Origin of the sequence: Pseudoalteromonas sp. NZS11, assembly GCF_015864765.1 — a bacterium.
Taxonomy (GTDB): domain Bacteria; phylum Pseudomonadota; class Gammaproteobacteria; order Enterobacterales; family Alteromonadaceae; genus Pseudoalteromonas; species Pseudoalteromonas arctica.
In genome coordinates, this window is record NZ_JADYWP010000003.1 from 288,358 (window position 1) to 346,028 (window position 57,671).

General features: G+C 38.8%; 45 protein-coding genes (2 of these 45 only partly in view). 30 read left to right on the forward strand and 15 right to left on the reverse strand.

All coding sequences use genetic code 11. The features are described 5' to 3' along the window. From I6E82_RS08370 to I6E82_RS08415, 10 genes are all read left to right on the forward strand, one after another. On the forward strand, window positions 1-147 hold the 3' portion of the coding sequence (locus I6E82_RS08370; RefSeq protein WP_197117498.1) for an alginate export family protein. 1,047 nt of this gene lie to the left of the window's left edge; the window shows 147 of its 1,194 coding nt (coding positions 1,048-1,194); the start codon falls outside the window, past its left edge; the stop codon is at window positions 145-147. A 227-nt stretch (window positions 148-374) separates the two neighbouring features. Then, window positions 375-1,898 carry an FAD-dependent oxidoreductase gene (locus I6E82_RS08375; RefSeq protein ID WP_197117500.1) on the forward strand — a complete coding sequence of 508 codons (1,524 nt, stop codon included), beginning with the start codon at window positions 375-377 and terminating at the stop codon, window positions 1,896-1,898. Window positions 1,899-1,924: 26 nt separating this feature from the next. Continuing rightward, on the forward strand, window positions 1,925-4,621 hold the full coding sequence (locus I6E82_RS08380) for a nitrate reductase (RefSeq protein ID WP_197117503.1): 2,697 nt from the start codon (window positions 1,925-1,927) through the stop codon (window positions 4,619-4,621). A 16-nt stretch (window positions 4,622-4,637) separates the two neighbouring features. After that, window positions 4,638-5,609 carry a GTP 3',8-cyclase MoaA gene (gene moaA / locus I6E82_RS08385; protein WP_024590923.1) on the forward strand — a complete coding sequence of 324 codons (972 nt, stop codon included), beginning with the start codon at window positions 4,638-4,640 and terminating at the stop codon, window positions 5,607-5,609. 1 nt (window position 5,610) lies between these two features. Further along, window positions 5,611-6,333: a molybdenum cofactor guanylyltransferase gene (locus I6E82_RS08390; protein ID WP_197117505.1), complete on the forward strand. Its 723-nt coding sequence runs from the start codon at window positions 5,611-5,613 to the stop codon at window positions 6,331-6,333. Continuing rightward, window positions 6,330-6,869: a molybdenum cofactor biosynthesis protein B gene (gene moaB / locus I6E82_RS08395; protein WP_024609783.1), complete on the forward strand. Its 540-nt coding sequence runs from the start codon at window positions 6,330-6,332 to the stop codon at window positions 6,867-6,869. The genes I6E82_RS08390 and moaB overlap by 4 nt, the downstream gene beginning before the upstream one ends. 1 nt (window position 6,870) lies before the next feature. Next, window positions 6,871-7,341, forward strand: coding sequence for a cyclic pyranopterin monophosphate synthase MoaC (moaC, locus tag I6E82_RS08400; protein ID WP_007585237.1), 471 nt, complete (start codon window positions 6,871-6,873; stop codon window positions 7,339-7,341). Further along, window positions 7,319-7,618 (forward strand): MoaD/ThiS family protein, encoded by a 300-nt coding sequence (locus I6E82_RS08405; RefSeq protein WP_197117507.1) that lies wholly within the window; start codon window positions 7,319-7,321, stop codon window positions 7,616-7,618. Before moaC ends, I6E82_RS08405 begins: the two co-directional genes overlap by 23 nt. Further along, window positions 7,618-8,076 (forward strand): molybdopterin synthase catalytic subunit MoaE, encoded by a 459-nt coding sequence (gene moaE, locus I6E82_RS08410; RefSeq protein WP_197117509.1) that lies wholly within the window; start codon window positions 7,618-7,620, stop codon window positions 8,074-8,076. The genes I6E82_RS08405 and moaE overlap by 1 nt, the downstream gene beginning before the upstream one ends. Window positions 8,077-8,227: 151 nt before the next feature. Beyond that, window positions 8,228-9,547, forward strand: a complete 1,320-nt coding sequence (locus I6E82_RS08415) for a hypothetical protein (RefSeq protein ID WP_197117511.1) — start codon at window positions 8,228-8,230, stop codon at window positions 9,545-9,547. 155 nt (window positions 9,548-9,702) lie between these two features. Here the strand turns inward: I6E82_RS08415 and I6E82_RS08420 are convergent, their stop codons facing one another. Both I6E82_RS08420 and I6E82_RS08425 read right to left on the reverse strand, forming a co-directional pair. Next, entirely contained in the window at window positions 9,703-10,872 is a 1,170-nt protein-coding gene (locus I6E82_RS08420) for a zinc-binding metallopeptidase family protein (protein ID WP_197117513.1), read from the reverse strand. A gap of 69 nt (window positions 10,873-10,941) precedes the next feature. Next, window positions 10,942-11,715, reverse strand: coding sequence for an SHOCT domain-containing protein (locus tag I6E82_RS08425; RefSeq protein WP_007585227.1), 774 nt, complete (start codon window positions 11,713-11,715; stop codon window positions 10,942-10,944). Window positions 11,716-12,736: 1,021 nt separating this feature from the next. Between I6E82_RS08425 and I6E82_RS08430 the strand changes: the two genes are divergently transcribed. From I6E82_RS08430 to I6E82_RS08455, 6 genes are all read left to right on the forward strand, one after another. Next, window positions 12,737-16,048, forward strand: a complete 3,312-nt coding sequence (locus tag I6E82_RS08430) for a transglutaminase family protein (protein ID WP_197117515.1) — start codon at window positions 12,737-12,739, stop codon at window positions 16,046-16,048. Between the two features lie 112 nt (window positions 16,049-16,160). Then, window positions 16,161-18,680: a circularly permuted type 2 ATP-grasp protein gene (locus I6E82_RS08435; RefSeq protein WP_197117517.1), complete on the forward strand. Its 2,520-nt coding sequence runs from the start codon at window positions 16,161-16,163 to the stop codon at window positions 18,678-18,680. Continuing rightward, window positions 18,677-19,555 carry a transglutaminase family protein gene (locus tag I6E82_RS08440; RefSeq protein ID WP_076926073.1) on the forward strand — a complete coding sequence of 293 codons (879 nt, stop codon included), beginning with the start codon at window positions 18,677-18,679 and terminating at the stop codon, window positions 19,553-19,555. The genes I6E82_RS08435 and I6E82_RS08440 overlap by 4 nt, the downstream gene beginning before the upstream one ends. A 47-nt stretch (window positions 19,556-19,602) precedes the next feature. Then, window positions 19,603-21,057 (forward strand): circularly permuted type 2 ATP-grasp protein, encoded by a 1,455-nt coding sequence (locus I6E82_RS08445; protein ID WP_024597986.1) that lies wholly within the window; start codon window positions 19,603-19,605, stop codon window positions 21,055-21,057. Window position 21,058: 1 nt separating this feature from the next. After that, the gene (locus I6E82_RS08450; RefSeq protein WP_101216455.1) at window positions 21,059-21,991 is read left to right on the forward strand and encodes an alpha-E domain-containing protein; all 933 of its coding nucleotides are present in this window, start codon (window positions 21,059-21,061) and stop codon (window positions 21,989-21,991) included. 437 nt (window positions 21,992-22,428) lie between these two features. Continuing rightward, window positions 22,429-23,082, forward strand: a complete 654-nt coding sequence (locus tag I6E82_RS08455) for an MOSC domain-containing protein (protein WP_197102340.1) — start codon at window positions 22,429-22,431, stop codon at window positions 23,080-23,082. A gap of 6 nt (window positions 23,083-23,088) precedes the next feature. Here the strand turns inward: I6E82_RS08455 and I6E82_RS08460 are convergent, their stop codons facing one another. Beyond that, the gene (locus I6E82_RS08460; protein ID WP_197117519.1) at window positions 23,089-23,997 is read right to left on the reverse strand and encodes a LysR family transcriptional regulator; all 909 of its coding nucleotides are present in this window, start codon (window positions 23,995-23,997) and stop codon (window positions 23,089-23,091) included. A 129-nt stretch (window positions 23,998-24,126) separates the two neighbouring features. Here I6E82_RS08460 and I6E82_RS08465 point away from each other — a divergent pair, with 129 nt between their 5' ends. From I6E82_RS08465 to I6E82_RS08475, 3 genes are all read left to right on the forward strand, one after another. After that, on the forward strand, window positions 24,127-24,564 hold the full coding sequence (locus I6E82_RS08465) for a PACE efflux transporter (RefSeq protein ID WP_197117521.1): 438 nt from the start codon (window positions 24,127-24,129) through the stop codon (window positions 24,562-24,564). Between the two features lie 452 nt (window positions 24,565-25,016). Beyond that, entirely contained in the window at window positions 25,017-26,471 is a 1,455-nt protein-coding gene (locus I6E82_RS08470) for a sensor histidine kinase (RefSeq protein ID WP_197117523.1), read from the forward strand. Continuing rightward, window positions 26,468-26,917, forward strand: coding sequence for a response regulator (locus I6E82_RS08475; protein ID WP_010552557.1), 450 nt, complete (start codon window positions 26,468-26,470; stop codon window positions 26,915-26,917). Before I6E82_RS08470 ends, I6E82_RS08475 begins: the two co-directional genes overlap by 4 nt. A 153-nt stretch (window positions 26,918-27,070) precedes the next feature. On the opposite strand, the gene I6E82_RS08480 is transcribed toward I6E82_RS08475, so the two are convergent. From I6E82_RS08480 to nirB, 6 genes are all read right to left on the reverse strand, one after another. Further along, a complete protein-coding gene (locus tag I6E82_RS08480; protein WP_197117525.1) occupies window positions 27,071-28,789 on the reverse strand; it encodes a two-component system response regulator in 1,719 nt (572 codons plus the stop codon). A gap of 58 nt (window positions 28,790-28,847) precedes the next feature. Then, the gene (locus I6E82_RS08485; protein ID WP_197117527.1) at window positions 28,848-30,041 is read right to left on the reverse strand and encodes a sensor histidine kinase; all 1,194 of its coding nucleotides are present in this window, start codon (window positions 30,039-30,041) and stop codon (window positions 28,848-28,850) included. Between the two features lie 279 nt (window positions 30,042-30,320). Beyond that, window positions 30,321-31,583, reverse strand: coding sequence for a nitrate regulatory protein (locus I6E82_RS08490; RefSeq protein ID WP_197117529.1), 1,263 nt, complete (start codon window positions 31,581-31,583; stop codon window positions 30,321-30,323). 260 nt (window positions 31,584-31,843) lie between these two features. Beyond that, entirely contained in the window at window positions 31,844-32,707 is an 864-nt protein-coding gene (gene cobA, locus I6E82_RS08495; RefSeq protein ID WP_197117531.1) for a uroporphyrinogen-III C-methyltransferase, read from the reverse strand. A 9-nt stretch (window positions 32,708-32,716) separates the two neighbouring features. Continuing rightward, window positions 32,717-33,070 (reverse strand): nitrite reductase small subunit NirD, encoded by a 354-nt coding sequence (gene nirD, locus I6E82_RS08500; protein ID WP_165721822.1) that lies wholly within the window; start codon window positions 33,068-33,070, stop codon window positions 32,717-32,719. Beyond that, window positions 33,057-35,630, reverse strand: a complete 2,574-nt coding sequence (nirB, locus tag I6E82_RS08505; protein WP_197117533.1) for a nitrite reductase large subunit NirB — start codon at window positions 35,628-35,630, stop codon at window positions 33,057-33,059. The genes nirD and nirB overlap by 14 nt, the downstream gene beginning before the upstream one ends. A gap of 394 nt (window positions 35,631-36,024) precedes the next feature. On the opposite strand from nirB, the gene I6E82_RS08510 reads away from it, so the two are divergent. Next, window positions 36,025-38,175: a 2Fe-2S iron-sulfur cluster-binding protein gene (locus tag I6E82_RS08510; protein WP_197117535.1), complete on the forward strand. Its 2,151-nt coding sequence runs from the start codon at window positions 36,025-36,027 to the stop codon at window positions 38,173-38,175. A gap of 209 nt (window positions 38,176-38,384) precedes the next feature. Here the strand turns inward: I6E82_RS08510 and I6E82_RS08515 are convergent, their stop codons facing one another. Further along, complete coding sequence (locus I6E82_RS08515; protein WP_197117537.1) at window positions 38,385-38,774, reverse strand: hypothetical protein; 390 nt, start codon at window positions 38,772-38,774, stop codon at window positions 38,385-38,387. A 375-nt stretch (window positions 38,775-39,149) separates the two neighbouring features. Continuing rightward, complete coding sequence (locus I6E82_RS08520; protein ID WP_197117539.1) at window positions 39,150-39,773, reverse strand: glutathione S-transferase; 624 nt, start codon at window positions 39,771-39,773, stop codon at window positions 39,150-39,152. A 117-nt stretch (window positions 39,774-39,890) separates the two neighbouring features. Here I6E82_RS08520 and I6E82_RS08525 point away from each other — a divergent pair, with 117 nt between their 5' ends. Then, entirely contained in the window at window positions 39,891-40,784 is an 894-nt protein-coding gene (locus tag I6E82_RS08525; RefSeq protein WP_197117541.1) for a LysR family transcriptional regulator, read from the forward strand. Window positions 40,785-40,944: 160 nt separating this feature from the next. Here I6E82_RS08525 and I6E82_RS08530 read toward each other — a convergent pair whose 3' ends face one another. The 3 genes from I6E82_RS08530 to I6E82_RS08540 all read right to left on the reverse strand — a co-directional run bounded on the left by I6E82_RS08530 (window position 40,945) and on the right by I6E82_RS08540 (window position 44,296). After that, window positions 40,945-41,796: a universal stress protein gene (locus tag I6E82_RS08530; RefSeq protein WP_197117543.1), complete on the reverse strand. Its 852-nt coding sequence runs from the start codon at window positions 41,794-41,796 to the stop codon at window positions 40,945-40,947. 10 nt (window positions 41,797-41,806) lie between these two features. Then, a complete protein-coding gene (locus I6E82_RS08535; protein ID WP_197117545.1) occupies window positions 41,807-43,297 on the reverse strand; it encodes a SulP family inorganic anion transporter in 1,491 nt (496 codons plus the stop codon). A gap of 270 nt (window positions 43,298-43,567) precedes the next feature. After that, window positions 43,568-44,296, reverse strand: coding sequence for an NUDIX hydrolase (locus tag I6E82_RS08540; RefSeq protein WP_024599007.1), 729 nt, complete (start codon window positions 44,294-44,296; stop codon window positions 43,568-43,570). Between the two features lie 364 nt (window positions 44,297-44,660). On the opposite strand from I6E82_RS08540, the gene I6E82_RS08545 reads away from it, so the two are divergent. The 9 genes from I6E82_RS08545 (at window position 44,661) to I6E82_RS08585 (ending at window position 57,071) form a co-directional block, all read left to right on the forward strand. Further along, window positions 44,661-46,016, forward strand: a complete 1,356-nt coding sequence (locus I6E82_RS08545) for an MFS transporter (RefSeq protein WP_197117547.1) — start codon at window positions 44,661-44,663, stop codon at window positions 46,014-46,016. Window positions 46,017-46,078: 62 nt separating this feature from the next. After that, window positions 46,079-47,146: a glycoside hydrolase family 43 protein gene (locus tag I6E82_RS08550; protein WP_096793272.1), complete on the forward strand. Its 1,068-nt coding sequence runs from the start codon at window positions 46,079-46,081 to the stop codon at window positions 47,144-47,146. 387 nt (window positions 47,147-47,533) lie between these two features. Next, window positions 47,534-50,563: a TonB-dependent receptor gene (locus I6E82_RS08555; protein ID WP_197117549.1), complete on the forward strand. Its 3,030-nt coding sequence runs from the start codon at window positions 47,534-47,536 to the stop codon at window positions 50,561-50,563. A gap of 177 nt (window positions 50,564-50,740) precedes the next feature. Continuing rightward, window positions 50,741-51,484 (forward strand): SapC family protein, encoded by a 744-nt coding sequence (locus tag I6E82_RS08560; protein ID WP_197117551.1) that lies wholly within the window; start codon window positions 50,741-50,743, stop codon window positions 51,482-51,484. Window positions 51,485-51,494: 10 nt separating this feature from the next. Further along, a complete protein-coding gene (locus I6E82_RS08565) occupies window positions 51,495-52,505 on the forward strand; it encodes a cupin-like domain-containing protein (protein WP_197117553.1) in 1,011 nt (336 codons plus the stop codon). Window positions 52,506-52,527: 22 nt separating this feature from the next. Further along, entirely contained in the window at window positions 52,528-54,012 is a 1,485-nt protein-coding gene (locus I6E82_RS08570; RefSeq protein WP_197117555.1) for a tryptophan halogenase family protein, read from the forward strand. 5 nt (window positions 54,013-54,017) lie between these two features. After that, on the forward strand, window positions 54,018-54,728 hold the full coding sequence (locus I6E82_RS08575) for a DUF6445 family protein (protein ID WP_197117557.1): 711 nt from the start codon (window positions 54,018-54,020) through the stop codon (window positions 54,726-54,728). Between the two features lie 7 nt (window positions 54,729-54,735). Beyond that, window positions 54,736-55,557, forward strand: a complete 822-nt coding sequence (locus I6E82_RS08580; RefSeq protein ID WP_197117559.1) for a ThuA domain-containing protein — start codon at window positions 54,736-54,738, stop codon at window positions 55,555-55,557. A 233-nt stretch (window positions 55,558-55,790) separates the two neighbouring features. Next, entirely contained in the window at window positions 55,791-57,071 is a 1,281-nt protein-coding gene (locus I6E82_RS08585) for a glycosyl hydrolase family 8 (RefSeq protein ID WP_197117561.1), read from the forward strand. A gap of 162 nt (window positions 57,072-57,233) precedes the next feature. Here the strand turns inward: I6E82_RS08585 and I6E82_RS08590 are convergent, their stop codons facing one another. Beyond that, window positions 57,234-57,671, reverse strand: partial view of an SMP-30/gluconolactonase/LRE family protein gene (locus I6E82_RS08590; protein WP_197117563.1) — the 3' portion only. 537 nt of this gene lie beyond the right edge of the window; only the last 438 of its 975 coding nucleotides appear in the window; its start codon lies off the right edge, out of view; the stop codon is at window positions 57,234-57,236.

Here is a 57,671-nt window from a genome sequence, read left to right on the forward strand (position 1 = left end):
GGCAGTGAGCTAAACGTACAATACGTTAAACCTATTAATAAACAATACGCAGTGGGTGTTAAATACGCTGATTACTCAGCGGGCGATACCGCTGCTAATAAAGTCGATACTCAAAAATTATGGGTATGGATGAGCGCTAAATTTTAACCCTCACTATCTTCTAAAATCCTCTTGTAATTTATAGCGACACAAGATGGTGCAGTTGCACCATCTTGTGGGGCTTTACGCTTTTCACCTCTGCACCAAAGTAGGCAACTTACTGATTCATAATGCTTATATATTTGGCTTGCATATTGCTACAACAATCCTATAACAAATTATTCGATTTCAATTTTAGTCAATTACTAAAGTAGATATCACTTTGAGGTGGGTAAATGCTAAGCAAGCAGCGTGTTGTAGTGGTAGGAAACGGAATGGTGGGGCATCATTTTGTGCAGCAGCTAGTTTCTCAAAATCAAGCTGATGAACAATTTGAAATTACGGTACTCAGCGGTGAAGACCGTTTAGCGTATGACCGCGTGCAACTATCTTCCTTTTTTAAAGGTAAAACCGCAGACGACCTCGCACTTACATGCAATAAAACCTATGACGATTGGCAAGTACGCTTTCATACTCATTCTAAAGTGGTTGATATAAATCGTGATGCGCAAATTGTAACAACGGCTAAAGGGGAGTTGTTTGAATACGACAAGCTTGTGCTTGCTACAGGTTCATTTCCATTTGTACCGCCTATACCGGGTAAAGATCGTGAGCATTGCCTTGTTTATCGGACCATAAACGATTTACACGCAATAAAAAACTCAGCCCACGGTAGTAAAGTAGGCGTGGTAATTGGTGGCGGTTTACTGGGTCTTGAGGCTGCAAACGCATTAAAGCAACTGGGTTTACAGACTCACGTAATAGAATTTGCACCGCAACTTATGGGCGTACAAGTTGATGCGGGTGGCGGTCGGCTACTAAAAAACAAAATTACAGATTTAGGCGTTACTGTGCATACATCGGTAGCAACTGAGGAAATAGTAGAAGGTGAAAGTTGCCGTTACAAAATGTGTTTTAAAGGCGGTAAAACCCTTGAAACCGACATGATTGTATTTTCGGCGGGTATTCGCCCTTATGATAATTTAGCCCGCGAGTTTAATTTAGAGTTAGGTGAGCGCGGCGGTATTGTAATTAATAACCACTGTCAAACGAGTGATGAAAACATATACGCGATTGGTGAATGTGCACTATGGAATAACTTTATTTTTGGCTTAGTGGCACCCGGTTACGCCATGGCTAAAATAGCAGTTGGGCATATTTTACAAGATACGCAGCAAGGTACTTTGCAAAGTACTGGCTTAGACAATAAAGCCGATGAATTTAGCGGTGCCGATATGAGCACTAAGCTTAAATTAATGGGTGTTGAAGTGGGCTCTATTGGCGATGCGCATGCACGCAGCGAAGGCGCAATAAGCTATTATTTTGAGGATCAATCCAATGGCATTTATAAAAAAGTAGTCACTAATTCACAAAGTAATAAGCTGATTGGCGCGGTACTTGTTGGCGATACCAGCGATTACGATAATTTACTGCAATATCATTTAAACGACATTGAACTTACCACCGCCCCCGAAGCGCTCATTATGCCCCTTGCCGGTGACATAGCAGAGCTAAGCGCCGACGACTTGCCTGATGACGCTATTATTTGCGCTTGTCATAAAGTAACTAAACACACCATTGAACAAACAGTCGCTAAAGGCTGCATAGATTTGGCAAGTGTGCAGCAAAGCACCAAAGCCAGTACAGGCTGTGGAGGTTGTGAAAAGCTCGTTCAAAACGTAATAAACAGCGCACTCGCTAAAGCAAGTAACACTATTAACGTAGTTACTATTAATGAGCCTGTTAAACAGCCCGCATAAATTAAAGCACACTAAAAGAGAGCAGTATGGCAACCGCAAACACGTCACCAACTATAAATAAAACGAGTTTAAAACAAACAACATGTGCTTACTGTGGTGTAGGGTGTGGTGTTGATATTTCACTTTTTAATAATGTGCCAACCAAGCTTGAAGGCATGCGAGAGCATCCCGCAAACTTTGGTCGTTTATGTGTAAAAGGCACCCATTTGCTCGACACCACAGGCAGTGATAACCGCTTAACGTCACCCCTTATTAATAATCAAGCTGTTACGTGGGATGAAGCAACCGACCACGTTGCCAATAAATTTAACGACATAATACAAAAGCACGGACCCGATGCTGTGGCTTTTTATGTATCAGGGCAGTTACTTACTGAAGATTACTACATCGCGAATAAATTAATGAAAGGCTACATAGGCTCAGGCAATATTGATACAAATTCGCGCCTGTGTATGTCATCTGCTGTGGCAGGTTATAAACGCGCTTTTGGTGAAGACGTAGTGCCGTGTACCTACGAGGATTTAGAGCAAACTGAGTTACTTATTTTAATTGGCTCTAATGCCGCATGGACTCATCCTGTTTTGTATCAGCGAATGGAGCGTGCAAAGCAACTTAACCCAAATATGAAAGTAGTGGTTATTGATCCGCGTAAAACCGACACCGCTGAGCTTGCCGACACATTTTTAAATATAAAACCAGGCAGTGACGCTGCGCTTTATAACGGCTTACTTAATTATTTAATTGAGCATGACCACCTCGACACGCAATTTATTGCTCAGCACACAAACGGCTTTGAAAGCGCACTGCAAGAGGCAACAAAATGGAGCTGTGAGGCAGTTAGCGACTTTTGCGATATAGCAATTGAGCAAGTCACTGAGTTTTACGCGCTATTTGCTAAAAGCCCAAGTGCGATTAGCTTTTATTCAATGGGTATAAATCAATCAAGCTCGGGTGTAGATAAATGCAACGCCATTATTAATGCGCATTTAGCCTCAGGTAAATTACTTAAACCAGGCAACGGTCCGTTTTCGATTACTGGGCAGCCCAATGCGATGGGCGGGCGCGAAGTAGGTGGTTTGGCTAATCAGTTAGCGGCGCATTTAGATATTGAAAACGAAGCGCATCAATCACTTGTACAACGTTTTTGGCTCTCGCCAACGATCGCTAAAAAAGCAGGCAGCAATGCCATTGATATGTTTGATGAAATAGCCGCAGGCAAAATAAAAGCAGTGTGGATAATGGCAACAAACCCAATGGTGAGCTTGCCCAATAACGCCGCTATTAAAAAGGCATTAGAGACCTGCGAGCTGGTAGTTGTATCTGACTGTATTGCAAAAAGTGATACGTTAAAATTTGCCGATGTTGTTTTTCCATCAACCGGATGGGGCGAAAAAAACGGCACAGTAACCAACTCAGAGCGCAGAATATCAAGGCAGCGCCCGTTAGTAGCGCCTTATGCGGGAGCTAAAAACGATTGGCAAATTATGTGCGATGTAGCTAAAAAAATGGGCTTTGAAGGGTTTGATTTTACAGACCCAAGTGGCATTTTTGAAGAATGGGCACAATTAACCGACTTTGAAAATAACGGCAGCCGATTATTAAACCTCTCTGGTTTAGTTGGGCTCACACAAAGCGAGTACGATAATTTAAAACCCATTATGTGGCCTGTTGTTAAAAATCAGCCTTATAAAAATGGTCAGGTTTTTACAGATAACCAATTTAGCACCGCTGATAAAAAGGCACGCTTTATACCTATAACGCCGCAATTACCGGTGCAAAAAACATCAAATGATTATCCGTTTGTAATGAACTCAGGGCGTATACGCGACCAATGGCATACCATGAGCCGCACGGGTAAAAGCACTGCGCTTTCATCGCATATTACACGCCCGTATATTGAAATTAATCCGCTTGATGCCAGTAAATTAGCAATTAAACAAAACGATTTAATAAGTGCAATTGCCCTAACTGGGCAGGTTACCGCGCATGCAAAAGTAACCGATGCCGTGCGCAAAGGTGAATGCTTTATGCCTATTCATTGGAATAAGCAATTTGCGTCATCAGCAACAGTAAGTGGGTTGTATCAATCGGTAGTTGACCCTCTATCTGGTCAGGCTGAGTGCAAACACGGTGCTGTTAATATAGTTAAAGCACCCTTTGTGCAATATATGCAGCTGTTTGCTAAAAACGAACTTGTTATAAACAGTGATTTTTGGCTCAAAGTTAATGCTAGTAATTGCTTTAATTACCAATTGGCGCTTAATGAGCCACAAAGTGATTTACTGTATTACTGCCAAACCTTAACTGGTTTACAAGGGCAGTGGTCGGCTATGAATACGGCAAAAGCCATGCATGTGCAGTGTATTCAAAACGATCAATTAGCGTTTGTTGGTGTTATTTCTAATGAACAAAAAGAAATATCACTTGAGTGGATAAACCATTTGTTTGCAGAGCCATTACTGACCTTTACACAGTTACAGTCTTTGCTTTATGCAACCCCCGATGAAGAATTTACCCAAGGTGTGCAAGTGTGTAGCTGTTTTAAAGTAAGAGAGCAGCCAATTATAAACGCCATTAAAAACGGTGCAAACACAGTCGAGCAATTGGGGTCTGAACTTAAATGTGGAACAAATTGCGGTTCGTGTAAAACACAATTAAGCCAATTAATAAAACAACATTACAAAGCAGGTTCTAGCAGCATTGATGTTGCGGTTGTAATGTAAAGAAAAAAGGAAGCATATGCTTAATGATCAATTTGGTCGGCAGTTTAACTATTTGCGTCTCTCAATAACCGATGTATGTAATTTTAGTTGTAGTTATTGTTTACCAAACGGGTATCAGTGCGATACGCCGCGTAATTTTTTAAATAAAAACGAAATTAGCACGCTTGTAAATGCGTTTGCAGAACTAGGTACTAAAAAAGTGCGTATTACAGGTGGCGAACCATGCTTACGAAACGACGTAACCGATATTATAAAGCTCTGTAAAAATACGCCAGGCATAGAAAAAGTAGCTATTACTACCAACGGGTTTAATTTATTAAATAAAATTGATGAATTTGCAGAAGCAGGGCTTGATGCGCTTAATGTCAGCATTGATAGTTTAAATCCGAGTATGTTTAAACTCATAACAGGGCACGACAAACTTACCCTTATTTTAAAAGGGATTGAGCGCGCGGTAGAGCTGGGCATAAAAGACATAAAAATAAATGCAGTGCTTGCCAAGCAGTTTAATAAAAACCAATTGAAGGATTTTTTAGCGTGGGTAAAACACCACAAAGTTACGGTTCGCTTTATAGAATTAATGGAAACAGGTGACGGCGCAACCTTTTTTGAAGAAAACCACTTAAGTGGGCAAACGGTTAAAGCCCAATTACTCGACCAAGGTTGGTTACAAGTAGTTAGGGGGAAACTAAACGGACCCGCTGAGGAATTTTGTCATCCTGATTACGATGGTCGTATTGGTTTAATAATGCCGTACAGTAAAGATTTTTGTAAAAGCTGTAATCGCTTAAGGGTGTCGGCGCTGGGTAAATTACACTTATGCTTGTTTGCCGAGCAAGGTATAGATTTACGCGAACTACTAAACGAGGACGATACTGCAGCGACCGTAAAGGCAATTCGAGCCGCTATGGGCAATAAAGAAATAAGCCATGAGCTAGATAAACGCTTAACAGGTGCGACAACTCACTTAGCCATGTTAGGCGGCTAATATGGGAGCTGATGTGAATACTCATATAGAAGCTGATATAAAAGCTAATATAAAAGTTAAGCGAGATTTTACAGGCGTTGTACTTGCTGGTGGTAAGTCATCAAGAATGGGCACAGACAAAGCCGATTTAGTTTTAAAAAATAAAACGCTATTGCACAATGCGTGTGATTTATTAAAAGACGCAGGTGCTAAAAATATACTAATAAGCCGCAACGTTACAAATCCAGTCAAGTCATCGGGCCATTACTCGCCGAGCGATTATCTCTCAGAAAAGTACGTTAAAGATATATACCCAAACAGTGGACCCCTTGGCGGAATTTACTCAACATTAATAGCCACCGAGCACGACTTACTTATTACTGCGGTAGATATGCCACTGCTTACAAGTAGTTTGTTAAGCACAATAGTGCTGGCTTCTCAGTCAAATAACGTACAAAGTGTGAGCAATCAATTAAATCAGTCACAAATACATGCTTGGCACTTTGAAAATGAACCGCTACCGCTGTATATTCGTAATACAAGCAGTGTAAAAAATCATTTAAAACACATACTCACAAACGCAAACAGTCATAAATCAATAAAACAGTTTACCCAAAGCATTGGTGTGCAAACGCTTTTATGTAATAAAGCGCATGCATTAATAAACACCAATACACCGGCGCAATTTAAAGCTGTAAATGAGCATTTTGACCTAAGCATTAACCAATTGAGAAGAACATTATGAGCCACACAAGCGATACACAAATACCTTTAAACATTGCCGTACTTACAGTAAGCGACACGCGCGATGCGATTACCGATACTTCTGGTCATTACTTAATTAAAGCGCTAACTGAGGCGGGTCATCACTTAGCCGATAAAGAAATTGTAAAAGATGATGTTTACCAGATGCGCGCTATTGCATCGCAGTGGATAGCCGATGACACCATTCACGCTATTTTAGTGACTGGTGGTACAGGATTTACCGAACGTGATTCAACACCTGAGGCATTTGCGCCGCTGTTTGATAAAAGCGTAGACGGCTTTGGTGAGCTATTTAGACATATATCGTACGGTGAAATTGGTAACTCAACTATTCAATCTCGTGCACTTGCGGGACTTGCTAACAACACCGTTATTTTTTGTATGCCAGGCTCTACAGGCGCATGTAAAACAGCGTGGACAGGCATTATAAAAGATCAACTTAACTCAATGCATAAACCGTGTAACTTTGCACCGCACATTACCATTGGTAAAAAGTGTGAATCGCGTGAGCAATAGTATGTTAAGCCACGTAGACGAAAACGGCCAAGCGAATATGGTTGATGTATCGCTCAAAGACGTAACCTTGCGCGATGCCTCAGCTGAAGCCTTTATTAGCATGAGCAAGCTTGCCTTTGAACAAGTAATGCTTAATCAAAACAAAAAGGGTGATGTGTTAGGCGTGGCACGTATTGCGGGTATTCAAGGCGCTAAAAAGTGCGCCGATTTAATTCCGCTTTGTCATCCGCTTGCACTTACTAAAGTAGCTGTTGATTTTGAACTTGATGAAGCAAACAGCCAAATTAAAATAACCAGCTACTGCAAACTTGCCGGTAAAACTGGCGTAGAAATGGAAGCGTTAACAGCGGTATCTGTGGCTAGCCTTACTTTGTTTGATATGTGTAAAGCAGCCGACCCACTAATGGAAATTAGCGGCATGCGCGTTACTCAAAAAGCTGGGGGCAAAAATGGCAGTTGGCAGCGAGATTAATCCAAACGATGCTATATCTAGCGCCCAAAAAGTAGAGTTATTGTTTTTTGGGCAACTAAAAGAGCGGTTAAAGTGCAGTAAATTAAGCCTTGAGATTACGCAGCCGCTTACTATTTTAGAGCTTAAATTAAGATTAGTTAGCCAATACCCGCATTGGCAACCGTGGCTGGAGGAGCGTGAGCTACTTGCAGCGCTTAACCAAACTATGTCATCAAGCGACGAAATAGTGAAAGCAGGGGATGAGCTTGCCTTTTTCCCGCCGGTTACAGGTGGTTAATGAGCATACATATTCAAGTACAAACCGATGATTTTAATATAGGTAACGAGCACAATACGCTTTGTAGTAATAATAAAAGCGATGGTGCTGTTGTCACCTTTACAGGTTTGGTAAGAGAGTTCAGCAGTGGCGATAACGTTATTGCACTTGAGCTTGAACACTACCCTGGTATGACCGAGCAACTTCTTCAATCTATTGCAGAGCAAGCACAAACTCGCTGGCAACTGGCGAGAATATGCATTATTCATCGCGTTGGTTACTTAGCACTTGGCGAGCAAATTGTATTTGTAGGCGTGACCAGCCGCCATCGCCAAGCCGCGTTCGAAGGCGCACAATTTATAATGGATTATTTAAAAAACCACGCCACGTTTTGGAAAAAAGAGCACTTTAAAGACTCATCAAATTGGGTTGAGTTTAAACAAAGTGACAAACAAGCGCTGGGCAAGTGGGAAGAGTGATACAGATATTTAATTATTTACGTTCAGTAAAGGCTTTATAGCTCGATAATAAATAACTTATGTAACTCTCAGTTTGCGTGCGAAGTCTGCGTTTTTCGTGTTATAAATCAGCAATATTAGATTGTTAGCTCGACCCAAGTCTGGAAGACATATGCGCACATCAAAAATGTTATATTTTACAATATTATTACTTGTTCTACTTTCAGCTTTTCTTGCTGTATGGGTATATGATTTAAAAGAAGGTAAAGATTTACTAAGCTTTACCATATCAACAGTAAGCTTTTGTATAGCCGTATTAGCTTTATTTATTACTGTTAGAACATATACATCAATTGATAGTGTAAATAATATTAGCAAAATGGAAGGTAACATTTTAGATAATGAAAATTACGTAACCTCACTTCCAGAGTTGATTAACCAGTTTAAGTCCCAAGATGAAAATACACTAGAGAAAGAAATTTTTGACTCTATTGAGCATAAACTAAAAAAAGAGTCAGAAACCGCCGTTCTTTTTGCCGATACCCTGCAATATATAATTGACCTAATTGTTTTATTTCCAGCTGTTTTTAATGCATCAGAAACTAACAAAGTGCTTTATAAAAAGCGTATGGATACAATTTTGTCAGAAGTTGATAGGCGCTGTGAAATATTGCACTCGGTAAGTAAAGGTAATTCAATTCAAATAACGGAAACAATAAAGCTATTTAAAGCTGTTGTGTCTTATCAAAGTTTTGTAGCTGATGATAATTTTAATATTCATGCAGACTTACTTCATGTGAGAGGTCCAATTCTTCGTAATCCAGTTACAAAAACCATTTACCACAATTACCTAGGTTTGTATTACAACAAAAAAGGCATGCATTTGCTGCGAGAGTCGCTAAATATGAACTCTGTAGATATTTTGTCGATTGATGGTTTAGAGCTGGCTCAAAAAAACATTAATACCATAGAGCCATCAATACTTGAAGAAGTAAGTATGTATCTTAAATCTGCCGCTGAGCAGTTTGATAAAGCACTTAAAGTATCTAGCGAAGATGTTATGTGGCCTGGTTTTATTAATTACAATAAAGCACGTACGGTATATTTTTTATCTTTACTATCAAATACAAAGCTTAATTGGTTAGATATTCTCGACGAAGCAATAGAGTCTCGCAGCAGGTTAAATCGACTAATTGACGAAATTTTAATGATAGACAGATCAAAAGCATCCAATATTGTTAGCACACATTTAAGAGAGTTTTTTCTGTATCAAGAAGAGTTAGCACGTACAGTAAAATTGAACATTTTACTGTCGAATAATTTAACCAGGCAAAATAATGCGCCTATTTTATATAAAGGGATTAATATCTCTGATATATCAAACGAAAAACTAACTGGCTTATTTGTATCAATACAAAAGTTTTCTACAGTTAGTACTTACCAAGAAAAAATCATAAGTCGACTCAAGAATAACCTCGCTATGACAAGCTAATAAAGCTTTAGAGAAAGTAGGGATATATACTATTTTTAGACTTTTATTTTTACGGTTTTTGCTCATCATAAAAAAGCCACTTATCTATGCATGAAAAGTCATAGCAAGAATAAATGGCTCTTTATTAAAATGTTTTTTGGACTGAGCTTACTTTATTACACTTTTCCAATGCTCAAATCAGGCATTAAATTGAGCCTGTTATGGATAGCATGATGGATAAACGATAACTTAGTTCGCACTGCTTGAGTTAATACAAACGGGTAGGCATCGGCAAGTCCCATGCTGCGATTTAGTGAATTTAGAATGATCGAAAATTCCATCCAAGTATCTAAAATAGCATCAATCGATGTTTGTGAATTAAAGTAATAAGCACTTTGTGGCAATCGAAGCTCGTCTGCTTCGTCTAGCTCAAATTCATTGCCAGTTGTAGAGCCGGTAATTGAGAAGTTTTTGGCTGTTTCTAGCGTATCGATAATGTGCATGTAATGCGCCCATGTTTCTGCCCAGTCTTCATAAGGGTGCATAGTAGCGTATTCACTAATAAAGGTTTCATGCCAGTTAGCAGGAGCGCCTTGTTTGTAATGAGTATCGAGCGCTTGTTGATAATCTAATTCGTCATCACCAAAATATTGCTTACATAAAGCATGTTTTTTTGGTGAATTTGCGATTAGTTGATCAAAATAATAATGACCAAGTTCATGGCGAAAATGACCAAGTAAAGTACGGTAACGTTCACCCATCGCTACTTTAGCTTGAGAGCGTGCTACGTCGTCTGCCTCGGCTAGATTTATAGTGATATGCCCGCAATCGTGCCCTGTAAATACAACGTCCTGACCTATAATAGGGCTTACAAAGTGATCGCTTACGTTACGGTCTGCTATAAAATCGAAGCTTAATCCGCTTTCAGGTTCTTGAATCGTTGTATTTAAAGGGAGTGATAATGATTTTAATGTATACAAAGCGCGACGTTTTGCTGTCTCCATTTTTTTCCATAATGGAATATGTTCAACAATACTTAAATCGGGCACCGTTTCATTAAAGCGGCACGAAAAACACAGCACTTCGTCTTTATCGGCAACAGGTATAAATGTGTCTAAATTAACCATACCATTGCATACGTGATACTGAGCGTTGTTATCACATTTTTTATAAAAAACTTCAGGCGCTTCTGCTTTGTAAAATAACCCCGATTGCTCATCAATTTCATAGGGTTCAACTTGATCGAACTCGTCATCAATACCCACGGTTCTGCCGCAAGCCAAACAATGGCTGCTTTCAAAAAATAAAATAAGTTGATCTGTGCAATTACATTTAAATGTTTTCATATGTTACCGAATAAAAAAGAGACCGTATAAACCACTTTTACTTAGCGCTATGCTATTGGAGGATAGTGGTTAAATCCTTTTTAATAGTTCAGACTTTTTAATATTAAATTCATCATCACTCAACGCATTAGAGTCGCGAAGTTGTGCTAACTTTTCAATTATTTGAAGCGTTTCGTCTACCGAGTATTGCCCCACAGTATTATTAGCCGGTGCTTCAACTTGGTTTGGTGTTAACGATGCAAAATTCGGCTGCGTTACTTGCTGCGTAAAGTCTTTTTGTGGTTCTGGAGGCGTTGGCGTTTGCCCTGAAATTAATGGCAGGGTATTTACATTAATTGTCCCCCACTGACTGTTAAATGTAAGAGAGGTATTATTGCCTTGCTGTTGGCTTACACCACCAATATTATGATCTAACGTGTCGTATACGCTCACTTGTCCATTTAATTCAACGGCTAAGCGATTAGGGAATATAGCGTAGCGAATATTATTTTGCGCACCACTGCTAAATGGGCTGCCTAGATTACCTGGCCACCATTGATTGCTGCCAGGCGTTCCTGCAGGAATAACCGGAAATATTTGGTTATTGCTCAATATATTAGCAAGTTCGTTGCACAAGTTATCAACGGTTGATTTTAAACCGTTGTTAAACATGTCGCCAACCATTGTCATTCCGCCACGCATCCATTGACCAGAACCACCAAGTTCTGGGCAATTAAACTGTGCCATTGAGCAACCGCCGTTATTAACGCTAACTAACATGTGAATTACTGCATCGTGACTGAGGTTATAACGAGATGCTATACCATTAACTAAGTTTTCACCGACATCTGTTAGCTTTTGCATAAGAAAATATCCTATTAGGTAGATTGGGTTGATTTAAAAAATCTGAAAATATGCTAGGCCGTGTTGATTTTTGGGATTGAAATTTGTTCAATCTAGGGGCGATTTAATCGCGGCGCGAGGTTTGTAACCTAGTGGGCTAAGTAAAAACCGAGCAACAAAGAGTCAATCGTCCCTAGAAAGAACCCAGGGGCAGCGCATGTTTGGCATTTATGCTGCGTTATCGCCTATGTATGGGGAACAACCACACATCATAGACTCTGCCTTGCTTAAATACCAAACACACTGCTGCAAATTCAACCACCAAAGAACAACACGCCCTAGTGCTGCATTACCTTTAGCATTGATGATAATGAAAAATTAACAGGTTAGTGAGATGTGTTGGTTTTTCAAATTGGACGTTTTCTGTTTTGTCTGAAATTAAAACACACCGCTGCAAAACTAATCTTTAAAACAAGCATCTTTGTATTAAAAGTTACTTGTTTTATCTCATCGAGATTGTTAGTTTTGCTGTAACGTAAGCGGTTAAAAATCGATCTAGTATAGCACCGTTACTTACTTTAACAGCAGCTTTATTGTGAACTATTTCTTACTATTTAATGATTATTTTTAATGATTTTTAAACTCTAAATAAATACTTTTAATTATACCCGTTTAGCGTTATAAATAACGGAGTAAGTATTTTGAAAAATTAATTTTATTTGTTTTATTTCAATATTTTAAATTAATTAGCTTTAATTGTAAGTTATTTTAAAGCACTGTTTTGGTGCATTTTCTGCACCATTAAAAATCTAAAATTGATGGTTTAAATTATACTAAGTTTACTATTTATTGAATTGGTGTGTTTTTCCTATTAATTAGGTCAAAACCTTTATGCATAACGTTGCTTTGTGCAAGAGCCGCGAGTGGATGAACAGTACTACTTAAGCAAGTCTTTTGGTATAAAAATTGCACAGGTGAATTAGTCCAAATAATATTTTCAGCGTTATATTGTGGCCATACATTATTAAAGGGGAATTAATAGATGACAATTACAGTTGGGATTTCGCACCATACTCAGTATAAATACGATCGGTCAGTTAATATGGGGCCGCATATATTCCGATTACGTCCAGCGCCACATAGCCGTACAAAAATTAAAAGTTATTCTTTAAAAATAGTTCCAGAAGATCATTATATAAATTGGCAACAAGACCCTTTTGGTAATTACCAAGCGAGGGTGGTGTTTAACAAGCCAACTACCGAATTTAGTTTTACAGTTGATTTGGTCGCCGAATTAACGGTTATTAATCCTTTTGATTTCTTTTTAGAAGATTACGCCGAAAACTTCCCGTTTGTTTACGATGCTATTTCAAAGTCAGAACTCACTCCTTATTTAAAAAAACGCAAAGCCAGTCCAAAATTTAAAGAATTAATTGAATCTTTAAACCCTAAAGAGCCGCTTAGAAGCGTTGATTTTTTAGTGGCTGTTAATCAAGCTATTTATGAATTAGTAGGTTATGGCATTCGGCTTGAACCAGGTGTGCAAACGGCAAACGAAACAATAAGTAAAAAAACAGGCTCGTGTCGTGATTCTGCTTGGTTGTTAGTACAACTGTTTCGTCATTTAGGGTTGGCATCTCGATTTGTATCGGGCTACCTAGTACAGCTAACGTCTGATCAAAAATCACTAGATGGCCCAAGCGGTCCAGAAGAAGACTTTACCGATTTGCATGCATGGACCGAGGTGTATATTCCGGGTGCAGGTTGGATAGGGCTTGATCCTACCTCGGGTTTATTTGCTGGTGAAGGTCATATTCCATTGGCGTGTACGCCAGAGCCAAGCTCGGCAGCGCCGGTAACAGGCGGTATAGACGACTGTAAATCTGAGTTTAGCTTTTATAATAAAGTAACGCGTGTACACGAAGACCCACGTGTTACTAAGCCTTATTCTGAGGCGCAGTGGGCGGCAATTAACCGCTTAGGTCAGCACGTTGACAATGTTTACAGTGAAGAAAACATACATTTAACTATGGGTGGCGAGCCTACGTTTATTTCTATTGACGATATGGAACATCCTCAGTGGAATACTGATGCCGATGGCAAAGAAAAAAGAATATTAGCTCAAAATTTATTTGTAGAAATGAATAAAGTATACACAAAAGGTGGCTTTACTCATTACGGACAAGGTAAATGGTATCCGGGTGAGCCATTACCACGTTGGCAATATGCGTGCTATTGGCGCAAAGACGGCGAGCCTTTATGGCAAGATGCCGCACTATTAGCCGATCCTAATAAAGACTATAAATTTGATCATACCGATACTAAAAAGTTTGCTGATAAACTGTGTGACTCACTTGGTCTTGAAACCAAGGCACTTACTACTGCTTATGAAGATATTTTATATCACATGTGGCAAGAAGCCTCATTACCTACCGAAATAAAGCCGGATCAGCCGGAGCTTCTCCATGCAATGAGCCGAAAAGGCTTTTTAGCTAAAATGGATAAAGGGATAGAAAAGCCAGTTGGTTATGTTCTCCCTTTAAAATGGAACGATAGCAAAAACTGCTGGCAGTCGTGTACGTGGGAGTTTAAACGAGGCAATTGTTTCTTATTACCTGGTGAATCACCACTTGGTTATCGCCTACCTTTAGACAGCCTTGAGTGGAGCGGCAATATTATTGACCGCGACCCGTTTGATATTCCAGAAAATTTTACCAAAGCTAAAAAGCTTAAAAAGGGCTTTATTGGTAAAGAAATGGTTAAAACTGCGCTTGTAATGGAAGTGAGAGAGGGGCGTTTATATATATTTATGCCACCAACAAGTCATTTTGAACATTACATGGGTTTAATAAGTAGTATAGAGAGTGTAGCAAAAGAACTTAAAATGCCGCTTGTTATTGAAGGCTATAGCCCACCTAAAGATAGCCGCGTAGAAAAATACGCTGTAACGCCAGATCCAGGTGTTATTGAAGTAAACATTCATCCTTCAACATCGTGGGATCAATTAGTCAGTCGAACTACAACGTTATACGGTTTAGCAAAAGAATGCCGATTAGGTACTGATAAGTTTATGGCAGATGGTCGCCATACTGGTACTGGTGGTGGTAACCACGTAACGCTTGGTGGCGAAACACCTGAGCAAAGCCCATTTTTACGCAGACCTGATATTTTAAGAAGTTTTATTACCTATTGGCAGCATCATCCTGGTTTGTCGTATTTATTTTCGGGGCTTTTTATTGGTCCTACAAGCCAAGCGCCGCGAGTGGATGAAGCCCGTGATGAAGTTTTATACGAGTTAGAAATTGCCTTTTCGCATATGCCCGAAGGTGAGGTGCCTGAACCTTGGTTAGTTGATAGGTTACTTCGTAATTTATTGGTGGATTTAACGGGTAATACACACAGAGCAGAATTTTGTATAGATAAGCTCTATTCACCCGACTCAGCCACAGGTCGTTTAGGGATTGTAGAATTTAGAGGCTTTGAAATGCCTCCACATTCACAAATGAGCTTAGTGCAAATGCTACTGTTGCGTACTTTACTTGCTTGGTTTTGGAAAAAACCTTACCACAAGCCATTAATACGTTGGGGTACAGAGTTACACGACAAGTTTTTATTACCACAATATGTAGAAAACGATTTAGCTGAAGTAAGCCGCGATTTACAACAAGCAGGTTTTCAATTTCAGTTAAGTTGGTTAAATCCATTTTTTGAATTTAGGTTTCCGGTATGTGGAACGCGAGAACTTGATAACGTTACACTTGAGCTTAGAACCGCAATCGAGCCTTGGCATGTACTAGGCGAAGAGGCAAGTGCGTCGGGTACGGCGCGCTATGTAGATTCGTCATTAGAAAGAGTGCAAATAAAAGTACAAGGAACAATGAGCGATCGCTATGTTGTAACGTGTAATGGTCGAAGAGTGCCGCTTAAACCGGTTAAAGGTAAAGCAAAAGATGAAATGGTCGCGGGTATACGATACAGAGCTTGGCAACCACCTACAGCGCTTCACCCAACTATTGGCGTACATGCTCCATTAGTTTTTGATTTAATCGATACGTGGGAAGGTCGTTCAGTTGGAGGCTTTGTATATCATGTGAGCCATGCTGGGGGTCGTAATCCTGAAACGCTACCGGTTAATGCATTTGAAGCTGAAGGGCGCAGAGTTGCAAGATTTTGGGAGCATGGGCATACACCATCGTTACTTGCATCAGCAGAACCAAGCTGGAGCCCATCGGCGGTTACGCATAGTTTTCAATCGGCGCAAAGTGCAAGTGAATACGTGGTACCTGATGAAGAAAGTAGTAATCCTGATTATCCAAATACCTTGGATTTACGCAGGCAGCCTAACTTTAAATAATAATTGATAGTTGTGTCATTCCACTTTGAAATTATTTAAAGTGGAATGACTAAATATTTTTAAAGCATCATTATGAACACGGCTATTTACTATAAATTGGAGCACTTTCAGCTTGTATATTAACAATAACGCGATGCCGGAATTGCCTGAGTGGTTGTCTTTATACCTTGATAAATCACATGGACATGATGAATTAGCAAACCACAGTGGTTTAAACCCAGAACATTGGGATACTTTATTTAAGCGTTTAGCTAGCCTAACAGCAGACGATGTTAGTAGCCGCGCTACAGAAATAAGCCAATTGCTACAAAATGGCAATATTAAAAATGAAAGCAATAAGCAGTGGCATTTTGACCCATTGCCATTTATGTTATCTAAAGCTGATTGGGCGTTGCTCGAAGAGGGAATAAAACAGAGAACCCTTTTATTAAATAAAATTCAGCAAGATATTTACGGTGACCAAACATTATTAGTTGATGGTCATATTCCTGCAAAGCAGCTTTTTCAAGACCCTAATTACTTACGCGAAGGTTTTAGCTTACCTAGTAACGAATTAACACTATTTTTTACTGCATTAGATGTTTACCGCACGCCAACAGGCGAATTTAAAGTATTAAGCGATCATTGTCAGTGCCCGTTAGGCTTAGGGCTATTAATTAAAAGCCGTATTATTGCAAGGCGTGTAATGGCTGAAGAATTTGCCGAATGTAATGTTCAGCAAATTAAAGAATTTTTAAACCTATTCCAAGAGGGTATTAATGAATATACCCACTATATGGATGACCCACGAATTGTAATTCTAACCCAAGGAATTGATGACCCTAACTACAACGAGCATGCATTCCTATCTACCTACTTTGGCTATACATTAGTACAAAGCGCCGACTTAACCGTACGTGGTGGTGACGTTTGTTTAAAATCGTTACAAGGCTTGGGTAAAATTAATGTCATTTTACGCTGGGTTTCTGATCGTTGTATTGACTCTTTAGAGCAAACTGAATATTCACTTCATGGTATTCCGGGCTTATTACAATCGGTACGACAAGGGTCGGTTAAGGTTTTAAACCCGTTTGGTAGTGGTGTGCTCTCGTCACCTTCAATAAAATGCAACTTAGAAAAGTTATCGCAGCAAATTTTAAAACAACCGCTGTTGTTAGGTGAGCCAAATTACTTAAGTGTAAAAGAAGCGCAAGCCATTGATTGGAATAACCTCGAACTACTATCTGCTATAGACCCTACACTTAAGTTAGATGGAGTGTTAGACGAGCAAGAAATAAAGCTACTTATTAGCAAAGAACCCGATAATTACTTTTTCCAAGAAAAGCCTTCTTTTAGCAGTGCACCATTTTGGCATGACGGGCAATTAATCTCCAAGCCAGTGGTGTTTAGGTGTTATGCATTAACCACAGAAAATGGCGTAGAAGTACTTCCTTCAGCACTGTGTTTTTCGAACGAAAAAAGTAACAACCCGAGAATATCTGGTTGGATCAAAGATACATGGATAAATACAGCCGATAGAGTTGATTTAGGCGAGCATAATCCACCGGTGCCAATTAGAAAAAGAATGGATGTAACGCTACTTGAAGGGGTTATTTCGAGCCGTACGGCTGAGCACCTTTTTTGGTTGGGTCGATACTTAGAACGCTGCGAAAACACCATACGTATATTGCGTATTTTTATAGACAAGTACACCGAATTTTCTGTTTACCCAGATTCAATACGAAAAAGTATAGTTGCACGGCTTTCTAATGCCATTAGGTCGCAATATATTGTTTATCCCTATATAGAACCTGATTTAAAACTAGATGGCATTGATGTAAATCTGTCGAAAGAAACTGCCTTTCAACTCCTTGCAGACGAGCAATGCGCTGGCAGTATTATTAATACATTAAAGTACATTGCAAATGCGTCGGTGCAAATTCAAGAATTACTATCTCATGATAGTCGCCGAATAATTGATGATATTAATGAGCAAATTAAAGTATTTAAAAATGTAAATATTAATATTCCAACGCGTGCAATGCAAAGCAGCCTAGATAGAGTTATAGGCTCAATTATGGCTTTTAATGGCTCGATTACAGATTGTATGCCAAATAGTAACGGCTGGTTTTTACTCGAAATGGGTAGAAGAGTAGAGCGTAGCTTACAAATTACATCACTAAGTGCGGCTTTATTAACCAAAGAGTTAGACGAGCCCGAAGAGCTTGGCTTACTTGAAGCCGTGCTAAGTTGCCAAGTTAGTTTAGTTACGCATAAGCGCCGATATAGAATGTATCAAACCATTGGTACAGGGCTTGAGTTATTACTTTTAGATGCTGAATACCCACGTTCTTTATTATTTCAGTTAGAGGAAATTAATAAGTTGTGTAAGCATTTACCCACAAAACGCAGACAAGGCGTAATTGCGGCACACGAAAAAGCAATTTTACTGTCTAAAACAAGTTGTTATGTAACTGAGAAAGATTACCTACAAAAAAGTGAAAATGGACAACGTAACCAGTTAATTGAATTTAACCATAATACGCGTATGAACTTAGATACATTTTGTGATGTATTATTACTACAGTATTTTTCTCATACCCAAACGGCAAATAAATTGAACTGGACTAATATTGAGCAAGCTCAATCGTGAAATATAAAATAAAGCACTCGACTACATACAACTATTCAGACTTTGTTAGTTTGTGTCAAAACCAAGCGCGATTAACGCCAAAAACGAATCGCGGGCAAATATGCCACAGTAGTCGTGTAGAAATTGAACCTACACCGACTTACTTACAAACATTTACTGATTATTTTAATAATCAAGTAACAGCGTTTGAAATAGCAATACAGCATAAAAAACTTAAAGTTACGATGATCAGCGAGGTAGAACTGTTAGTCGGCGCTAATAGCAATTTAGAGAGCGTTGATATTGCTTGGCGAAAAGTACGTGATTTATTGGTTAAACCAAATACAGCGGAATTATTAAAAACGTCTGAATTTGTACTACCTTCACAGCTTATTCCAATAGATATAGGGATTAAGGAATACGCGTTGATTTCGTTTGATGCACACAAAAATATAATTTCTGCATGCAAAGATTTAATGGCACGAATTTTTCATGAATTTCATTATGATCCTGGTTTTACAACGATTAGTACGCCTCTGAGTACTGTTTTTGCACAAAAAAGGGGCGTTTGCCAAGACTTTGCACACTTTGCGCTTGCATGCATACGTAGTGTGGGGTTAGCGGGTCGATACGTTAGTGGGTATATAGAAACCATGCCGCCAGAAGGCGAAGAAAAGCTAGAAGGTGCTGATGCAACTCATGCATGGTTTGCGGTATTTGTGCCAAACTTTGGTTGGGTTGATTTTGATCCTACAAATAATGTTTTACCACGCGATCAGCATATTACTCTAGCCGTAGGGCGAGACTTTTCTGACGTAACTCCTTTGAAAGGCGTGGTATTTGGTGGCGGTAGTCAATTGCTGGATGTAGCGGTTGATATGATTCGAATGGAATAGGCAGTTTAACTACGTCATATATTATGATGGATAAGGTGAAAGAGTGTATGAAAATTGATTGGAAAGCGTACCAAACAAAAGGTTTCTTTGATGAATTAATTGATGCACAAGGAAACGTTCGATCACATGGAACACAATTAGCACAATTTTTTGCTAATTTATCGGCAGAAGAATTAGTAAAGGCCAGAGCGGTTGCTGATTTAGCAATTAAAGAAATGGGTATTACCTTCACGGTTTACAACGAAGGTAATATGATTGATAGGGCCTGGCCATTTGATATTATTCCGCGAACTATAGGTAAAAAAGAATGGCAAAGCGTAGAGGTTGGTTTAAAGCAACGTGTTGAAGCGCTTAACCTTTTTATAGATGATTTATACCATGACCAAAAAATAATAAAAGATGGTGTTTTTCCAAAAGGGTTACTAGAAAAATCTGTGAATTTTCGCCAGCAATGCGTGGGTATAAACCCGCCAAATAAGATATGGGCGCATATTTGTGGCTCAGATTTAGTACGCGATGGTAGTGGTACTATGTATGTACTTGAGGATAACCTGCGTGTTCCTTCTGGTGTATCTTATATGCTTGAAAATCGCTCTGTAATGAAGCGTGTATTCCCTGAATTATTTGAGCAAGTGTCGATTTTACCTGTTGATGATTACCCCTCACAATTATTTGATATGCTAGCGGCAATGTCGCCTCGTCCACAAGATAAACCAGAAGTCGTGGTACTTACGCCAGGGGTATTTAACTCCGCTTATTTTGAACATTGCTACCTTGCCCAAGAAATGGGTTGTGAACTGGTAGAAGGACGGGACTTAGTTGTTGAAAAAGATGATTGTGTATACATGAGAACAATCACAGGGCTACAACGAGTTGATGTTATTTATCGTCGTATTGATGATTTATTTTTAGACCCTGAAGTCTTTTTACCTGACTCTCAACTGGGCGTTCCTGGTTTAATGCGCGCTTGGTCTAAAGGTAATGTCGCTTTGGTTAATGCACCAGGTGCAGGCGTTGCTGATGACAAAGTAGTTTACGCCTATGTACCTGAGATGATTAAGTACTACTTAGGCGAGGAAGCTAAACTTGCTAATGTCCCAACGTTCAAATGTTTGGACCCGAAAGAATGCGACCATGTTATTAAAAACATTGATAAGCTTGTTGTTAAACCAGCAAATGAGTCTGGTGGCTACGGGCTATTAATTGGCCCTAAATCAACCAAAAAAGAACAAGAAGCGTGTATTGCTCAAATTAAAGCGGACCCACGAAACTGGGTAGCTCAACCAACATTAGATTTATCAACAGTACCAACATTTGATGGCAATAAACCAGATGGCCGACATACCGATTTAAGACCGTTTATTTTATCATCAGGTAAAGATACGCAAGTTACCACTGGTGGATTAACGCGTGTTGCTATGGTTAAAGGCTCTTTGGTGGTTAATTCATCACAAGGTGGTGGCAGTAAAGATACTTGGATTGTTGACGAAGAGGCTAAATAATATGTTATCAAGAGTAGGCGAAACTTTATATTGGGTATCTCGATACATTGAACGTGCGGAAAATGTAGCTCGTTTAATCAACGTTAACAATTTACTGATGATGGACTTACCCAAAGGCGTATGTACCGGCTGGGAGCCATTAATTGATATTATTGGTGTACGCAAAGCGTATTCAGAAAACCATACTGATTTTTCTGAGCAAAAAGCATTAAGGTATTTACTTGTTGGTAGTGATAATAGCTCGTCAATTTTAAACTCTATCACTTCTGCCAGAGAAAGCGCGCGTACAATTCGTGATGTAATACCGCGAGACGTATGGGAAGAAATAAACTCTTTATATTATTATGTAAAAGACAATCAAAAAGAAGGGATAACAAAGCGTGGGCGTTTTGAGTATTTAAAAAAGATTATAGATTCAGCCCATCAAATATTTGGGGCGTTAGATGCCACAATTAATCATGATCAGGGCTATGTTTTTATCCGCTTTGGTTCGATTATAGAGCGCGCAGATATGACATCGCGAATTTTAGATATTCGCTCTGCTACGTTAATTACTAATGAAGAAGAAGTGAAGCCGTTTGATAATATTCAGTGGATCAGTTTATTGCGTTCGTTAAGTGCCTATCAAATGTATCGCCAAGAAATGGGCGTTAGAGTACAGCGTGCTGATGTAATAGAATTTGTGATGCACAGCAAAGTATTCCCACGATCTATTTTATTTTGTATGAATGAATTAAAAGCATTGGTTTTACCTTTGCCAAACTCAACAGAAATTATTAAATCAATTGATGATGCAATTGTTGAGTTAGAAAATAAAGACGTACGAGTACTTAAAAATGGTCTGTTGCATGACTTTATCGATGAAATACAAATAGACTTAGCTGGAATACATAACGGACTGGCCGAAACGTATTTTTTAAAACAAGCAGAATAATAAAAACTGTATATTGTGAAATGACTGCTTAGGGCGTGTTGAACTTTGGTGGTTGAATTTGCAGCAGTATGTTTGGTTTTTAGGCAAGGCAGAGCCTATGTAGTGTGGTTATTCCCCATTAATGGGCGATAACGCAGCATAAATACCAAACATGCGCTGCCCTCTGGGTTCTTTCTAGGGACGATTAACTCTTTGTTGCTCGGTTTTTACTTATTCTTACATGGATGTAAGCCAGTAGAATAACGCAGGAGCAGTTATCGAGCCCACTAGGTTACAAACCTCGCGCCGCGATTTAATCGCCCCTAGATTGAATAAATTTCAATCCACAAAGATAAACACGCCCTAGTCTCGAGCGGTCATTTTTTTGCTTAAATTTATTTATAATAATTTTAAAACCTGCATAATTAATCTTTACTTCCTCATCCGTTGGTATCGCAATGAAAATCATCTCGACTAATATCTCTAAAATTAAAACTCTTATTCATAACGGTAAAGAGGTGAAAACGGGAATATTCAAAACCCCAACTAACGAACCTGTAGTGATTGAAAAGCTAAACATTATAGGTGACGAGCAAGCTGATTTAGTTAATCACGGCGGGGTAGATAAAGCGGTATATGCTTTTTCTCACAATCATTATGAGTATTGGAAACAAACCCTCGAGAATGATGACTTGGCAGTAGGTGCCTTTGGCGAAAACTTCACGATTTCTGACCTTGATGAAGCGAATATACACATAGGTGACCATATTCGAATTGGTACTGCACTGCTTGAAGTAAGCCAGCCTCGTGTACCCTGTTTTAAACTCGCTATCGCCCTTAATAATAAAAACAGTCTTAAACTGTTTACGCAGCATTACTGCACTGGCGTTTATTTTAGGGTACTAGAGCAAGGCGTTGCAAAAACGGGTGATAGTGTTGTTATCGAGAAGAAAGCATCGCACGACATATCAGTTAAAAAACTGTTCCAGGCATTTTTTGATAAAAAATACGTAGGTTATGAAGACATACTTTTAAAAGCATTAACTTTGCCAGAGCTTGCTGTAGAGTGGCAAGAAAAGCTAAAGAAGAAGCTTGCTATTAAAAGTGAATAAAGCAGTTTAAAACTGTTTTATTCCCGCGCTAGCACTCTTTAAAAAGTGTTGCTGCAACCTATTTATTAAACTTTGAAGAACAGGTCCTGCTGATTGGCTTCTTGAAAAAACGCATCCTACAGGAGTAAGCCAACCGCCTTGTTCATGAGTAACGGGTAGCGTTACCACTTCAGCTTGGTTTATATACTTCTTAATAGCAAGCTCGGGTACAAGCGCCCAACCAATATCCTGAACTACTAAGTCGATAAGAGTTTGATGTGTATTTGCGTACCAAATTCTAGAGCTAATTGCGTAGCTAAACCATAACTCTTTTTGGCTAAGGCTGCGATGAACACATTGCCTATGGGCTTTTAAATCATTGCTTGTTACAGCCTTTAGCTTTGCAAGCGGGTGTTCTGGTGATGAAATCGTTAAAAATCGAGCTTGGCCCAATAGAAAAAAATCCATATCAACTTTTAGTTCCCCATCACTATAAATGATACCTACTTGTGCTTTTCCTATTTTTACTAAGTTGTCTACATCGTCAGTTGTTGTCGATATTATTTCGAAGTTAGTAATCGGGAACTGATCAGCTAATGGGGCAATCATTTTTAAAATATCTTGATTATTTAGGCTTTCATCAATAGCTATAATTACCTCATGCTCATAATTTTTTGCTAATGCATCCACTTTTTGGTCAAAATATTTTTGCTGATGAAGTATAGAGTATGCGACAGGTAACAATGCCTTACCGCTAATCGTTAAGCTGGGTATATTTTTATTACGCGTAAACAATGTTTGATTAATCGCTATTTCAAGATTAGAAATAGCTTGGCTAATTCCCGATTGTGCACGGTTAAGCTTTCGGGCTGTTGCCGAAAAAGATCCTGTTTCTACCACGGTTACAAAAATTTTTAGTTGCTCAAAACTATACATATCATTCAACTTAAAGGTGAGTACTTATTTGCTCATCTTATCACTAAAGGTGATGGCTACTAACTTTGCAAATAATTAAATTATGTCACTATTATTTTCTTTAATTATTTGGCGTAAAAGGGGTTAATTATGGATGCAAAAATGGGGTCGCTAGAGAGGATGTTTCAGGCTGTTTTGTTTGAAGTGTTAGCGGTAAAGCTGTCGATTATTGGTTTGGCTGTATTTACAGAGCATGCAATATCGGCTTTATCGGGCACTATGATTATAATTGCAACGATTGCGATGTGTTGGAATTTTGTTTTTAATTGGTTTTTTGACAAAGTAGCTACCGGTGCAAAAGAGCAACGTTCTGTATTATTCCGTATTTTTCACGTGATTTTATTTCAAGGCGGGTTACTTGTTTTTACTATTCCCGTAATGGCGAGCATTTTAAACGTAGGCTTATGGGAAGCATTAATAATGGATATCGGCGTAACTTTTCTTATAACCCTTTACGCTTTTACTTTTAACCTAGTGTACGACCACACACGAGCCTATATTTTTCATTCAAAAAATGCTGCATGTTAATACACTTTTTAAATATGGGATGACTTAACAAAGTTTTGTATTTAGCTGCTGGTGTATTTGCCAATGCACCAGCACTTTTAGAGGCGTAATATTACCCAAGTTTGCTTTATAGTGGCAAAAAACTAATAAAGGATCTTTTTATTAAAAGTGAATAAAGCTAAATATCAATTGTTATACCAATCTGCTTATGTATGGGGTCTATTTAACGTTAAGGAAATTACACTAGAACTAGGCAAAAATTTTTGTATCTAGTTGTTCTAAATAAAAAATTTTTAACGACGTTATAGTGCAATTTAATTCGGTAAATTGATCAAAGATTTATGCAGGTTGGTATTATTTATAGAGGAGCTAGTAAAAAAGATAAAATCTGCTATACCTAAGGTTATAAATACTATAATTATTATAGTGTTATTTAAAAATTTTTGGGTTAGTAGCTAAAATAGGTGTCGTATATGAATATCTCAAGAAAACTGATGCTTATTGTAATATTAACTGCAGCAGAGATAAGTATTACTGTCTACTCAGCTTTTGAAATAGCTAAAGGAGCTAAGTTTCACCAACTTAACTTTCTTCATTTAAAGTATACACATCAACTTACCAAGTCAGTTAAAAAAATAGAAAATGATATCCCCATAGATATAAATACCATTGAGTCGGATATATTGTTAATTAGGCAGCAACCGATTGAATGTATTGAACAAATAAACCCGTTAAATTATGCTGTTATGAAAGTTATTAACACAGATCATACATTAACAATCTGTGAAAACGATATTGAAATTGCTGATAAAGCCTTATTGTCAGTTAATCAGTATAAAAAGGGGGAACTTAGTAGAGACGCTTTTTTACTAAATCTTAATACTTCGCTAAGTGGCTTTAATAAAAACACGGAGCTGTTTGAGGAACCAATTAGAAAAACAGTATCGTTTATACTAATGACGTTAATTCCACTTGTTATAATCATATCTTTTTTTAATATTCTTTTTATAAGTTATCTTTCTCGCACAATATCGAGCTCTATTCGAAATCTTACTCTACTTTTATCAAGTAAGCCCGAAAGTAATATTAATCTAGACGATGAACTTGATATAAAAACGTCGGGTGAATTAAAAGCACTCGTTATCGCGGCCAGACAGCGAATTAAAAATGATCTTTTAAATATTGAAAACAGTATTGAACTCAAAGAGATTATAAACAGCCAGACAGCTTCCCTGCAGCAAGCAAATGATGAGCTTGCCCAGTTTGCTTATCGGGCTTCCCATGACCTGAAGTCACCGCTGTCAGGGGCTAAATCCCTAGCGCATTTTGTTATCGAAGATATAAAAGCGGGAGACACAGAGGAGGCAAGCCGAAATGCACTGGTTATTTATCAACAAATGGAAAAGTTAGAAACACTTGTTGTTGATATTTTATTGTTAGCCAAAGCTGAAATTGGTAATGAGGATAAAGATTTAATTGACTTTAACCAGTTAATTATTGATATGAAAGAACGACTGTCTTGGCTCATGAAAGATAATCCTTGTGCGCTCGAAACAACAATTAATCTATCAGTACCTATAAGGTCGGAAAAAGCGCGTTTTGCTCAAATTATTGAAAATTTGATATCAAATGGGTTGAAGTATTACGATAGAAATAAAGACTCGCCTTATGTCCGCTGTGATATTTTTAATGAGCAAGAGACGTTTTTTATTACTGTTACAGATAACGGAATGGGAATACCACAAAAGCATCAAAGTGAAGTGTTTGATATGTTTAAGCGATTTCATGCACAGACAAGTACGGGGTCTGGTTTAGGGATGGCGCTGGTTAAAAAACATATTGAGTATTTAAATGGTGAAGTATCACTGCAAAGCTCTGATGAAGGTACGACATTTAAAATAATAATACCAATGGATAAGCTAACATGACAAAAATTAAACCCCCTATATTAATTGTCGATGACAATGAAGTTGACCGGTATATTCTTAAAAGATTAATTAAAGAGGCTGAATTAGATCTTACAATTTTTGAAAAAAAAGATGGCCAGGAAGCATTAGAATTTCTAGAAAATTATGAAGCTAACAGAAAAGAGTACCCTGATGGATTTCCTCCAATACTCATATTTTTGGACATCAATATGCCAAGAGTCAATGGTATTCAGTTTTTAGAAGAGTTTTCTAAACTGAGGAAGATGATAGAAATCAGCTCGTGTGTGGTTATGATGTTTAGCTCATCAGAAAGAGAAGAAGAAAAAAAGATTATAATGTCACACGATTTTGTTAAAGGGTACCTTGTAAAAGGAAGTTTTCAGGCAGCAGAGTTAAAAGAAAAAGTATTGGCTGTCATCGGTCAGCATTTGGAAAAACACAGCTGATTTGCATGTGTTTTAGGTTTTAACCCGCTAGGCTGTGCCAATTGGAGAGCCTTTAGTTTGAGTATGTGGCACAAACCAAAGGTTTTTAGCTTAAGGTTACACAGATGTTTGATTTAAGCTTCAATTTTACAAAGGCTCAAAATAACCTATTTATTAAAGGCTTATTTTTTTACTATAGTCATCGAGCAGCAAATTAATTTCGTTTACAGGCATAGGCTTTGAAAAGAGAAAACCTTGCAAGTAGTCTATATTTAATTTTTTACACAGCTGATGCTGGGTTTCAGTTTCGATTCCTTCAGCTACCACAGAAAAATCTAGTTTTTTCAGCATTAAAGATAAGCTCTCGATTATTTTTAATCGTTTATTATTTTCTCCATCTAACGATTGCATGCTTTTGTCTAATTTTACTATATCAATAGGGTAGGAAATAAGGTGAGATATGGATGAATAACCCATACCAAAATCGTCCAAAGCAATCCTAAACCCTTTATTAGACAAAGAAGTTAATATTTCAATCACTTCTTTACTGTTTTCCATAAAAGCTGTTTCTGTTATTTCCAGAATAATACTACTGGTCTTTAAATTGTATTTTTCGACCGTCTCTAATAGATACGTTTGTAAAACTTCTCTTTGCAGCTGTATCGGTGAAATATTAATAGATAGAGTTAACGACGTTTGATAGTCTTTCTGCCACAAAGATAACTGCTTTAAAGCACTCGCAATTATCCATTTTCCAAGAGGGGCTATTAATCGGCACTCTTCAGCAATAGGAATAAACTCATCGGGGGTATAATTAACGGTTGTATCTGGCCAACGGATAAGGGCTTCGACACCTGTCATTATTTGTGTTTTTGAACAATAAACAGGTTGATAAAATAGCCTAAAGTTTTTTTCCTCTATATGCTCTTTTATACTATTTTGAATATCTACCCGACGACTAAATTCATATTGATATTGCTCTTTGTAAAAGCTTATTCTACTTTTACCACTTTGCTTTGAGCGATACATTGCAATATCAGCACATTTTAGCAGTTCATGAGATTCAGTAGCATCATTTGGGTATATGGCGCTTCCAATGCTAACACTGCAATTTAAAGTTCTGCCTTCATGCAAAAAGGGTTTAGAAACTTCAGCTAAAATTCTATTTGCTATCATACCTATTTGATTAATATTGCAAATTCCACCTATTATAACTGCAAATTCATCGCCTCCTAAGCGTGCAAATCCTTCATTTTGCCTCAGGCAACTATGAATCCTTTCTACTGTTTGTATTAAAATTTCGTCGCCGACACTATGCCCAAGTGTATCATTAATATTTTTGAAGTTATCTAAATCTAAAGCAAGTAACGCCACGCAGTTTTTAGCACGTTTATTGTTAGCTATCATTACTTTTAGTATTTCTTCAAAATGATATCGATTAGACAAACCAGTAAGCTGATCCCGTTCTGCCATATGCTTTACAGCAAGATAACTGTTGTGCATACGTTGTTCTGCCTCGAAGCGTTTTTTGGCATATATAAGCGCTTTATTTAAACTATCCCTCGTTATATCACCTTTTGGTAAAAAGTCTTGAGCGCCTGCTTCTATACACTCAATAGCCAAAGCTGAATTTTCTGAGGAGCTAATCATGATAATTGCGGTGTTACCGAGTTTAGGCTTTGCACGCATTTCAATTAGCATTTCAATGCCATCTTCTTTAGGCATATTATAATCGAGTAGTATTATATCAAAGTGCGTGTCTTCAATGGCTTTCAAACCCTCGGATACGCACGTTACCTCGGTAATGTCATGATGATGAGAGCCATCAGAAATAAGCATTTTTTTAATTAATTTGCGATCAACTAAGTCATCATCAACAATTAAAATATTCATAAGTTCCTTCTAAGAGCAGCATCTACATGATGCTCGTTTATAATTGATAATTTCATAGTTAAACTTTGGGCCAAAAAATAGTGAATGTACTGCCAAGTTTCCCATCGGAGGCTACTTCAATTTTGCCCCCATAATTAATAATGAGCTTATTGGCAATACAGAGTCCTATGCCGCTCCCTTCAACATCATCTCGAGATTGCAATGTCTGAAATAACTTAAATATGAGTGAAAAATACTTAGGGTCAATTCCTGGGCCATTATCTTTTATTTCAATAATGTAATATTGATTAGAGGGGATAAGTGAAATATCGATAACCGAGTGCTCTTTATTGTTATGTTTTATTGCATTACTAATAAGATTTTGAAAAACAGTTTTAAAAGGGAACAGTGGTATATCGAGTACTTCGTTATTGGCGTGTATATCGACAGTGACAGCTTGTGGAACTTCTAAAATTTGTTCTATATCTTGGTAAATACTTTCTAAAGATATGTTTGCACGAGTTGAATCACAGCTATTTATTCTCGAGTAGCTTAGTAAATCTTCTAGCAGTACTTGCATTCTATTAGCCCGGCTGAGCACAAGCTGAAAATTTTCTAGGTGCTCTTGAGGGAGTAAATCTTTGCAATCATCATAAACCCATTCTAATAAACGTTTTATAGCATTTATTGGTGACTTGAGATCGTGTGAAGCAATACTGGTAAATTCATCAAGTTCATCGCTCATTTTTTGTAATTTTTTGATTAAGCGATCTTTTTCAGTTTCGTCTTCTTTGTTTTTCTCGAAAATTGTTGAATTAACCTTAGCACTGTTTATTTTATCTAATAAGTTTTTACGTTGGACTAACTGATTTACAAAGTTTTTTTGTAAACTATTTAAGATTAATTTTTCTTTTTCGGTAAGTAGTGAATCACTTGCTCGGTCAAATATAAACCATCCAAATTTAAGGTTTGAGGGCAAAATAATAGGTGATACCACTCTAAATATTTTAGGAGCATGCTCGATAATCGATTCATTAAAAACGTCATCAGATAGTTGCTCTTTAGCTACTGTTATTTTTGAACCTGATTTATATAGCTCGACAGCACGTTGAGGCAGGTTAGCAACAATAGAGAATGAGCTTGCATCAAAAATGTTTAAAATTAGCTCAGCAAAGCTTTTTAAGCTTGTTTGAATGTCATTATCAAGAGAAGTCGTTAATTGCTGCTCATCTATTAATGATACACCTTCTAAATAACTCTCTACATTGGGCATTCAAACTCCTACAACAGTATTAAATAAATATGCCTCATTAAAATGAGATGCAACAAATGATTAACTTATTGTAGTTGATTATTTTGAATGTGTTGAATTATTCACTTTATAAATTAACGCCAAATTAAAGCCTTACCTTATTATAGTCAGTAGCTTATGAATCTATTTTCTAATAAGGTAAAACTAAGTCTGATCGTGAAATTTATGACTGAATAAATAAGTATTATGCTGGGTAGTGTTCTTACTAAAGATCAACATGCCCAAGTAAAAAGAGCATATTTAATCGCTCATTTGTATAATTGTTTGCGCTACGCTAAATAAGGTTTTATGCGTATCCATTGCTTGTTTTTGTAGCTGTTTATGGGCTTGCTCTTCAGTGAGCTTTAATTGCTCAATAAGTATGTACTTGGCTTGATGAATAACTTTTTGCTCACTAATAACTTTTTTAGCGTCAAGTAACGCTTGGTTTATTTGTTTAATATGTTGGCTTTGCTCGATAATTAAATCGTACATACTTTTATTACTATTGAGCTTATCGGCCGCAATGTTTTGGCTTACTTCTGGCTCTGGTTGCTTAATAGCTAATTGCCCAAAAGTAGGGGCTATGTGTTGCTCTACCATATTGTTAAGTACCTGCTTATTTGTATTTAAGCTACGTTGAGCACAGGCTATTTGCATTGCTGCGGTATCAATTAACTGATCTGCTATATTTTGTTCAATTTTATGCATTATATCTATGCGCGTAGTGGTTACCTCGTACCATACTTCGCTCAGTTGTGAGAGCGGTTGAGCGTTCTCATCATCGAGTTTTTGCAGTAAACTTCTAAGTTGTTCTACCTGATTATTAACCTGATGCGTTGTTAGTGTGGCAAAACATTTTAAAAGGTGCGCATCGGCGTACTCATTAAAAAAGTCAAAGCTGTGGTTTTGCTCTTGTACAAAATGCGCGAGTTGTTGTTTTTGTTCTGTGGTAAATTTACTCGCTGCAAATGCTTGTGCACCACAGGCACGCTCTTGTCCTGCGTATTCTTTACCTTGCATAAAATTAAAAAATGCGACTAATAAGCGCGTTATTTTGGGATCGCTTGCGCCATCAGCTGCCTCTAAAATAATATTGAGTAAACTAGCAATTAACTGAGTGAATGACTGCGTAGCATGTACCGCACTAATGTTTTGTTGTGCTATTTGCTTGCGCAATACCGGTAATGCATCGAGTGCTTGTAAGCTATAGGTAATTAAATTAAATAACCGAGTATGGCCAGTATCGGCGTTGTCGTTTATAAATGTTTGTTTAAGAGAATCATAAAATGCAGTTTGTGCGCTGTCGCTTAAAGGGATTTGTTCTTGTAATTGGGTTTTAAATCGCTCTCGATTTGAGGCCAAAAATATATTACTCATTGCGCGTTCTTTTTGTAACTGATGTACAAAATCGCCTAATTTAGTAAGCGAGGCACAACTGTTTTGTAATTGCTTTAGGGCATGTATTTCTTGATACTTTGCTGCTAATAAAAACTGTTTTGTGAGAGGATTGCTTGTCGCCATTGGTATTATTCCACACTTTTTTGTTTTTAAAGTGCAACCACTGTTCCAATCATTAATAAATTTCATCATTGAATTTAAAATCAAGTTAATACAGTTACTTGAAATTGAGTTTTTGTTTTTCACTGTGCTTCTATAATTATAATTACCATTACTTTTAACTTATTTGGTGCATTTAAACATGTTATTGCACACAACTTGAACCCAAATTAAAAACAAAAAAAGCGCCTACCCCTGGGGAGGTAGTAAGCGCGAAAGTCGTATTATGCATTAGCGTTTATATTGTTTAGTAATTCAGGACTAATAGCCATTTTATGATTTATTACTTCGCCAATCATAATTAGGGTAGGGCCTTGAAGGTTTTGTTTATCATGCTCATCTACTATTTGCTCAAGCGTACTGGTAATTACCTTTTGCTTAGTGGTAGTGGCATTCTCTATTAGTGCAATGGGTGTATTACTTGGCCAGCCCACTGATTGCAAACCGCTGCTTAGCGTTTGTAGACGCGAAAGCCCCATATAAACCACTAAAGTAGGGTTGTTATTGCCTTGCTCAAATGCGTAATTTTGCCAATGAGGTTGCTTGTTAGGATCGGCAAACTGCGCGGTTAAAAATGTAACACTACGCGCTACGTCTCTTGCAGTAAGCGGAATACCCGTATAAGCGGAAGTAGCGCAAGCCGTTGTAACACCAGGAACAATAGCAAAATTTATATTATGTTTGCTAAGCGCATCGGCTTCTTCGTTAATACGTGCAAATATACTCGGATCACCGCCTTTTAAACGCACTACGTTTAAGCCTTGTTGCGCGTATTTAACCAGTAGTTCGCAAATGTTAGCTTGGGTCATTGAATGCTTGCCAGCACGTTTACCTACAAATACACGTTGCGCTTTTTTAGGAAGCGTTTTTAATAAATCATCGCTTACTAACCAGTCGTATAAAACAACATCGGCTGCATTAATTAAACGCTGTGCTTTTACCGTAATTAGCTCTGCGTCTCCTGGGCCCGCACCAATTATATAAACGTTGCCGCTTTTAGCACTGCGATCATTTGAGCTTGTTAGCTTAGTAACAAGCTTATTTAGCCACACGCTTTCAATACCCGAAAAATAAGACAATACACTCATAATATACCCCTAAGCCACAGCTGTTGTAACTTTTGGCGCAGCGCTTATAAATACACTGCCGTCTTCAATTTTTGCATCAAAAACCGGTAAGTGTATTGCTTCTACTTCTAAACATTCGCCTGTTTCTAAGCAAAAGTGTTGCTTATATAAAGGCGATGCGACAACTAATTTATTGTCGATTGAGCCAATAATGCCACGTGATAATACATTAGCTTTACCAATTGGGTCGTAGTTGCTAATGGCAAACACAGCCGTTGGATTTTGTGGAATGTAAAAAATAGCCACTTGCTGATTATTAACTAGTGCACATACGCCGCTATTAGCCACTAGGTTGTCGATTGTTCCAATATTATGCCAAGACATCAGCTTGCTCCTCTTCAACTTCCATTACTGGAATACGGTTTTGTGTATTACGTTGCTCACGTTTTTCGGCTTCTGTAGCAGGGCGAATTTGGTTACGCTCTTGCACAAATAAAATGTTGTCGTCGGTTTCGGGGCTATTAATAAACTGGCGGAATCGTTTGGCTGCATCTGGGCTTTCAATCGCTTTTTTCCACTCACAGGCATAGGTTTGTGTAATTAATTCCATTTGCGCTTCTAGCTCGTCGCAAATGCCTAAGCTGTCGTCAATGACTACGCTTTTAAGGTAGTCTAAACCGCCTTCAAGATTTTCCATCCATACCGACGTACGTTGTAATTTGTCAGCTGTTTTTATGTAAAACATAATCACGCGGTCAATGTATTTGATCAGTGTTGGCGTGTCTAAATCGGTCGCAAATAAATCAGCATGGCGAGGGCGCATACCGCCATTACCACACACGTATAAGTTCCAGCCGTTTTCGGTAGCTATAATGCCAATATCTTTACTTTGTGCTTCGGCGCATTCGCGGGTACAACCCGATACCGCCATTTTAAATTTATGCGGCGCACGTAACCCTTTGTAGCGGTTTTCTATTTCTATTGCGTGTCCAACGCTGTCTTGCACACCATAACGACACCACGTACTACCCACACACGATTTAACGGTTCTAAGAGACTTACCATAGGCATGACCGGTCTCAAATCCGGCTTCTATAAGTCGCTCCCAAATAACAGGAAGCTCTTCTAAGCGCGCACCAAACAAATCAATACGTTGACCGCCAGTGACTTTGCAGTACAGGTTAAAGTCTTTTGCTACTTGTCCAATTACAATGAGTTTGTCGGGTGTTATTTCGCCACCAGCAATACGTGGTACTACAGAGTACGAACCATCTTTTTGCATGTTTGCTAGGTACGTATCGTTAGTATCTTGCAAGCCAACATGAGCGGGCTCTAAAATGAAGTCGTTCCATGTTGAGGCTAAAATAGAGCCAATGGCAGGTTTACATATTTCACAGCCATGACCGCTGCCGTGTTTAGCTAGTAAGCCATCAAAGCTTTTAATGCTTTCTACTTTTACCATGTGCAGTAGTTCTTGGCGTGAATACGCAAAGTGCTCACATACATGGTTGTTAACTTCAACACCGCGGCTTGCTAATTCGTTATCAACAACAGATTTCAATAACGCAGCACAACCACCACAGCCGCTTGCTGCTTTAGTGCATGATTTCACCGATGCTAAATCGCATGAGCCGCCATCAATCGCACCTACAATGTCGCCTTTACTCACATTGTGACACGAACAAATAGTGGCTGTGTCGGGTAGGGCACTGCTCGATAACGACGGCGCGCCGCCGCTATCTGGTAAAATTAAACACTCAGGGTTTTCTGGTAAGTCCATGTCGTTAAGCATGTACTGTAATAAAGTATCGTAGTCGCTGGTATCGCCAACAAGTACAGCGCCCAGTAATTTGTCGCCTTTTTCACTTAGTATGATTTTTTTATAACAGCCGCGAATAGCGTCTTGGTATATAAGTTCTTTACAGTCTGGCGTTTTTGCATGAGCGTCGCCAATTGAGCCTACTTCTACGCCTAACAACTTAAGTTTAGTGCTCATGTCGGCACCTAAAAACTCAAGCTCGCCACCACTTAATTGGCTCGCTGCAACGCGCGCCATGTTGTAACCCGGTGCTACTAAGCCAAATAGTTTTTTGTCCCACAGGGCACATTCACCAATGGCTAAAATATCAGGATCTGACGTTTGGCATTGGTTATTAATAATAATACCGCCGCGCTCACCGAGTTCTAAATCAGCAATTTTGCCTAGTTGGTCGTACGGGCGAATACCGGCAGAGAACAAAATCAGATCTGTTTCTAAAAATGATTCGTCCGAAAAATTTAATCTAAAGCGACTGGTTTCGCCTTTTACTATTTCGCTGGTTGCTTTTGATGTGTGTACTGTTACGCCAAGTTTTTCTATTTTATTTTTTAGTAGCGTACCGCCTTGTCCATCAAGTTGAACAGCCATAAGTTGTGGTGCAAATTCAACTACGTGGGTATCAAGCCCTAGTTGCTTGATGGCATTTGCGGCTTCAAGCCCCAACAAACCTCCGCCAATAACAACACCGCTTTTACTTACAGCGGCACTGGCTTTTATTTGTTCTAAATCTTCTAATGTGCGATACACCAAACAATGGGGTTGGTCGTTACCTTTTATAGGCGGCACAAACGGAAACGAACCTGTAGCGAGTACCAGCTTGTCGTACGGGTATTGCTCACCGGTTAATGTGGTCACTATTTTTGCTGATCTATCAATGCCTTCAACCCACTGGCTGGTATGCACATTAATATTAAGCTGTTTGTAGTTGTCGTGAGTTGTTAGTGCTAAATCGGCGGCGGTTTTGCCATCAAATACACTTGATAAGTACACGCGATCGTATGCAAGATTTGCTTCTCCGCAAAGTACAGTAATGTCTGCGTTGGCATCGCTTTGGCGCATTTGCTCAACAAAGTGGTGTCCGACCATACCATTACCAATAATGAGTATTTTTTGCGAGGTTTGCATAGGGCATTCCTTAAAGTGACGGTTTAAATACAAATAACAAAAAAGCCCGCCACAAATACGCATTATGCATAACTGTGTGCGGGCTTCTTTGCCGATGGTTGCTAATAGCTATTGTGCTCACAACCTAAATTTTTGCCGTAAGTAAAACGGGCTTGTTAATAGAATGTTTGCAAAAATACAGCCAGTTTTTTAAGTTATTGTTTAAATAGTATTTAATGTGTTTTTAGAGTGAGGATAAAACCTATTTTGTTATATGTTGGTGCGCGCCTGGCACTAAGAGGGTGCAAGTATTGTCATTGTTTTGTGCATTATCAGTCAATAAAACACCCATTATCATTGATTGTGTATTGAGTTAAATTTAACCCATGAAATACGCACACGAATTACGAGCAAAATGATAAATACAAACTCAATAGATGCTTCACCTTTTCACGAAGGCGAGCTGGCAATACAAGATAAACTCGGTAAACGAGAAATAATGGCAACATTTGGCAAACGTGCTGTGCGCTCATTTATGCCAGAGCAGCATCAAGCCTTTTTTGAGCAGTTACCATTTGTGGTTGCAGGCAGTGTTGATGAAAACGCTGATCCGTGGGTATCTATTGTTTCAGGACAGCCTGGCTTTTTAAGCTCACCCACACCCACATCATTATTAATGACCCACGCGGTTGATAAAAACGACCCCTTACATAACACGTTAAATATTGCCGGCTCGCCAATTGGTTTGTTAGGCATTGAGCTAAGCACGCGTAGGCGTAACCGTTTAAATGTGCGCGTAGGTGAGGTAATTAGTGATTATCAGGTGAGTTTTAGTGTTGATCAATCCTTTGGAAATTGCCCGCAGTATATTCAAACGCGAGACTTAACGTTTAATAGAGATCCTTTACTTAAAAGTAATGCGGTACAAAAAGTTGAATTTACTACACTTGATAACGCAGCCAGTGCGTTAATTGACACCGCCGATACATTTTTTGTTTCGAGTTTTATAACCGCTAAAAACAACCCAAAAATTGAAGGTGTTGATGTTTCTCACCGTGGTGGGTTGCCAGGTTTTGTAAAGCGCGAAGGTAACACATTAACGATTCCTGATTACGCAGGTAATAATTTTTTTAATACCTTGGGTAACTTTTTATTAAACCCAAAAGCAGGTTTGTTATTTCCTGATTTTGACACGGGTAATGTATTAATGGTTACCGGCAGCGTTGAAATTTTATGGGACGGGCACCCAGAGCTTGAAGGCTTTATTGGCGCAGACCGAGGCTGGAAATTTACCCTCACTAAAGGAATGTGGCTTAAAAACTTACTTCCGTTTAGTGCTAAATTTGATGCTTATTCCCCTAACACTAAAATGACGGGCACGTGGCTTGAGGCTGATAAAAACAAACAAGCAGAAAAACTAAAACATACTTGGCAGCCTTTAAAAGTAACCAAAATAACGAAAGAAAGTGATGTAATTACCTCCTTTTATTTAGAAGGGCATAACAATACAACCTTGTTACCGTTTAAAGCTGGGCAGCACTTAACCGTACAAATACCAAGTAAAAATAGTAGCAATAACAGTAATAGCAAACCTGTTATTAGAACCTACACCGTGTCATCGAGCCCTCATGAACTACTTTATCGGTTATCGATTAAAAAAGAGCTCAGTGGTGAGGTGTCTAACTACTTTCATAATAACGTAAAAGTAGGCGACGTTATTTTAGCTAAATACCCACAAGGGCAGTTTTTTATTGACCCAGCAAGCGCTAAACCTGCGGTATTAATTGGTGGCGGAATAGGTATTACACCGATGATCTCAATGGCTAAACATATTGCCAATGAAGGGTTAAGAACCCGCTATACACGCCCTTTGCATATTTTTCATAGTGCTAAAAACACCCAACAGCGCGCATTTTATAATGAGTTAAAAACACTGGCAGATAGGAGCGGCGGGGCAATTGATTACTACTCACTTTTATCTCAGCCTGAGCTTGATGAAAAGCAAGGCGATGGCTCTAATTTAAAAGATAAGAGCTTTAATTTAAAAGACGAGGGCTTTGATTTAAAAGGGCGCATAAATGCGGATGTGTTTAGGTATTATTTACCACTTGATGATTACGAGTTCTTTTTATGCGGACCGCAAGCGTTTATGCAGCACGTTTATAACGAGCTATTATTACTCGGTGTGCAGGACAAAAACATATTTGCGGAAGTATTTGGACCCTCCAGTATTAAGCGCAAAGTACTTAACACAAGCGAAGCGCCTAATAAAAACAAAGAGATTAGTGTTGAGGAAGCAGACAACAATGTAATTAAATTTAGTAAATCGGGCTTTGAACAGCGCTGGAATAAAGGCGACAACACGTTACTTAATGTAGCCGAATCCCATGGTTTAGAGCCTGAATTTGGCTGTCGAAACGGCAGCTGCGGCAGTTGCGCCGTAAAAATAAACGCAGGTGCTGTGGTTTATCGCAATAACGTAAGTTATCCAGTAGAGCCGGGACAGGCGCTGATTTGCTGCGCTGTACCCGCCAAAGGTGTTGATGAACTTGATTTAGAGCTGTAGCATTTTGAAAGAAAACACTAAATTCTAATTTAATTTGGAATGTAAAGCTTGTAAAGCAAAAGTACTGGGGTGGCTTAATGTCATTAATAGATGTTGATAAATACTCTTTATGGGAGGCGAGCCACCCGTTTGTACTCCTATTAATAATAAGCGCAGAGATGGAAGGTATAATGCCTTCCAACCTGATAAGTAAACTCTACCTAAGGTACTTATCTCACTAAGTTGTGATACAGCGGCACACCTATTGCGAATATAAGCCCTAAGAAAAAACCGACTAAAGCAGCCGTTACACTCCAAAATGACCACTTGCGCTGAACAACTTGAAAGTGTTCAATACTATCCCATCTCTTATTTCTCCATGACCATTCTCGTCCTTTAAAACCTAAGACAAATGCCATGATAAAACCAATATAAGGAACAAGAACAAGTAGGCCAATCCATGTGCGATTATTTACCGCCCATATCCAATTGCATAAAAAGGCTCCCCAGCTCCATCCCTCTATTCCTTCGGGTAGATTATGATCTTTTCCCATACCTGATGTATTAGCATCACTCTTTATATTTCTACCAGACTTGGGTTTTGAACGTTTTGCACTCACTTACTCTCTCCTTGAATATATACAATAGTCCTGTAAATTAAATCATTTTTAATTTGTTATTAAAAAATAATAACTTGAATCCTATTTGTATTCAATAGTTTACTGTATTTTATGAAGGAAATGATAAAGAGTTTTTCTTTGTCACTATTACTTATTTACACTGTTTCAAAATCATATTTATGTGTAATTGCTTTACCAGAAAGTATTTTCCTTGTTTTATATAAAAATGTCTGCACATTTTAAGAAACCATTCGCAGGATATATTTTAACTTATTGTAAAATAAAAATATTATTCACTTTTTGCAGATTTCACTTAAACAAACACAAAAAAAGAGGCTTAATAGCCTCTTATAAAACAGTATTAAAAACTTAAAACTAAGCTAGTAAACCCGCTTCTGTTTCAGGCATTGCTATATAGCCATCAAGTTTACGAACGTTGCTTAACCATCTTAAAATATTTGGGTATTCACTAAGTGATACGCCGCCCTCTGGTGCGTGCGCTATGTAAGAAAAGTTGGCAATGTCGGCAATAGTTGGCTGAGTGCCTACTAAGTACTCGCGATTTTGTAAATACGCATCCATTGTTTTAAATAATGTGTGGGCAATGTTTATCGCGTTTTGATGATCAATCTCTGCGCCAAATACAGTAACTAAACGCGCCGAACACGGACCTGAAGCCACAAGCCCTGCAGCAACGCTCAACCAGCGTTGAATGTGCGCTTGAACAGCAATATCTTCTGGGTACCAGGTTCTATTAGCATCAAATTTTTGTGCCAAGTACATTAAAATAGCGTTTGAATCGTTAATAATGTCATCGTTATGTTTAAGTACCGGGACTTGCCCAAAAATATTCATTTTTAGAAAGTCAGCTTGCTTTTGTGCGCCGTTTTGCAGTGCCACATCAACCATATTTACATCAAGCTTTAAAAGCGATGTAAATAACTCTGCACGATGTGAATGACCAGATAAAGTAAAACGGTATAGCGTTAGGTTGCTCATGGGTTGTCCTGTTTTTTAATTTTGAATAGTGATTTTTAATAACGCTATTCTTTCACTATTATCAGTATTGAAAAACCGAGCTAGTAAGGAATTAATGTCAATGCTATATTGACAATCATGGATACTATTATTGGCATTAAAACAATCATAGCGGTTGTTGAAACAGGCTCTTTTACAGCCGCAGGCGACAGACTAGGGCTTTCAAAGGCACTGGTTAGTAAATACGTGGGCATTGTAGAGCAAGACTTAGGGGTTAGATTATTTAACCGCTCCACGCGCAGAATTTCGATTACCGAGGCGGGACAAAGTTATTACGCAAGCGTAGTGCCTGTAATTGAAAGCTACAGCGAAATGCTCGATAACTTATCGGGTCAAACAGCGCTTGCTAGCGGCAAACTTCGGGTGAGTGCGCCGGTGTCGTTTGGCGAATCAAATCTTGCGCCGTTAATGCCTGAGTTACTGAGCCGCTACCCCGATTTAAGTGTTGATTTAGTGCTTTCAGACAAAACAATTGATTTGCTAGAAGAGGGGGTTGATTTAGCAATAAGAATTGGCAGTGTGTCTGACTCTAATTTAATTGCACGGCAAATTACCAGTTACCCTTTAATTTTATGTGCATCAGCCGAATACATTCAGCGTTTTGGCGCACCAATGAGTGTTGATGAGCTTGAGCAACACGCTACGGTGATTGATAGCAACTTTAAAATAGGTCGCCATTGGCCTCTAGTTTCACCAAGTGGTGAGGCATTAACGGCAAGCGTAAACTCGCGTGTTTCGGTTAATAATCCACAAGCTGTAAAAGAGGTGGTTGTAGCGGGTGGCGGTATTGGCTTAATTCCTGAAATAGTGGTGAGAGACGATATTGCATCGGGTAAGCTTGTACAGGTTATGCAAGGTTATAAAACCTTTGAGTTTGGTTTATTTGCTATTTATCCGCATAGAAAGTTTGTGGCTCAAAAGGTTACGTCGTTTATTCAGTTTTTATTTGAAAAGTTTGAAGCTAAAAAATAAAGCTTACTTTAAACCTTACTTTAAAACTGAAAGCCAAACCAAGCCAAAAACAAAAAAGCCTAAAATCAGTTAAGTGATTTTAGGTTTTTTAAAGTAGGTCATTAAAATATCATTTAAAACAGTTGCTTACTTTAAAGTGGCGCTTACTTAAAACAACCACTTACTTTAATATAATAACTGGCACATCGTTGTTTTCGAGCATTTTAATGGTATTACTGCCCACAAAAAACTGCCTTAACTTCGAATGCCCAAAAGCCCCCATAACAATCAAATCAATGTTATTTTGCTCTTTGTATTGCATTAACGAGTCAAAAATATTGCCCTCTAAAAAGCTTGCAGACACTTCAAAACCCATACTACTAAGTTTAAATTGAGCGTTAAGAAATTTCTCTTCTAAGTTCTTCTCATTATTATTAATACTCACTAAATGACAATGAAGCCCATGTAATAAACCGCCATCAATCACTTGTTGCAGTGCTTTGTCGGCTGTTTCGCGACCATCGTACGCAATCATAAATGATTTAGGCTGCTTAAACTTTCCAGAAATAAGCAATATTGGTTGCGAGGCGCTACGCACGAGCGTTTCGATGTGTGAACCAAGTGCATTTAAATCAACACGATGATCAACACCATTTCGACCAATAACGATTAAGCGAGTATCATCTTTAAAATCAATAATAGCGTCGATTACATCACCGTGACGTTTAATTAATTCATAGTTTTGAATATGAGCAATTTTTGCTTTTACAGCAACCGAGTCGAGTAATTCATCTGCTAGTTTTAAAGAAATTTTACTACGGTGTTCATCGAGTTTTGTCATTTCTTCAAGCAAAGCCGATTGAGCACCTAAACCAATCGTACCGGTGTAGTTACCTACATTAGTTTGTTGTATTTTTTCAAGCATATGTATAAAGCTAATTGGTTTATTTAGCTTTTTTGAAGCCCAAATAGCAGCTTCGGTTACAGCGTGTGTAATGACAGAGCCATCGATACAGGTAATTATTTTTTTCATTACATTCTCCTTAATGACCGCCAAGTAGTTTATCGACTTCTTTAGGGTCGTTATGTACGCCAAACTTATCAACAACTGTTTCGGTTGCGCTATTCATACCAACAATATTAACTGTTGCACCTTCGCGTCTAAATTTAATAACCACCTTATCGAGTGACGATACACCGGTTATATCCCAAAAATGTGCATGGGTTAAATCTATAACAACATTTGTTACCGCACTTTTAAAATCGAACGACGCTATAAACTGCTCTGCTGAGGCAAAAAATACCTGACCTACAACTTCATAAGTTACTAGGTTTTTAGTTTCATCGTGCTTAGTTGTAACAACCATAAAGCGACCAATTTTGTTCGCAAAAAACAACGTAGCTAACAACACGCCAACTAAAACGCCAATGGCTAGGTTATGCGTCGCAACAACCACAATAACGGTGGAAATCATCACTACGTTTGACGAAAGCGGGTTCTTTTTTAAATCTTTAACGGATGTCCACGAAAACGTACCAATCGATACCATAATCATTACTGCAACTAATGCAGCCATAGGAATTAAACGCAGCCACTCATCTAAAAACACCACCATAATGATTAAAAATAAACCGGCAATAAAGGTTGAAAGTCGTCCACGACCGCCCGATTTAACGTTAATAATTGATTGTCCAATCATGGCGCAACCCGCCATACCACCAAATAAACCTGCGCCAATATTGGCAATACCTTGACCTTTACACTCTTTATTACGATCGCTCGTTGTATCGGTTAAGTCATCAACAATAGTGGCGGTCATCATGGATTCAAGTAAGCCCACAACCGCAAGACCAATCGAATACGGTAAAACAATTTGCAGCGTTTCGAGTGTTAGCGGTACATCGGGCCATAAAAATATAGGTAGGGTGTCTGGCAGTTCGCCCATGTCGCCAACGGTTCTTATATCAAGCCCTAAAAACAGTGCAAGTAAGGTAATAACAACAATACACACTAAAGGGGAGGGAAGGATTTTGCCAATTGTTGGAATATACGGAAATAAGTAAATAATACCCAAACCCGCTGCAGTCATCGCATAAACATGCCAAGTAACATTAGTCAGCTCAGGTAACTGCGCCATAAATATTAAAATTGCCAATGCGTTTACAAACCCCGTAACAACAGAGCGCGATACAAATCGCATTAACTCACCGAGCTTTAAAAAGCCTGCAAATATTTGTATTACGCCGGTAAGCAAGGTGGCAACAAGTAAGTATTCCAGACCATGATCTTTAACTAGCGTCACCATTAACAGTGCCATTGCACCGGTAGCCGCCGATATCATGCCTGGGCGCCCGCCTACAAAGGCAATAATAACGGCGATACAAAATGAGGCGTACAAACCCACTTTTGGATCAACACCGGCAATAATAGAAAAGGCAATAGCCTCAGGTATTAGGGCAAGCGCCACAACAATACCAGCAAGCACATCGCCACGAACATTAGAGAGCCAATCTCTTTTTACGTGATCAAACATGTAAATAACCTAATTAGTTAGTTTCCCAAAGTATAGGGGAATATTTTATTTAAATAACAATGATTCTCGCGCAGATGGCGATTAAGGTTGCACGTAACGTGCCGATGAAAAAGGGGGGGTTGCCTAGGGCGGCGTAAGTTTCAAGTAAAAAGCTCCTTTTTGATTAGTTTATATTAATAATGCAAACGAATTAAAGGTATCACATATATATTAGCAATATGCTGTTTGGCCTTAAAGACCAAACTTTAATCCAATAATGTTTTTGAATATTTAAAACTCAAACGTAAAACCAAACTCTCTTAGTTTTTCGTACACGTTTATGTCAAAACGGTACAAAGTTGCGGCTCTGTGTGCCACATTGGTCTGTTTTTCTTTGCAGTTTATCAATAAGTTCATTTTTTGAAACTTACGTCTAAAGTTAGGTTTATCGAGTGATTTATTTAAAATCGACTCGTAAATTCCTTGTAGCTCAAGCAGGGTAAATTTTTCTGGAAGTAAGCTAAAACCAATCGGCTCGTGCCTTACTTTATAGCGTAAGTAATCTAAGCCGCTTTTTAAAATATCGGCGTGGTCAAACATTAAAGCCGGTACACTATTTACATCAAACCATTCACATTCTAAAGCATTATCGCCACTCACAAGGTTGGTTTCTTCAAAGCGAACGAGCGAATAATAAACAATAGTAATAATACGTCTAGCTGGGTAGCGGTCTACGTTACCAAATGCACCTAACTGATCTAAATACAGGTTTTCAACACCGGTTGTACTTTTAACGACACGAAGTGCGGCTGAATCTAGGTTTTCATTCTTTCGAACCCAATGACCAATTAAACCCCACTGGCTTGTTGCAAGGCCGCGGTTATATTTAACCAGCAACACCTTTAATTTACCTTCATGAATAGCAAATACAATATTATCTACGGTTAGATTACTAATACAGTCATCAGGAATCGATTCTTCGTCGATGTTGTTAGAAATGCTTGATGTTTTATAGTGCATAAATTACTCAGCCAAAGCTATACGTAGATATTGTTATAAAGACTATTAAGGGTATATAAAAGGTGGGTAAAGCGCAAATAAAAAGCTTTTATAATTCCTATTTAAAACAATCACATCTATTTAATTACTCACTTTATAAACTGTACCTGTTTTTACGCGTACACGCCGATATTCGACTTTGGTTTGGTATTGGTTTTTTATTGAACGGATAATACCTTTGTATGTTAGTAAATTTAACGGCTAATTAGCGTCGTGTATTAAATACATTACTAGCAAATTAAAAATGTAACATAAATGTTTACATGCGCTAAAAATGCATATAGTATTTTTGACTATATCGATTTGCATTGAAAATTGAGCACACATGAACAACACAAAACACACACTCACAATTAAAGAAAAAATAGGGTACGGCCTTGGTGATACAGCCAGTAATATTGTATTTCAAATGGTCGCTAACTTTATGTTGATATTTTATACCGATGTTTACGGTTTATCTGCAGCCGCTGCGGGTACCTTATTATTAGCGGTTCGTTTATTTGATGGAATTACCGACCCAATAATGGGCAGTATTGCCGATAGAACGCGCAGCCGTTGGGGCTCTTACCGACCATATATATTATTTTTAGCCGTGCCTTACGGTGTGTTTGCTTGCTTAGCATTCATAACTCCAGATTTTGATTCTACGGGCAAGCTTATATATGCTTACTTTACTTACGGGCTTTTAATGACGTGTTATACCGCCATTAATATACCGTACGGCGCACTTGGCGCAGTAATGACAAACGACCCTAAAGAGCGTGCATCGCTTCAGTCATACCGATTTGCAATGGCAATGGCAGCGCTGCTTGTAATTGTATGGGCGCTGCCTAAGCTGGTTGCTTTTTTTGGCGACGGTGACGATGTAGTAGGTTACCCGCTAGCAATGGTGTTTTTAGGCGGACTTGCTGCGACTTGTTTTTTACTGTGTTTTAAAATGACCAAAGAAACCAAACAAGTTAAACCCGCGCAAAGTAAAAAGAATGCCTTCCTTGAATTTTTAAGCTTATTTAAAAACGATCAATGGGTTGTTATAGCCGTTATAAGCCTTGCAACATTAATATTAATTGGCGTTAGAGCCTCAGTAGCACCGCATTATATTAAGTACTACGTAGGAGAAGCCTCACTTACTTCTAACTTTTTAACACTCTCAGCAATTGGCTCAGTACTCGGCGCTGTGTCTACCAACTTTTTAACCAAATTTATTGAAAAGAAAACACTATTTATAGTCGCTTTAGTGGTCGTAATTATTTCTCACAGCATGTTTTACGTACTTGAGAGCGACGCCATAGTCACCATTTTTATTGTCTACTTTATTGCTAACTTTGCTCACATGATAATTACCCCAATCATGTTCTCAATGGTGGCAGATACGGTTGATTACGGCGCATTAAAAATTGGCCGTAGATTAACTGCAGTTACGTTTTCGGGGCATTTATTAGCAATAAAATTAGGCTTTGCAATCGGCGGTGCGATTGCTGGCTGGATATTATCAGGGTACGCATACGTGCCTAATCAAGAACAATCAGAACACACGTTATCAGGCATTTTACTCGCCTTTGCTGGCATTCCAGTAATTTGTACCGTGGCATGTTTAATTTTTATAACACGTTACAAACTTACCGAGCCTGAAGTAAAGCGCATTCAAACGCAGCTGGCTGATAACAAAACCATAAACTAATTTAGCAGCCCACTTTGCACCTTTTAAAAGTACAAAGTGGGCAGGCAATACTAGGAGTAAAAATGCAAAATACAGCGCAAGCAGCACCCCCATCTAATGGATTAAGTGACGCTGAACTTAAACAGTTAAAAGACCTACAACGAGCCAACTCGTTAATACAAAATCATAATGTGTTAGTTGATCACATGTATACCGCCGATCCGTCTGCGCATGTGTTTAACGGCAAAGTGTATATTTATCCATCGCACGACATTGAATCAAAAAATGAAATTAATGATAACGGCGACCACTTTGCAATGCGCGACTACCATGTGTTTTCCCTTGACGAAAGCTCAGGCAAAGCCATAGACCATGGCGTAGCACTTTGTGTAGATGACGTAAAATGGGCAAGTAAGCAAATGTGGGCACCCGATGCAGCGCATAAACTTGGTCAGTATTACCTTTATTTTCCGGCGCGTGATCAGCAAGGTATTTTCAGAATTGGCGTTGCAAAAAGTGACAGCCCAACAGGTCCATTCAAAGCAGAAGATGATTACATTCAAGGGACGTTTAGTATTGACCCAGCTGTATTTGAAGATGACGACTCAAGCCATTATTTGTATTTTGGTGGCTTGTGGGGCGGGCAATTACAAAATTGGCAAACGAGCGAATTTAACAAAGAAGACGCGTATCCCAAAAATGGTGAACCTGCAATCCCTGCGCGTGTAGCAAAATTATCTGAAGATATGATCAGCCTAAGCGAAGACGTAAAAGAGGTTGTTGTATTAGATGAGAGCGGCTCGCCAATTACAGTGTGCGATAATAACCGCCGCTTTTTTGAAGGCCCTTGGGTACACAAACACAATGGTGTTTATTACTTTTCGTACTCAACGGGCGATACGCACAAAATTGTATACGCAACAGGCGATAACCCATACGGACCATTTACCTATCAGGGCGTTATTTTAAACCCGGTACTAGGTTGGACCACGCATCACTCAATTGTTAAACACAATGGTGATTGGTTTTTATTTTATCACGACAGCACGTTGTCGGGCGGACAAACCCATTTACGCAGTATGAAAATGGCTAAGCTTGAGCACGACTCAAACGGAAAAATTCAAACAATAAGCCCATATGAACACGCTTAGTAAAAATAGTTACAAACATTGCAAATTATCTGCGTAAGCACCGCTACGGCTTTTATTTGCATAAAAAAGATATAGTCAATATGACCATTAATTTTTATTGTTAATGGTCAAAATAAGAGGAAGCTGAGGACATATGACAAAATGAAAATATTTTAAAGCAAAAAATTAGCACAAAGAATTAGCATAAACGTGCTGTTATTTAACGGTTTTTAGTTAAGTAACACATGTTTAAAACTGGTTGTGGTCTTTGTAAAACGTTTAAAACATACACACACAATAATTATTTATTGACCGTAAAATGAAACAAATAGTTTACAATTATGTTTCGAGTAATTCTTAAAGTCTTGCAGTACGTCAATAATAATTAAATAAGAAAAAGGCATCATGATGTTTAAGAAAAAGATAATTTCAACAGCCATACTCGCTGCAATGGGTACCGTTACGCTTCCTCACCAAAGCTACGCTGCCGAAACTGTTGCCGATGAAGATGTAGAAATAATACAAGTAACCGGCATTAGAGGTTCATTGCAACGCTCTATGGATGTTAAACGCGACTCTTCTGGTATTGTCGATGCAATTTCGGCTGAGGATATGGGGAAATTTCCTGATACCAATCTTGCTGAATCGCTACAACGTATTACCGGCGTATCAATTGATAGAGCGGGCGGTGAAGGTAGCCGCGTAACAGTACGTGGATTTGGACCTGCTAATAACTTAATTACTATTAATGGCCGCCAACTTCCAAATACAACAGGTGACCGCACATTTGATTTTGCAAATGTCGCATCTGAAAGCGTATCGGGCGTGCAAGTTTATAAAACATCAGACGCAAGTGTTACCTCAGGTGGCATTGGCGCAACTATAAACTTAACAACAAACAGACCTTTAAATAGCCCAGGTATAAAAGCATCGTTTGGCGTAAAAGCTGTAGACGATCAATCAACCGACGAGGGTAGCATTACACCAGAGGTAAGCGGTTTATATTCGCAAACATTTGGGGATGACAAGTTTGGTATTTCGATTTCAGGTAGCTACCAAGACCGTGAAAGCGGTATGCAACAGTTTATTCAAGATCAAGGCTACAGAGCATCTGATTACACAAATACAGGATGGGGCGGTGTACCTGCAGGCGCAGAAGGCGGAGCAAACAGACCTACATCAGGCATTTACTCAAACCCGCAACAACCACGTTATGTGTTTGAAGAACGTCAACGTGAACGTGTAAATGGTCAGTTGGTATTTCAATATCAACCTGTTGAAAACATTACAGCAACCCTTGATTACACGGGCTTTAAAACAACCGTTGAAGAGCAGCACACTGATGCCTCAGTTTGGTTTAACTATGCTGGCGACAGAAGTGAATCTGTTTGGGCGGGCGAGCCTAACGCGTACCCACTTATTTACTCAGAAATTTATGACATTCAAAGTGATGCCGATTACCGCGATACGTCGCTTACGGTAGGTTCTTGGGGTCGCGAAGAAAAAACAGATTCATTAGGCTTTAATCTAGAATGGGCGGTATCGGATCAACTTAACCTAGAGTTTGATCACCACAGTTCAAAAGCCTCAATGAAAGCAACTGATCCACGCCACGGTACACGTAACAATATTCAGTTACCGTCGTACACACGTTCACGTACCGGGCTTGATCTAACCGGCGACTTACCCGGTATTGCTATTGGTAACATTGAAAATTTTACCCCAGAAACCATGCGTTTATCGGGTAGCTGGTTTGCAAACGACAAATACGATTCAGAAATCGATCAAACGCAAATTTCAGGTAAGTACTTTTTTGACGACAGTTTAAGTATTGATTTTGGTGTTGCAGTTAATAAAGTAAATAACCATTACCGTCATACACAAGTACAGCGCCCAGATTGGGGTGGTGTTGGTGTTGAGGGCGACTTTTCTGATATCGATTGGCGCCAAGATACTATTTTAGATAAGTTTCAAGCTAAAGCGGGTAACTTTGAAGGCACTGCAACACAAGGCGAATACGATTTATTTAATACAATCTTTTTTGCCGATTTTGATGCGATTGTAAATGCAGCAGAGTACGCAGACCCTATTGCCAACGTAGATAACCTTTATGGTGATTGTAAAGCAGCCGACGGCGCAGCGGCAGGACCAAACGGCGAAGGACAATTTTGTGCTTCAACCGATTGGGATGCAGCAACAAACCGCTTTACTGAAGAAAAAACGCAGTCTGCTTTTGCACAAGTAAACTACAAAGGCGAATTGAGCGGCATGTTCTTCGACCTGCAAATTGGCTTACGCTACGAAAAAACAGACGTATTTTCTAAAGCAACCGCACCAGGTTACAGCCGCGTAGAGTGGAACGAAGATACAGCCACATCAGTAACCGGTGTTACCGGTATTGAAACGCTAAGCCAATCGGCAGATTACAGCCAGTTCCTGCCAAATATTAACTTTAATATTGAAGTTGTTGAAGATGTAATGATCCGTGCAGCAGCGAGTAAAACTATTTCAAGAGCGGGCTACGGTCAGCTTCAAGGCGGTACAACTATTAATACCGGTGGTAGTTTAAGTGGTTATTCGGGTGGCTCTGGTAATCCAGGTCTTAAACCGCTTGAATCAATTAACTACGATTTATCAAGTGAATGGTATTACGACGAAGGAAGCTATATTTCGTTTGGTTACTTTAAAAAAGACGTAACAAATTGGATCACTACAGGCACTATCGACTCAAATATATTTAACTTATATGACCCATTAAATGGTGAAAAATTTAGAGCTGCATCAAGTGCACTAGGTGGTAATGCATCTAACGAAGACATCAGAAATTACATTTTTGAAAACTTTGCTGATGATCCAAATGTGCAGCCTAATTTTGATGAAGATGGTGAATTAGACGGTGGCACAATTGTTGGTGACCCAGACTCAGATGATCCAATTAACTTTAGAATAAACGTGCCTGTAAATGGCGACCAAGAATACACTATTGATGGCTTTGAATTTAATATTCAGCATTTATTTGGTGAGTCAGGTTTTGGCGGTATTTTTAACTACACTATGGTTGACTCAGGCCTTGAATACGACAACGACTCACTAGAGGATACAGAAGCACTAGTAGGGTTAAGTGACACGGCAAACGTGGTGTTCTTTTACGATAAAGAAGGCTTACAAGCGCGTATTGCGTATAACTGGCGCGACTCGTTTTTAAATGAGCGTCGTGTAAATGGCGATTTAACCGCACCAATTTACACTGATGAGTATTACCAAATAGACTTTAACGTAAGTTACGAAGTACCCGCAGTAGAGGGACTTACTGTATTTATTGAAGGTATAAACATTACTGACGAGTACGTAACATCGTACGGGCGTAAGCAAGAGCTGATTTATAACATCACTCAAACTGGCTCTCGTTACGGTTTAGGTGTTCGTTATAATTTTTAATAAATTACCCTTGTAGCAACCTTATAAAAGCCGCATTTTGCGGCTTTTTTATTTGCCTAAATTAACCTAGTAATAATAATACTCACCTGTTATAGTCAATGTGAATTTAACCTATTTGTTACATTTAACTCGTAGCAGTAGGTAAAGGCACACAACAATAATTGGAGCACACAATCCATGGCCAATCATGCATTATTAAATAATGTTGAGCATCAGCATTTAAAAATAAACCCTGCACGTAGTAAACACTTAGGTGACGGGGTTTGGTACAGCGATACATTTGTGAGCGAATTTAGAGTCGCTCAAGCACATTACCCAATATTTTTTACCAAGGACGATACAACAAATACATTTTCGCCGGTGTGTTTGTACGGCATAAATAAAGACGAAAACTTATTTTTAGTAAACCAGCAATGGCAAGCACACTACATTCCGTTAAGTATGCAGCGACTGCCTTTTGCTATCGCGACTCAAAATACAATGCAAAACGGTGTAGCAACGCAAGAGCGCATGCTTAGCATTGATTTAGACTCACCAAAAGTATCAACAAAGCAGGGTATTAACTTATTTTTAGAACACGGCGGGAACAGCGATTACCTCGAAAACGTAATAAATGTGCTCGATAATCTGCATCATGGTTTACAACAAAACCAGCCCTTTATTAAAGCCTTAATTAAACATGGTTTACTTGAATCGGTATCCCTAGAGCTTGATTTAGTAAACGGGCTTAAACATAACTTACTCGGTTTTTACACCATAAACGAAGACACGCTTAACCAACTAAGTAGCGATGCAATTGCGCAGCTGCACTCACAAGGGTATTTAGCGTGTATATACATGGTCATTGCCTCGCAAGTACATGTACGTGATTTAGTCGCGCTTAAAAACGAGCAGCTTATGCTACAAAAGCACGCTGTGTAAGTGCTTAACTATGGAAAATTTAGAAAATAAAATTCAAACGCTTAATGGCTTAACTCCCAGCACCTTGCCCAAGGAGCTTTTAAACTCGTCTGTGCCTATTGTACTAAAAGGGTTTGTAAGCGATTGGCCCCTCGTTATTGCCGCTAAAAAATCTGATGCAGCTGCGATTGATTATTTAACACCGTTTTACGAAGGTTTTTTAGTTAACACTTGCACAATACCTGCCAGTCAAAGCGGGGTTGTAGGGTATAACCCCGATATGAGCGGTTTTAACTTTACTAATCAACAAGCGGCATTTATTAGTGCGCTTGAACAAATAACGCAAAGTGTAAATAACCCACAAGCCGACACTTTATACATTGGCTCTACTAGCATTGCACAGTGCTTACCTGGTTTGGTTAATCACTGCCAAGTTAACGCATTAAACGAAGGCTGTTTATTTAATGTATGGGCAGGCGGAAAAGTTACCGTACCAGCACATTACGACGTAGCGCAAAATTTAGCATGTTGCGTTGCAGGTAAAAGGCGTTTTACTTTATTTGCCCCCGATCAAATAGACAATTTATACATAGGCCCGCTTGATAAAGCACCCGGTGGTCAGCCAATAAGCTTAACTACCACAACTGCGCCCAACTTCACGCAATACCCTAAGTTTGAGCAGGCAATAAAAGCAGCAATTACCGTTGATCTTGAAGCCGGCGATGCCCTTATATTGCCCAGCATGTGGTGGCACCAAGTAGAGGGGCTTGGCAGTTTAAATATACTGTTTAATTATTGGTTTAAAAATACGCCTGCGGTTTATGGTCAGCCTACTAATGCGTTGCACCTTGCTATTTTAAACATACGTAATTTACCAAAGCATGAGCGCGCAGCATGGCAACGTTTGTTTAATTACTATGTATTTGCTGATAACGAATTTACTCACATCCCAGAGCCCGCACAGGCTATTTTAGCAAAGCCAATGGATGAGCTTGCAGCGCGTAAATTAAGAGCCGAATTACAAAATAAATTAAGACGCTAAGCGTACTTGTAAGGTTTGAAATATGAATCAAAATGCAATTAAAAAAATAGTAATAGCAGGTGGCGGCACCGCTGGTTGGATGTGCAGCGCTGCAATGGCAAAGCTGCTAGGTAAAAATATTGAAGTGTGCTTAGTTGAGTCTGATTTAATACCTACCGTAGGGGTCGGGGAGTCTACTATCCCTACGCTGCATATATTTCATGATTTACTAAAAATCAGCGAATCAGAATTTATGGCAGCCACTAACGCCACGTTTAAATTAGGCATATCGTTTGAGGGTTGGAAACAAAACCAGCAAAGCTACTTTCACTCATTTGGTTATGTTGGGCAAGGCTGTTGGGCTGCAGGTTTTCAGCACTTTTGGCTAAAAGGTATGCAACAAGGTGTTGCAGCCGATATTGGCGACTATTGCACAGAGCACGTAGCAAGTCGCTTGGGTAAATTTGCCGTAGTGCCGAATCAAGACCGTAACCATGCTTATCAGTTAGATGCCGGTTTGTACGCTAAATTTTTACGAAATTTTGCAGAGCAAAACGGCGCTAAACGTATAGAAGGCATGGTAAGCAAAGTTAATTTAGAGCCCACCAATGGCTTTATAAAATCGCTTACTTTAGGTGACGGGCAAATTATTGAGGGCGATTTATTTATAGATTGCACCGGCTTTAAAGGTTTATTAATAGAGCAAGCGCTACACACCGGATACGAAGATTGGAGCCATTGGCTCCCGTGCGACAGTGCCGTTGCAGTGCAAACAGAATTAGTAAGCCCAATTGTGCCATACACACGTGCAATGGCACATAAATGTGGTTGGCAGTGGCAAATACCGCTGCAAAGCCGCCGTGGTAATGGTTTTGTGTTTTGCAGTAAATACATGAGCGATGATGAGGCCAAAACAGCGCTCCTCAATAACGTAGAAGGCAAACCTATTAATGAGCCGCGCGTTATTAAATACCGCACCGGTACACGGCGTAAACATTGGAACAAAAACTGTGTTGCTATTGGCTTGGCAAGTGGTTTTATTGAGCCGCTTGAATCAACCAGTATTCATTTAATTCAGCAAAGCATTATAAGATTAATGCAAAACATGCCAACCAAAGCAATCGAGTCGTGCTATCAAGATGACTTTAATAACAAAATGCGCTTTGAAGCCGAAAACATTCGCGACTTTATTGTGCTGCATTACCATGTGACGCAGCGCACCGACAGCGACTTTTGGCGTTACTGTAAAAACATGCCAATACCAGAGTCACTCGCCAAGCGCATTGAGCTATTTAAGCAAAGCGGGCATGTATATAAAGCAGAGCAAGAGCTATTTGGCGAAGCATCGTGGTTACAAGTGATGTTAGGGCAAGGGCTAATGCCGCAAAATTATCACCCCATTGTAGACAGCATGAGCGATGATGAGCTTAAACGATTTTTAGAATCAATAAAAAATCATGTGGCTAAAAAAGCAAATAGCTTACCGAGTCACATTGATTTTATTAATCATTATTGCAAGGCTAAGTAAGTATTATGCTAACACTTGGCAATAACTTACAGCCGCAATATGAGTTTATAGGGCAAGAGCAAACGCCAATTATTATAATTGACGACTACCTAAGTGTGCCGCAAAAACTTATAAACCTAGCGCAAAGTGCTGCTCAAAGTAATGGGGAGTTTAAACCCGACGAACTCACTCAATACCCAGGTTTACGCATGCCGCTTCCAAAGCAATGTGTGGTTGATTACTTAAAGCCTCTTATACAGGGGCTTTATAACGTATTTAATATTGGGAAAACACTTACCCCATACCCAAAAGATAATACCTTATCGTTAATTACTAAAACGGAGCGGCAGCTATCACCAATACAAACCTTGCCACACTTTGATACAAACGATCCAAACTTAATTGCCATTATTCATTATCTTGGAGGGGGAGCGCACGGCGGCACTGGATTTTTTAGACATAAAAAAACAGGGTTTGAATCAATAAGCTCAAAGCGCAAAAACACGTATTTAACATATGCTCAGAAATACCTTGAATTAGATAATGCAAAGCCTAGTTATTGCACCACGCAGCACAGTGAATTTGAGTGCTACAAGCACATAGAATATAAGCCAAATAGGCTTATTGTGTTTCCTGGATATTTGCTGCACACCAGTTTACTTAATACATCTACCGATATTTCGTCGTGTCCACAAACAGGGCGGCTAACGGCCAATATGTTTGTTCATTTTAAATAGGATTACTATGTCTTTTTCTTTACCTCGATTCGCATATAAAGGTTGGCTATTAAGCTTTGTTGTATTGGCGCTGAGTATGGCAACAGTGCAAAAAAGTCATGCTACAGGGTTTGATACCCTCCCTAAAAAGCAATTTAATGTTCTGCTATTTACAAAAACCGCAGGGTGGCACCATAAGTCGCAAACCGAAGGCGTTAAAGCGCTAGAAGGCTTAGCCGATAAGCACTTTTTTAACTTAATTTGGCACGAAGAAAGCCATTATTTTAACGACGATTACTTAAAAAATGTTGATGTAGTGGTATTTTTATCAACCACGGGCGATATTTTAAACCCAAAAGAGCAAGCCGCGCTTGAGCGATTTGTAAAAGCAGGTAAAGGCTTTGTTGGCATTCATAGCGCATCAGATACCGAATACGACTGGCCGTGGTATCAAAAGTTGGTGGGGCGCACCTTTAACATTCATCCTGTTATTCAAACTGGCGTACTAAGTAAAGTGCCTAATACTCGCTTTATTGGCTTAAACCATATGCCGCAGGAAATGCTTTGGACCGACGAGTGGTACGAATTTGGGCCCGAGCTAACTAAGTTAAACTACTTACTCACAGTTGATGAGCAAAGTTACAACCCAACTGCCGATTGGGGTAATAACAAAACAGGCTCAGGTATGGGGGCGTTTCATCCTATTTCGTGGTATCACAATTACGATGGCGGACGCTCGTTTTATACAGCCCTTGGGCATACTAATGCAGTGTATAAAAGTGAGTTTTTAACCGAGCATATTTATGGCGGAATTTATTGGGCTGCAACGGGTAAAGGATTAAAAAAGTAGTAATTAATAAATAACTAATAAATACGCTTTTTAGCACAATTCATGTCGATTCAGGCTGCTTTTTTAAGCGGCCTTTTATATTTTTTAAGCACTTCTTAAACACTTATTAAGCACCTCACACATTTCACTTAGTTTATAAAACAAACAAATAGTTTTGAGAATTACTTGATCAAATGGTCAAAAAGACTATATTAAATTTGCACGCTGATATAATTCAAATAAAGAGGATAAACATGAAAGTATTTTTTAAAATAACAACTTTATTGTTAACACTAATAAGCTATCAATCACTTGCTGCATTTAATAGTAACCCATCGAGTGTAGGCGCCGACAGTTCAGGAGCATACCGTAACCTCGCACAAGAAATGGGTAAAACAAATATACAGCAAAAAGTGAATAGTACTTTTGACAATATGTTTGGCTATAACAACACACAACAACTTTACTACCCGTACACCGAAAACGGTGTTTATAAAGCACACTACATAAAAGCAATTAACCCAGACGAAGGCGACGATATAAGAACAGAAGGGCAATCGTGGGGAATGACCGCCGCTGTCATGCTTAATAAACAAGAAGAATTTGATAACCTATGGCGCTTTGCAAAAGCGTATCAAAAAAATCCAGACAATCACCCTGATGTAAAAAAACAAGGCGTTTACGCGTGGAAACTAAAGCTTAATCAAAACGGCTTTGTTTATAAAGTAGATGAAGGCCCCGCTCCTGATGGCGAAGAGTACTTTGCGTTTGCACTACTTAATGCCTCTGCTCGTTGGGGTAATTCGGGTGAGTTTAACTACTACAACGATGCTATTATCATGTTAAATACAATTAAAAATAAGCTGATGGAAAACCAAATAATCCGCTTTTCGCCTTATTTAGATAACTTAACAGACCCTTCTTACCATATACCTGCGTTTTACGACTACTTTGCTAATAACGTAACTAACCAAGCAGACAAAAATTACTGGCGACAAGTAGCCACAAAAAGTAGAACCTTACTTAAAAACCATTTTACAAAAGTAAGTGATAATCCGCATTGGAATTTACCTACATTTTTATCGCGCTTAGATGGCAGCCCTGTTATTGGCTACATTTTTAACGGCCAAGCAAACCCAGGTCAATGGTATGAATTTGATGCATGGCGCGTAATTATGAATGTGGGTTTAGATGCGCATTTAATGGGTGCTCAAGCGTGGCATAAAAATGCAGTTAATAAAGCACTTGGCTTTTTAAGTTATGCAAAAACAAACAACAGTAAAAACTGTTACGAGCAAGTGTATTCGTACGGTGGTGCGCAAAACAAAGGCTGTGCAGGCGAAGGTCAAAAGGCCGCGAATGCAGTAGCGTTACTTGCTTCAACAAACGCTGGGCAAGCAAATGAATTTTTTAACGAGTTTTGGTCTTTATCGCAACCAACCGGTAGCTACCGTTACTACAATGGTTCGCTGTATATGTTAGCTATGCTGCATGTATCGGGCAATTTTAAGTTTTATAACAACACGTTTAATTAAAATAACACTACCTAAGTAGCAAAAGCCTAAGCGGCAAAAGCTTAGGTAGCAATAACTTAAATAATAAAAAACCGGTGTAACTAAGTTACACCGGTTTTTGTGCTTAACGAGTGAGCTTAACTTTCTCTTTAATACGTTGCTTAACTAATTTAACTAATTTAGCTAATTAGCCAAACCCGCTACTTTTACATCAAGCGTAAACAAGCCCTTAGCGGTAGTTATTAATAACGTTTTTCGGTTTTTACCACCAAAGGCAAGGTTGGTTACATTAGGGCCCAGTTCAATTTTATCGATAAGTGAGCCGCGTGGCGTATAAATATTAATAACACCTTTTTTGTGGCTGCTTACGTAAATATTGCCAGCAGAGTCTACTTTTATACCATCTGGTGAGGTTACTTTAATAAAGTCTTCGCGCGGTGAAATATCACCGTTTTCATCAATAGTGTATTTGCTTACGCGGTTGCTAAAGTCGCCAATATAAAGGGTATGCTGATCTGGGGATAGCGCAACACCGTTAGGCTTTTCAAGCGTAGCGTCAATTAAACTAAGTACGCCTGTATTGCTTAACTTATACACACCGGTATAAGACATTTGCTGAGT

What these genes read in the sequence shown, in the direction of transcription:
- I6E82_RS08475 (WP_010552557.1), top strand. Translation starts at nt 26,468, where the DNA reads ATGACAAAAATTAAACCCCCTATATTAATTGTCGATGACAATGAAGTT.
- I6E82_RS08415 (WP_197117511.1), top strand. Translation starts at nt 8,228, where the DNA reads ATGCGCACATCAAAAATGTTATATTTTACAATATTATTACTTGTTCTA.
- I6E82_RS08585 (WP_197117561.1), top strand. Translation starts at nt 55,791, where the DNA reads ATGAAAGTATTTTTTAAAATAACAACTTTATTGTTAACACTAATAAGC.
- nirD (WP_165721822.1), bottom strand. Translation starts at nt 33,070, where the DNA reads ATGTCTTGGCATAATATTGGAACAATCGACAACCTAGTGGCTAATAGC.
- nirB (WP_197117533.1), bottom strand. Translation starts at nt 35,630, where the DNA reads ATGCAAACCTCGCAAAAAATACTCATTATTGGTAATGGTATGGTCGGA.
- cobA (WP_197117531.1), bottom strand. Translation starts at nt 32,707, where the DNA reads ATGAGTGTATTGTCTTATTTTTCGGGTATTGAAAGCGTGTGGCTAAAT.
- I6E82_RS08530 (WP_197117543.1), bottom strand. Translation starts at nt 41,796, where the DNA reads ATGAAAAAAATAATTACCTGTATCGATGGCTCTGTCATTACACACGCT.
- moaC (WP_007585237.1), top strand. Translation starts at nt 6,871, where the DNA reads ATGTTAAGCCACGTAGACGAAAACGGCCAAGCGAATATGGTTGATGTA.
- I6E82_RS08575 (WP_197117557.1), top strand. Translation starts at nt 54,018, where the DNA reads ATGCTAACACTTGGCAATAACTTACAGCCGCAATATGAGTTTATAGGG.
- moaA (WP_024590923.1), top strand. Translation starts at nt 4,638, where the DNA reads ATGCTTAATGATCAATTTGGTCGGCAGTTTAACTATTTGCGTCTCTCA.
- I6E82_RS08430 (WP_197117515.1), top strand. Translation starts at nt 12,737, where the DNA reads ATGACAATTACAGTTGGGATTTCGCACCATACTCAGTATAAATACGAT.
- I6E82_RS08375 (WP_197117500.1), top strand. Translation starts at nt 375, where the DNA reads ATGCTAAGCAAGCAGCGTGTTGTAGTGGTAGGAAACGGAATGGTGGGG.
- I6E82_RS08520 (WP_197117539.1), bottom strand. Translation starts at nt 39,773, where the DNA reads ATGAGCAACCTAACGCTATACCGTTTTACTTTATCTGGTCATTCACAT.
- I6E82_RS08580 (WP_197117559.1), top strand. Translation starts at nt 54,736, where the DNA reads ATGTCTTTTTCTTTACCTCGATTCGCATATAAAGGTTGGCTATTAAGC.
- I6E82_RS08570 (WP_197117555.1), top strand. Translation starts at nt 52,528, where the DNA reads ATGAATCAAAATGCAATTAAAAAAATAGTAATAGCAGGTGGCGGCACC.
- I6E82_RS08470 (WP_197117523.1), top strand. Translation starts at nt 25,017, where the DNA reads ATGAATATCTCAAGAAAACTGATGCTTATTGTAATATTAACTGCAGCA.
- moaE (WP_197117509.1), top strand. Translation starts at nt 7,618, where the DNA reads ATGAGCATACATATTCAAGTACAAACCGATGATTTTAATATAGGTAAC.
- I6E82_RS08560 (WP_197117551.1), top strand. Translation starts at nt 50,741, where the DNA reads ATGGCCAATCATGCATTATTAAATAATGTTGAGCATCAGCATTTAAAA.
- I6E82_RS08485 (WP_197117527.1), bottom strand. Translation starts at nt 30,041, where the DNA reads ATGCCCAATGTAGAGAGTTATTTAGAAGGTGTATCATTAATAGATGAG.
- I6E82_RS08490 (WP_197117529.1), bottom strand. Translation starts at nt 31,583, where the DNA reads ATGGCGACAAGCAATCCTCTCACAAAACAGTTTTTATTAGCAGCAAAG.
- I6E82_RS08480 (WP_197117525.1), bottom strand. Translation starts at nt 28,789, where the DNA reads ATGAATATTTTAATTGTTGATGATGACTTAGTTGATCGCAAATTAATT.
- I6E82_RS08420 (WP_197117513.1), bottom strand. Translation starts at nt 10,872, where the DNA reads ATGAAAACATTTAAATGTAATTGCACAGATCAACTTATTTTATTTTTT.
- I6E82_RS08445 (WP_024597986.1), top strand. Translation starts at nt 19,603, where the DNA reads ATGAAAATTGATTGGAAAGCGTACCAAACAAAAGGTTTCTTTGATGAA.
- moaB (WP_024609783.1), top strand. Translation starts at nt 6,330, where the DNA reads ATGAGCCACACAAGCGATACACAAATACCTTTAAACATTGCCGTACTT.
- I6E82_RS08510 (WP_197117535.1), top strand. Translation starts at nt 36,025, where the DNA reads ATGATAAATACAAACTCAATAGATGCTTCACCTTTTCACGAAGGCGAG.
- I6E82_RS08390 (WP_197117505.1), top strand. Translation starts at nt 5,611, where the DNA reads ATGGGAGCTGATGTGAATACTCATATAGAAGCTGATATAAAAGCTAAT.
- I6E82_RS08460 (WP_197117519.1), bottom strand. Translation starts at nt 23,997, where the DNA reads ATGTATAGTTTTGAGCAACTAAAAATTTTTGTAACCGTGGTAGAAACA.
- I6E82_RS08455 (WP_197102340.1), top strand. Translation starts at nt 22,429, where the DNA reads ATGAAAATCATCTCGACTAATATCTCTAAAATTAAAACTCTTATTCAT.
- I6E82_RS08425 (WP_007585227.1), bottom strand. Translation starts at nt 11,715, where the DNA reads ATGCAAAAGCTAACAGATGTCGGTGAAAACTTAGTTAATGGTATAGCA.
- I6E82_RS08450 (WP_101216455.1), top strand. Translation starts at nt 21,059, where the DNA reads ATGTTATCAAGAGTAGGCGAAACTTTATATTGGGTATCTCGATACATT.
- I6E82_RS08540 (WP_024599007.1), bottom strand. Translation starts at nt 44,296, where the DNA reads ATGCACTATAAAACATCAAGCATTTCTAACAACATCGACGAAGAATCG.
- I6E82_RS08380 (WP_197117503.1), top strand. Translation starts at nt 1,925, where the DNA reads ATGGCAACCGCAAACACGTCACCAACTATAAATAAAACGAGTTTAAAA.
- I6E82_RS08465 (WP_197117521.1), top strand. Translation starts at nt 24,127, where the DNA reads ATGGATGCAAAAATGGGGTCGCTAGAGAGGATGTTTCAGGCTGTTTTG.
- I6E82_RS08550 (WP_096793272.1), top strand. Translation starts at nt 46,079, where the DNA reads ATGCAAAATACAGCGCAAGCAGCACCCCCATCTAATGGATTAAGTGAC.
- I6E82_RS08535 (WP_197117545.1), bottom strand. Translation starts at nt 43,297, where the DNA reads ATGTTTGATCACGTAAAAAGAGATTGGCTCTCTAATGTTCGTGGCGAT.
- I6E82_RS08525 (WP_197117541.1), top strand. Translation starts at nt 39,891, where the DNA reads ATGGATACTATTATTGGCATTAAAACAATCATAGCGGTTGTTGAAACA.
- I6E82_RS08555 (WP_197117549.1), top strand. Translation starts at nt 47,534, where the DNA reads ATGTTTAAGAAAAAGATAATTTCAACAGCCATACTCGCTGCAATGGGT.
- I6E82_RS08545 (WP_197117547.1), top strand. Translation starts at nt 44,661, where the DNA reads ATGAACAACACAAAACACACACTCACAATTAAAGAAAAAATAGGGTAC.
- I6E82_RS08565 (WP_197117553.1), top strand. Translation starts at nt 51,495, where the DNA reads ATGGAAAATTTAGAAAATAAAATTCAAACGCTTAATGGCTTAACTCCC.
- I6E82_RS08405 (WP_197117507.1), top strand. Translation starts at nt 7,319, where the DNA reads ATGGCAGTTGGCAGCGAGATTAATCCAAACGATGCTATATCTAGCGCC.